Annotated in this window: 52 protein-coding genes (2 of these 52 only partly in view); 24 read left to right on the top strand and 28 right to left on the bottom strand. The window is 68.9% G+C overall.

From position 1 onward, the window contains the following. From OHA77_RS04570 to OHA77_RS04545, 6 genes are all read right to left on the bottom strand, one after another. Positions 1-56 carry the beginning of a DUF6745 domain-containing protein gene (locus OHA77_RS04570; protein WP_406316341.1) on the bottom strand. It extends 976 nt beyond the left edge of the window, so the window shows 56 of its 1,032 coding nt (coding positions 1-56); it begins with the start codon at positions 54-56; its stop codon lies beyond the left edge, outside the window. Positions 57-136: 80 nt separating this feature from the next. Beyond that, the gene (locus OHA77_RS04565) at positions 137-463 is read right to left on the bottom strand and encodes a hypothetical protein (protein ID WP_406316339.1); all 327 of its coding nucleotides are present in this window, start codon (positions 461-463) and stop codon (positions 137-139) included. A gap of 34 nt (positions 464-497) precedes the next feature. Beyond that, positions 498-1,643 (bottom strand): acyltransferase, encoded by a 1,146-nt coding sequence (locus tag OHA77_RS04560; protein WP_326821909.1) that lies wholly within the window; start codon positions 1,641-1,643, stop codon positions 498-500. Next, a complete protein-coding gene (locus tag OHA77_RS04555) occupies positions 1,636-2,385 on the bottom strand; it encodes an alpha/beta hydrolase (protein WP_406316338.1) in 750 nt (249 codons plus the stop codon). Before OHA77_RS04555 ends, OHA77_RS04560 begins: the two co-directional genes overlap by 8 nt. A 110-nt stretch (positions 2,386-2,495) precedes the next feature. Then, positions 2,496-3,152: a response regulator transcription factor gene (locus OHA77_RS04550; RefSeq protein WP_326821911.1), complete on the bottom strand. Its 657-nt coding sequence runs from the start codon at positions 3,150-3,152 to the stop codon at positions 2,496-2,498. Then, positions 3,149-4,441, bottom strand: a complete 1,293-nt coding sequence (locus OHA77_RS04545; RefSeq protein ID WP_406316336.1) for a sensor histidine kinase — start codon at positions 4,439-4,441, stop codon at positions 3,149-3,151. Before OHA77_RS04545 ends, OHA77_RS04550 begins: the two co-directional genes overlap by 4 nt. A 46-nt stretch (positions 4,442-4,487) precedes the next feature. Between OHA77_RS04545 and OHA77_RS04540 the strand changes: the two genes are divergently transcribed. Continuing rightward, on the top strand, positions 4,488-4,619 hold the full coding sequence (locus OHA77_RS04540) for a hypothetical protein (RefSeq protein ID WP_406316335.1): 132 nt from the start codon (positions 4,488-4,490) through the stop codon (positions 4,617-4,619). A gap of 192 nt (positions 4,620-4,811) precedes the next feature. Here OHA77_RS04540 and OHA77_RS04535 read toward each other — a convergent pair whose 3' ends face one another. Then, positions 4,812-5,363, bottom strand: a complete 552-nt coding sequence (locus OHA77_RS04535; protein WP_406316333.1) for a helix-turn-helix domain-containing protein — start codon at positions 5,361-5,363, stop codon at positions 4,812-4,814. A 65-nt stretch (positions 5,364-5,428) separates the two neighbouring features. On the opposite strand from OHA77_RS04535, the gene OHA77_RS04530 reads away from it, so the two are divergent. From OHA77_RS04530 to OHA77_RS04480, 11 genes are all read left to right on the top strand, one after another. Beyond that, positions 5,429-6,262: an alpha/beta fold hydrolase gene (locus tag OHA77_RS04530; RefSeq protein WP_406316331.1), complete on the top strand. Its 834-nt coding sequence runs from the start codon at positions 5,429-5,431 to the stop codon at positions 6,260-6,262. 147 nt (positions 6,263-6,409) lie between these two features. After that, positions 6,410-8,779, top strand: a complete 2,370-nt coding sequence (gene lon, locus OHA77_RS04525) for an endopeptidase La (protein WP_406316329.1) — start codon at positions 6,410-6,412, stop codon at positions 8,777-8,779. Positions 8,780-8,923: 144 nt separating this feature from the next. Continuing rightward, positions 8,924-10,057, top strand: coding sequence for a Fic family protein (locus OHA77_RS04520; protein ID WP_406316328.1), 1,134 nt, complete (start codon positions 8,924-8,926; stop codon positions 10,055-10,057). Positions 10,058-10,425: 368 nt separating this feature from the next. Beyond that, a complete protein-coding gene (locus OHA77_RS04515; RefSeq protein ID WP_406316326.1) occupies positions 10,426-11,388 on the top strand; it encodes a methionine ABC transporter ATP-binding protein in 963 nt (320 codons plus the stop codon). A gap of 55 nt (positions 11,389-11,443) precedes the next feature. Then, positions 11,444-12,100: a methionine ABC transporter permease gene (locus OHA77_RS04510; RefSeq protein WP_326821919.1), complete on the top strand. Its 657-nt coding sequence runs from the start codon at positions 11,444-11,446 to the stop codon at positions 12,098-12,100. Positions 12,101-12,238: 138 nt separating this feature from the next. Further along, the gene (locus OHA77_RS04505; protein WP_406316324.1) at positions 12,239-13,075 is read left to right on the top strand and encodes a MetQ/NlpA family ABC transporter substrate-binding protein; all 837 of its coding nucleotides are present in this window, start codon (positions 12,239-12,241) and stop codon (positions 13,073-13,075) included. 97 nt (positions 13,076-13,172) lie between these two features. After that, a complete protein-coding gene (locus OHA77_RS04500) occupies positions 13,173-14,705 on the top strand; it encodes an acyl-CoA synthetase (RefSeq protein WP_406316323.1) in 1,533 nt (510 codons plus the stop codon). Positions 14,706-15,443: 738 nt separating this feature from the next. Then, entirely contained in the window at positions 15,444-23,723 is an 8,280-nt protein-coding gene (locus OHA77_RS04495; protein WP_406316321.1) for a DNRLRE domain-containing protein, read from the top strand. Between the two features lie 91 nt (positions 23,724-23,814). Then, positions 23,815-24,237: a hypothetical protein gene (locus OHA77_RS04490; protein WP_406316319.1), complete on the top strand. Its 423-nt coding sequence runs from the start codon at positions 23,815-23,817 to the stop codon at positions 24,235-24,237. Between the two features lie 296 nt (positions 24,238-24,533). Next, a complete protein-coding gene (locus OHA77_RS04485; RefSeq protein ID WP_406316318.1) occupies positions 24,534-25,016 on the top strand; it encodes a hypothetical protein in 483 nt (160 codons plus the stop codon). A gap of 170 nt (positions 25,017-25,186) precedes the next feature. Beyond that, a complete protein-coding gene (locus OHA77_RS04480; RefSeq protein ID WP_406316317.1) occupies positions 25,187-25,603 on the top strand; it encodes a hypothetical protein in 417 nt (138 codons plus the stop codon). Positions 25,604-26,115: 512 nt separating this feature from the next. On the opposite strand, the gene OHA77_RS04475 is transcribed toward OHA77_RS04480, so the two are convergent. Together OHA77_RS04475 and OHA77_RS04470 are read right to left on the bottom strand one after the other, a co-directional pair. Then, positions 26,116-26,757, bottom strand: a complete 642-nt coding sequence (locus OHA77_RS04475) for a transposase (protein WP_406316316.1) — start codon at positions 26,755-26,757, stop codon at positions 26,116-26,118. After that, a complete protein-coding gene (locus tag OHA77_RS04470; protein WP_406316315.1) occupies positions 26,646-27,128 on the bottom strand; it encodes a winged helix-turn-helix domain-containing protein in 483 nt (160 codons plus the stop codon). Before OHA77_RS04470 ends, OHA77_RS04475 begins: the two co-directional genes overlap by 112 nt. Before the next feature lie 29 nt (positions 27,129-27,157). On the opposite strand from OHA77_RS04470, the gene OHA77_RS04465 reads away from it, so the two are divergent. Together OHA77_RS04465 and OHA77_RS04460 are read left to right on the top strand one after the other, a co-directional pair. Then, positions 27,158-27,394, top strand: coding sequence for a Scr1 family TA system antitoxin-like transcriptional regulator (locus OHA77_RS04465; RefSeq protein ID WP_406316314.1), 237 nt, complete (start codon positions 27,158-27,160; stop codon positions 27,392-27,394). Between the two features lie 20 nt (positions 27,395-27,414). Beyond that, entirely contained in the window at positions 27,415-27,642 is a 228-nt protein-coding gene (locus OHA77_RS04460) for a DUF397 domain-containing protein (protein ID WP_406316312.1), read from the top strand. 474 nt (positions 27,643-28,116) lie between these two features. Here OHA77_RS04460 and OHA77_RS04455 read toward each other — a convergent pair whose 3' ends face one another. From OHA77_RS04455 to OHA77_RS04435, 5 genes are all read right to left on the bottom strand, one after another. Then, entirely contained in the window at positions 28,117-28,257 is a 141-nt protein-coding gene (locus OHA77_RS04455; RefSeq protein ID WP_406316311.1) for a hypothetical protein, read from the bottom strand. Then, positions 28,254-28,403, bottom strand: coding sequence for a hypothetical protein (locus OHA77_RS04450; RefSeq protein WP_406316309.1), 150 nt, complete (start codon positions 28,401-28,403; stop codon positions 28,254-28,256). Before OHA77_RS04450 ends, OHA77_RS04455 begins: the two co-directional genes overlap by 4 nt. A gap of 104 nt (positions 28,404-28,507) precedes the next feature. After that, positions 28,508-29,350 (bottom strand): DUF5753 domain-containing protein, encoded by an 843-nt coding sequence (locus OHA77_RS04445; RefSeq protein ID WP_406316308.1) that lies wholly within the window; start codon positions 29,348-29,350, stop codon positions 28,508-28,510. After that, positions 29,325-29,867, bottom strand: a complete 543-nt coding sequence (locus tag OHA77_RS04440; protein ID WP_406316306.1) for a DUF6879 family protein — start codon at positions 29,865-29,867, stop codon at positions 29,325-29,327. The genes OHA77_RS04445 and OHA77_RS04440 overlap by 26 nt, the downstream gene beginning before the upstream one ends. Then, the gene (locus OHA77_RS04435; RefSeq protein ID WP_406316304.1) at positions 29,864-30,064 is read right to left on the bottom strand and encodes a hypothetical protein; all 201 of its coding nucleotides are present in this window, start codon (positions 30,062-30,064) and stop codon (positions 29,864-29,866) included. The genes OHA77_RS04440 and OHA77_RS04435 overlap by 4 nt, the downstream gene beginning before the upstream one ends. A 472-nt stretch (positions 30,065-30,536) precedes the next feature. On the opposite strand from OHA77_RS04435, the gene OHA77_RS04430 reads away from it, so the two are divergent. After that, complete coding sequence (locus tag OHA77_RS04430; RefSeq protein ID WP_406316302.1) at positions 30,537-31,871, top strand: S1C family serine protease; 1,335 nt, start codon at positions 30,537-30,539, stop codon at positions 31,869-31,871. Between the two features lie 80 nt (positions 31,872-31,951). On the opposite strand, the gene OHA77_RS04425 is transcribed toward OHA77_RS04430, so the two are convergent. The 8 genes from OHA77_RS04425 to OHA77_RS04390 form a co-directional block, all read right to left on the bottom strand. Continuing rightward, the gene (locus OHA77_RS04425; protein ID WP_406316301.1) at positions 31,952-32,689 is read right to left on the bottom strand and encodes an ABC transporter permease; all 738 of its coding nucleotides are present in this window, start codon (positions 32,687-32,689) and stop codon (positions 31,952-31,954) included. Between the two features lie 173 nt (positions 32,690-32,862). Next, entirely contained in the window at positions 32,863-33,792 is a 930-nt protein-coding gene (locus tag OHA77_RS04420; protein ID WP_406316299.1) for an ABC transporter ATP-binding protein, read from the bottom strand. Between the two features lie 29 nt (positions 33,793-33,821). Beyond that, a complete protein-coding gene (locus OHA77_RS04415) occupies positions 33,822-34,142 on the bottom strand; it encodes a transcriptional regulator (RefSeq protein ID WP_406316297.1) in 321 nt (106 codons plus the stop codon). Continuing rightward, complete coding sequence (locus OHA77_RS04410) at positions 34,139-34,765, bottom strand: hypothetical protein (RefSeq protein WP_406316295.1); 627 nt, start codon at positions 34,763-34,765, stop codon at positions 34,139-34,141. The genes OHA77_RS04415 and OHA77_RS04410 overlap by 4 nt, the downstream gene beginning before the upstream one ends. A gap of 229 nt (positions 34,766-34,994) precedes the next feature. After that, positions 34,995-36,665, bottom strand: coding sequence for a thiol reductant ABC exporter subunit CydC (gene cydC / locus OHA77_RS04405; protein ID WP_406316293.1), 1,671 nt, complete (start codon positions 36,663-36,665; stop codon positions 34,995-34,997). 5 nt (positions 36,666-36,670) lie between these two features. Then, positions 36,671-38,443, bottom strand: coding sequence for a thiol reductant ABC exporter subunit CydD (gene cydD / locus OHA77_RS04400; protein ID WP_406316291.1), 1,773 nt, complete (start codon positions 38,441-38,443; stop codon positions 36,671-36,673). Positions 38,444-38,460: 17 nt separating this feature from the next. Continuing rightward, positions 38,461-39,228, bottom strand: coding sequence for a cytochrome d ubiquinol oxidase subunit II (locus tag OHA77_RS04395; RefSeq protein WP_406316290.1), 768 nt, complete (start codon positions 39,226-39,228; stop codon positions 38,461-38,463). A 10-nt stretch (positions 39,229-39,238) separates the two neighbouring features. Next, complete coding sequence (locus OHA77_RS04390) at positions 39,239-40,423, bottom strand: cytochrome ubiquinol oxidase subunit I (RefSeq protein WP_406316289.1); 1,185 nt, start codon at positions 40,421-40,423, stop codon at positions 39,239-39,241. Positions 40,424-40,578: 155 nt separating this feature from the next. Between OHA77_RS04390 and OHA77_RS04385 the strand changes: the two genes are divergently transcribed. Next, positions 40,579-40,893: a PadR family transcriptional regulator gene (locus OHA77_RS04385; RefSeq protein ID WP_406316288.1), complete on the top strand. Its 315-nt coding sequence runs from the start codon at positions 40,579-40,581 to the stop codon at positions 40,891-40,893. A 102-nt stretch (positions 40,894-40,995) separates the two neighbouring features. On the opposite strand, the gene OHA77_RS04380 is transcribed toward OHA77_RS04385, so the two are convergent. Together OHA77_RS04380 and OHA77_RS04375 are read right to left on the bottom strand one after the other, a co-directional pair. Further along, positions 40,996-41,679, bottom strand: a complete 684-nt coding sequence (locus OHA77_RS04380; protein ID WP_406316286.1) for a permease prefix domain 1-containing protein — start codon at positions 41,677-41,679, stop codon at positions 40,996-40,998. A gap of 134 nt (positions 41,680-41,813) precedes the next feature. Further along, positions 41,814-43,241: a pentapeptide repeat-containing protein gene (locus OHA77_RS04375; protein ID WP_406316285.1), complete on the bottom strand. Its 1,428-nt coding sequence runs from the start codon at positions 43,239-43,241 to the stop codon at positions 41,814-41,816. Between the two features lie 162 nt (positions 43,242-43,403). On the opposite strand from OHA77_RS04375, the gene OHA77_RS04370 reads away from it, so the two are divergent. The 3 genes from OHA77_RS04370 (at position 43,404) to OHA77_RS04360 (ending at position 49,364) form a co-directional block, all read left to right on the top strand. After that, the gene (locus tag OHA77_RS04370; RefSeq protein ID WP_406316283.1) at positions 43,404-45,785 is read left to right on the top strand and encodes an ExeM/NucH family extracellular endonuclease; all 2,382 of its coding nucleotides are present in this window, start codon (positions 43,404-43,406) and stop codon (positions 45,783-45,785) included. 246 nt (positions 45,786-46,031) lie between these two features. Beyond that, complete coding sequence (locus tag OHA77_RS04365) at positions 46,032-47,594, top strand: hypothetical protein (RefSeq protein ID WP_406316282.1); 1,563 nt, start codon at positions 46,032-46,034, stop codon at positions 47,592-47,594. 12 nt (positions 47,595-47,606) lie between these two features. Continuing rightward, positions 47,607-49,364, top strand: a complete 1,758-nt coding sequence (locus OHA77_RS04360) for a PQQ-binding-like beta-propeller repeat protein (protein ID WP_406316280.1) — start codon at positions 47,607-47,609, stop codon at positions 49,362-49,364. Positions 49,365-49,463: 99 nt separating this feature from the next. On the opposite strand, the gene OHA77_RS04355 is transcribed toward OHA77_RS04360, so the two are convergent. Continuing rightward, on the bottom strand, positions 49,464-50,357 hold the full coding sequence (locus tag OHA77_RS04355; RefSeq protein WP_406316278.1) for an IclR family transcriptional regulator: 894 nt from the start codon (positions 50,355-50,357) through the stop codon (positions 49,464-49,466). Between the two features lie 121 nt (positions 50,358-50,478). Between OHA77_RS04355 and OHA77_RS04350 the strand changes: the two genes are divergently transcribed. From OHA77_RS04350 to trxA, 5 genes are all read left to right on the top strand, one after another. Next, entirely contained in the window at positions 50,479-51,132 is a 654-nt protein-coding gene (locus OHA77_RS04350; protein ID WP_406316277.1) for an ABC transporter permease, read from the top strand. Beyond that, entirely contained in the window at positions 51,119-52,120 is a 1,002-nt protein-coding gene (locus OHA77_RS04345; protein WP_406316276.1) for an ABC transporter ATP-binding protein, read from the top strand. Before OHA77_RS04350 ends, OHA77_RS04345 begins: the two co-directional genes overlap by 14 nt. Further along, on the top strand, positions 52,110-52,877 hold the full coding sequence (locus tag OHA77_RS04340) for an ABC transporter permease (protein ID WP_326821944.1): 768 nt from the start codon (positions 52,110-52,112) through the stop codon (positions 52,875-52,877). The genes OHA77_RS04345 and OHA77_RS04340 overlap by 11 nt, the downstream gene beginning before the upstream one ends. A gap of 54 nt (positions 52,878-52,931) precedes the next feature. Then, the gene (locus OHA77_RS04335) at positions 52,932-53,903 is read left to right on the top strand and encodes a glycine betaine ABC transporter substrate-binding protein (protein ID WP_326821945.1); all 972 of its coding nucleotides are present in this window, start codon (positions 52,932-52,934) and stop codon (positions 53,901-53,903) included. 165 nt (positions 53,904-54,068) lie between these two features. Beyond that, the gene (trxA, locus tag OHA77_RS04330; protein WP_326821946.1) at positions 54,069-54,440 is read left to right on the top strand and encodes a thioredoxin; all 372 of its coding nucleotides are present in this window, start codon (positions 54,069-54,071) and stop codon (positions 54,438-54,440) included. Positions 54,441-54,610: 170 nt separating this feature from the next. On the opposite strand, the gene OHA77_RS04325 is transcribed toward trxA, so the two are convergent. The 3 genes from OHA77_RS04325 to OHA77_RS04315 form a co-directional block, all read right to left on the bottom strand. Further along, positions 54,611-55,015, bottom strand: coding sequence for a spore-associated protein A (locus tag OHA77_RS04325; protein ID WP_406316274.1), 405 nt, complete (start codon positions 55,013-55,015; stop codon positions 54,611-54,613). Positions 55,016-55,536: 521 nt separating this feature from the next. Continuing rightward, positions 55,537-56,868, bottom strand: coding sequence for a class II 3-deoxy-7-phosphoheptulonate synthase (locus OHA77_RS04320; protein WP_326821948.1), 1,332 nt, complete (start codon positions 56,866-56,868; stop codon positions 55,537-55,539). 66 nt (positions 56,869-56,934) lie between these two features. Then, positions 56,935-57,671, bottom strand: partial view of an FAD-dependent oxidoreductase gene (locus OHA77_RS04315; protein WP_406316273.1) — the 3' portion only. Its footprint extends 481 nt past the window's final position; 737 of the gene's 1,218 nt are visible here — the last part of the coding sequence; its start codon lies beyond the right edge, outside the window — the gene reads right to left on this strand; it ends in the stop codon at positions 56,935-56,937.

The raw sequence follows: 57,671 nt of genomic DNA, 5'->3' as shown, positions 1-57,671 counted from the left end.
TCCCAGCGGAGCGAGGCGGCGGTCAGGACGTCGGCCAGTTCGGTGGTGACGGTCATGATCGAAAGCTCCTCAGGTGAACGGGGAAACTCGCCCTGACGGTGCCTCCGGGTGGGGACACCGGGAGACACGGAGAAGGTCAGTCGGCGACGACGCGGAAGGCGCCAGGGACGTATTCGCGCTGGCGCCGCACGGTGTACCACCCCTTGGGCAGGGGGATCGCGGCGTGCTCCTCGTGCACCACGCGCCCGCCGGAGGGCAGGTGCAGGAAGTGCGGATCCATCGGCCGCAAGCCGCGGACCAGGGTGCCGGTGCCGACCACCGCGTGGGCATGGCCGGTGGCCTCGCCCAGGGCCAGCACCAGACGGCCCCGGGCGTCAGGCGGCGCGGACGGCGCGGCCTGGACCGAGGCGGGCACGGCCTCCTCGCGGACGGGCATGATCAGGATGTCTCCCTGGCGGTACATCTGGCGGGCTCCTCGGATCGGGGGTAGATCGAAGCTAGCCATCGCCACCGACATTTCTCCGCCCGGTGGAGGGGACCGCGGCCCGGATCTCCTTCCTTCGCCTGAGCCGAGCCAGCCACGTCGTACCCAGCAGCGCGGCGAACACCGGCAACCAGGCCAGCCGGTGCAGCACCCAGAGCGGTTCGGTGGGCGGCGCCAGCAGGCCGGGCACGTCACCGAAGCGCAGCGCCGCGAGGGCGGTCAGGGCCGGCGCGGTCTGATGCCACAGGAAGATCGTCATCGCCGACAGGTTGGCCAGCGCCACCACCGCCCAGATCCGGGGCCGCCGCATCAACCGGGCCAGCGGTTCGCGGGCCAGCAGCGCCAGCCCCACCTGCGCGACGCCGAAGCAGACCACGGCGAGTGTGGGCGGGCTCAGGTTGGAGAGCTTCGCCCCCGTAACCCCCACCATGCTGGCCGGATACCCGAACCCGGTGACCAGCACCACGGCTCCGGCCGTCCCGCCCACCAGTAGACCGGCCGCCGTCCGGCGCGAGGTGAGCGCACCGTTCGCCCAGCCGATCCCCAGCGCGTACGGCACCAGCCACCCGGCCGCCAGGTTGGCCCACCGCAGCCAGTCCGGCCCGCCCTGCGAGAAAACGGCCACGTCCACCACGAGCACGACCACGACCCCTGAGACGGCCACGGTGCCCGGCCGCAGGCGCAGGAGCAGCGGAGTGGCCGCGTTGAGCGCGGCGAAGACCGCCAGGAACCACAGTGGCCCGACGGCCGGAACCACCAGCGACCTGACCGCTCGTTCAGGCAGGCCGTGCAGCGCCATGCCGACCGCGATCCCGGTCCAGAGCAGGGCGAGCGGCACCACCGGCGGCAGCAGCCGTCCCATCCTGGCCCGCACCCAGGCAGGGCGATCGGTGACCGTCCGCAGGCTCCGGGCCGCGGCGTAGCCGCCCACGAAGAAGAACACCGCCAGGGTCTGCAGCACCCAGGACAGGGGGGTGAGCGCGGGCAGGTAACTGAGCGGGCTGGAGGCGTACACCTTCCCAGCGGGCCCGTGCACCCAGGCCGTGACCAGCCAGTGCCCCGCGACCACCCCGAGGGTCGCCAGTGCGCGCAGCGCGTCCATCCCCCGGTCCCTGCCGGCCGGGGTGGCCGCCTCGATCCGGGCGGCGACGCTAGCCACGTGACACCTCGCCCGTCCGGCCGAGGGCGATCAGGGTCAGGTTGCGCAGGGACACACCGCCGGGTGCGAAGTAGTCGCTGTGCCCGGCGTCTCCCGTCGCGAACAGCCGGGCGCCGAAGGACGGGTCCGCCGGGTCGGGGCCGAAGCCGAGCGGGCCGATCCGAAGCTTGGGCACATCACGCATCCAGTCCCGGCTGCCGCTGCCCACCCAGAGCGGGATGTCGCCGAGCTCGGCCGCTGCGGAGACGCCGAGCCCGGGACTGCCGACGGCGACCATGCTCGCCACGCCCGATCCGGGCGCGGCCTTGGCGCACACGACCGACCCGTAGCTGTGGCACAGCAGACTGACGCGCTTGCCCGCAAGCGTCTCGGCGAGGTATCGCCGCAGCGCCACGGCTCCTCTCCCGGCGGCGCCATCGGTCACCACCTCAAGGCTGACGGTCGCCGGGCTGTCGTACCCGAGCCAGGCCACCACCGCCAATCGGGCCCCGGGGCCCAGCGCCCGCGCCTCGGCCAGCACCGCCTTGGCGCCGCCGCCCGGAGTGCTGTACGCCTTGGCCCTGCCGCCGTCGAAGGAGGCGACCGTGGTGTCGGAGCCCGGGACGACGACCGCGACGTGCTCAGCCGTACGGAGATCGCCGTAGACCCTGACGACACGGTCGCCCGGGGGCGCGGGGACGACCACATAGGTAAGCGCGGCGGTGGTGACCACGGCGAGCGTGCGGCGGAACATGCGGAACATGGAGCCTCCTGTCCGGTTGGTGAACCGGACAGGACGCTAGGGACCAAGATCCGTCGCCGGCCTCGTCCCACGGTGCTCACCCCATGGATCCCTCCAGGGGGTAAGGGGGCTCACCCGCCGGGGCGGACCAGGCCCGTCTCGTAGGCATGGACGATCGCCTGGGCGCGGTCGCGCAGGTTCAGCTTCGCCAGGATCCGGCCCACATGAGTCTTGACGGTCTGCTCCGACAGCACGAGCTCCTCGGCGATCTCCTGGTTGGAGCGGCCCTGGGCGATGAGGGTGAGCACCTCGGTCTCCCGCTCGGTGATGTCGTCCAGCCGGCCGCGTGGGCGGCGCGGCCCGACGCGGGCGAACTCCGCGATCAGCCGCCGGGTCACCGAGGGTGCGAGCAGCGCCTCCCCGGACGCCACCACCCGGACCGCCTCGGCGAGCTGCTGGGCGGAGGCGTCCTTGAGCAGGAACCCGCTGGCCCCGGCCCGCAGCGCCTCGTAGACGTAGTCGTCGAGGTCGAAGGTGGTCAGGATCAGGACCTTCGGCGGGGAGCCGTCCCCGTCCAGGATCGCCCGCGTCGCCGCCAGGCCGTCCATGACCGGCATCCGCACATCCATCAGCACCACGTCCGGCCGCAGCTCGGCCACTCGCGCCACGGCCTCGCGGCCGTCGGCCGCCTCGCCCACGACCTCGATGTCCGGCTGGGAGTCCAGGAACACGGTGAACCCGGTCCGGACCATGCCCTGGTCGTCGGCGATGAGCACCCGGATCGTCATGCGTTCTCCATGATCGGCAGTATGGCGGTGACCGCGAAGCCCGTTCCTACAGGCCCGGTCCACAGCCTTCCGCCGAGCATGGAGACCCGTTCCCGCATCCCGATCAAGCCGTGCCCCGTATGCCCCGGTTCCCCCGCGTGCTCCGGCGGGGCGGGGGAGCGGCGCCTGGCGTCGTTCTCCACATGGATGTGCAGTTCGGCGCCGGATCGGCTGATCCTCATCGAGACGGCCGAGCCCGGCGCATGCCGCATGGCGTTGCTGAGCGACTCCTGCGCGATCCGGTAGGCGGACAGGCCCACCGCCGTGGGCAGCCCCATCAGGTCGCCGCCCAGCTTGAGCGTCACAGTGAGCCCGGCCGAGCGCGCGGTGCCGACGAGCTCCTCCAGACGGCCGAGGCCCGGCTGAGGCGCGGTGTCCGCGCGCCCGTCGCCGTCCCGGAGCACGCCCACGACGCGGCGCATCTCGGTCATGGCCGCCAGCGACAGCCCGCGGATCTCTCTCAGCCCCTCCTCCAGGCGTCCGGCGTCCCCGGCCGCCTGCAGCGGCACGGCCTCCGCCTGGATGGCGATCACCGACATGTGGTGGGCGACGACGTCGTGCAGCTCCCTGGCGATCCTGGCCCTTTCCTCCAGCGTGGCCTGCGCCGTCAGGGCCCGCTCGCTGCGCTGTTCCTCCTCGGCCAGGCGCCTGGCGGCCAGCCGCCGGGCGCGAACGTTGTAGCCGAAGAGCGCGGTGACGCTCAGCAGGATCGCGGCTATGACGAGGTCGTCCCGGCTGGTGGTCGAGAGCGCCATGCAGAGCATGGAGGCGATCCACCCGCCCAGGGTCGTCTCCCGCTCGCAGCGGACCGCGACGGAGTAGACGACGAGGAGATAGGTGACGATCCCGGCTATCGACACGGGATGGCCGCCCAGGGTGTCCATCAGCGGGGCGGTGCTGAGCATGCCCACCGCGCTGATCCGCCATGCGGCGAGCGGCCAGTGCTCGCGTAACAGCAGAGGGAGGGAGGAGACCGCGGCGGCGTAGTAGATCTCCCATTCGGGATAGGGAATGGAGAGTCCGTCGTTGCCCGACAGGAGCGAGGACAGGCCCCCGCCGTAGGCGAGCCAGAAGATCAGCAGGTTGGCCAGTACGACCAGGTCGACGGTCCGGAACGGCAGCAGCCCCAGGGACGCGGGGACCGGTATCGCCAGGCGGCGGGAGCGGGGGAACGGAGGGTCGGCACGGCCGCTGACCACCGCCAGGGTCAGCGGCCGGGTGAGCCGTACGAGACCGGCGGGCAGATTCACCCGGCCAGCCTAGACAGCCGCGGCCCGGACGGCGTCACACCCGGGAGTGATCCCGCCTCACCCCCAGGAGGTACGGCAGGCAGGGCGGGCGCAGCGGGACAGCCGTATCGCCGGCGCCGTGGTGTCCGATGCCGACGCCGTGATGATCGGCGCCCGGCGCACCCGCACCGACTCGTGACGGCTCCGCCGAACGATCTGCTGCATCCGCTGACCCCCCTGATCAGTCAACCGCCGCGCGCTGAGCAGTTCTGCCGTACACGACCTCATCCTCGACGGCAACCACGTTTGCCATCGAGGGTGAGGCCCACCAACCCGGCACCGCGAACACCGACCGGCGTGGACCCCCCGGCCAACGTTCGTGGTCAACGCACTACCGGCCGGTTCCATGCGGAGGCGGTTGCTCGGTAGGGAACAAGATCGCGCTGAGGAGGTACGGTGTGCGGTCTGATGCGGGAGTGTTGGCCAGCCGGTCGCGCAGTACCGCGAGCAGGTCGGCCGTCATCGCGGTGAGCTCGTCCGGGCTGAGCCACAGCGTGCCCTGCCGGTAGGAGACCGAGTCGGCGGCCGGGTTGGCGCCGTCGCGGTCCAGGTAGGCGTTGAACTCGGCTATCAGGACGGCCATGGCCGCGGCGAATCCCCGGCGGTGGTCGTCGAGCGACATCGCGGCGGCCGCGTCGGCGTCGATCGTGGGCCGGTTTTGACGCAGGCGGTAGCGGCGCTCGATGGCGCCGCGTACCCGCTGCTCGCCGTCCACCTCCACGAACCCTCCCTCGGTCAGCTGTGCGACCTGGCGGTACACCGTGATCTTCGGTACCTCGGGCAGGCGGGCGCACATCTGCGCAATCGTCAGCGCACCTGCTGCGGACAGGGCGTGCACGATGCGCAGCCGAACCGGGTGCAACAACTGCTCGACGGGATCCATGGCCCAACGATTTCATATGCGATACCGTTATCAAAAACGATAACGTGACGATTGGAGGAGGCGGCATGCGGGAGATGCCAGGGCAGGCGGTGCCGGTGAACGGCCGGCACGTCTATGTCGAGGAGTCCGGCCAGGGGCAGGACTGGGTGGTCTTCGAGGCGGGCCAAGGCTGCGGCCGGACCTGCTGGGACCCGGTGTTACCGCCGCTGGCCGGCAGGGCGCGGCTGGTGGCCTACGACCGGGCCGGCCGCGCGCTCAGCGGCCGCGTCCCCCGGCAACTCGGCGTCGACGACATGGCCGCCGACCTGGTTGCGATGACCGAGGCCGTCGTCCCGGGCGAGTTCGTGCTCGTCGCGCACAGCATGGGCGGGCTGGTCGCCCGTCTCGCCGCCGAACGCCTGGGATCCCGGCTGCGGGGGCTGCTGCTGGTCGACGCCCTACCGGAGACTTCCCCGGTGTACGACACCTGGGACCAGACCACCAAGAAGATCGACCGCATGATGGCCGTGGTGCAGACGCTCACCCGGTTCCAACCCCTGGCGCGACTGTTCACCGGCAACGTCCGGCGCTTGTTCTCCGCTGACACCTACCAGACCATGCTCGCCGAGGACTTCACCCCCGCCGGAACCTCCCAGACCCGCAAGGAGATCCAGGCGGTGGCCGCCGCCGTCCCGCGGTTCCGCGCCCAGCCGCCCCGACTCCCGAAATGCCCGACGATCGTGCTGTCTACGGCCCGCGCCGCCAAAGGGCGGGAGCGCCAGCACGCCGCGATCCGCGAGCACCAGCGCCGCTACGCCGGCAGCCTGCCCGACGGGCGCCATGAGGAGGTCGACTCGGGGCACTTCATCCAGGCCGAGCAGCCACGCCTCGTCGCCGATCGAATCCGCGAACTCCTCTGACATCGGCGTCAACGGCATCACCACCACCATCGCTGTCGCGAGGGAAAATTACACAATTACGATCGCTCACAGCGAACACGCTCAACCTCGGGAACATTTCAGGGCTCCCATTAATTGAGTCGATGTAACTCAACCTTTGGAGTGCAGATGAGTGAGAGCTTGATCCTCCCGGTTCTTCCGCTCGACGACGAGGTCGTGCTGCCGGGCATGGTGGTTCCGCTGGACCTGTCGGAGAACGAGGTCCGGGCCGCGATCGACGCGGCTCAGGCTCTCAGCGACAACAAGCCGGAGGTGCTGCTCGTTCCCCGGATCGACGGGCGATACGGTTCCGTGGGCGTCCGTGCCATCGTCGAGCAGGTGGGCAGACTGCCCGGTGGCGAGCCCGCCGCCGTGGTGCGCGGTGTCGACCGCGTCCGCGTGGGCACCGGCACGACCGGTCCCGGCGCGGCTCTGTGGGTGCAGGCCACCGTGATCGAGATTGTCCCGACCGGTGAGCGCGCCGAGGAGCTGGCCAAGGAGTACAAGGCGCTGAGCACCACGATCCTGCAGAAGCGGGGTGCGTGGCAAGTCGTCGACGCGGTCAACCAGATGGACGACCCGTCGGTCCTCGCCGACAGCTCCGGCTACGCCCCCTGGCTGAACACGCCGCGTAAGGCCGAGATCCTGCAGACCGCCGACCCGGCCGACCGGTTGGAGAAGCTGGTCGAGTGGGCGCGTGAGCACCTGGCCGAGCTCGACGTGGCCGAGACGATCCGCAAGGACGTCCAGGAGGGCATGGAGAAGCAGCAGCGCGAGTTCCTGCTCCGCCAGCAGCTCGCCGCGGTCCGCAAGGAGCTGTCCGAGCTCAACGGCTCCTCCCCGGAGACCGAGGAGGAGGACTACCGCGCCCGTGTCGAGGCGGCCGACCTGCCCGAGAAGGTGCGCGAGGCCGCGCTCAAGGAGGTCGACAAGCTGGAGCGGACCTCCGACCAGTCTCCCGAGACCGGCTGGATCCGCACCTGGCTCGACACCGTCCTCGACCTCCCGTGGAACGAGCGGACCGAGGATTCCTACGACATCGCCGCGGCCCGCGCCGTCCTCGACGCCGACCACACCGGCCTCGACGACGTCAAGGACCGCATCATCGAATACCTCGCCGTCCGCGGCCGCCGGGCCGAGAAGGGCCTCGGCGTGGTCGGCGGGCGCCGCAGCGGCGCCGTGCTCGCGCTGGCCGGGCCTCCGGGAGTCGGCAAGACCTCGCTGGGCGAGTCCGTGGCCCGCGCGATGGGCCGTAAGTTCGTCCGGGTCGCCCTCGGCGGCGTCCGCGACGAGGCCGAGATCCGCGGTCACCGGCGCACTTACGTCGGCGCCCAGTCCGGCCGGATCGTCCGCGCCATCCGCGAAGCCGGGTCGATGAACCCGGTCGTGCTGCTGGACGAGGTCGACAAGGTCGGCTCCGACTACCGGGGCGACCCGACGGCCGCGCTGCTGGAGGTGCTCGACCCGGCGCAGAACCACACCTTCCGCGACCACTACCTGGAAGTCGAGCTCGACCTCAGCGACGTGCTCTTCCTGGCGACCGCCAACGTGCTGGAGGCCATCCCCGGCCCGCTGCTGGACCGCATGGAGATCGTGACGCTCGACGGCTACACCGAGGACGAGAAGGTCGCGATCGCCCGCGACCACCTGCTCCCGCGCCAGCTCGACAAGGCCGGCCTCACCGCCGCGGACGTCACCGTCGAAGAGGACGCGCTGCGCAGGCTGGCGGGCGAATACACCCGGGAGGCCGGGGTCCGGTCCCTGGAGCGCTCGATCGCCAGGATCCTGCGCAAGGTGACCGCCAACGTCGCCCTCGGCGAGGGCGAGCTGCCCGTGACGGTTGGCGACCTGGTCCCCTACCTCGGCCGTCCGCGCCACGTGCCGGAGTCCTCGCTTCCGGAGTCCCGCCAGCGTACGTCGGTGCCCGGCGTGGCGACCGGTCTCGCGGTCACCGGTGCCGGTGGCGACGTCCTCTACGTGGAGGCGTCGCTGGCCGACCCGGAGACCGGCGACACCGGCCTGACCCTCACCGGTCAGCTCGGTGACGTGATGAAGGAGTCGGCCAAGATCGCGCTGTCCTACCTGCGCTCTCGCGGCGCGGAGCTGGAGCTGCCGGTGGCGTCGCTCAAGGACCGCTCGGTGCACGTCCACTTCCCCGCGGGCGCGGTGCCCAAGGACGGCCCGTCGGCGGGTGTCACCCTGACCACGGCCCTGGCCTCGCTGCTCTCGGGCCGCCCGGTCAGGAACGACGTGGCGATGACCGGCGAGGTCTCCCTCACCGGCCGGGTGCTGCCCATCGGTGGGGTCAAGCAGAAGCTGCTGGCCGCCCACCGCGCGGGCATCACCACCGTGCTGATCCCGGCCCGCAACGAGCCCGACCTGGACGACGTCCCCGAGGCCGTGCGCAACGAGCTCACCGTTCACGTGGTGAGCGACGTGCGCGAGGTCCTGGAGATCGCGCTCACCCCGGCCAAGGTCGCCGAGCGCGTCGTCGCCTGACCCTGCCCCCGAAGGCGGCCCGTCCTCCGAGAAGAGGGCGGGCCGCCCTCTGCTCCGGACCACACGGAGCACGCCGTACCGACATAAATGGGCAAATCATAAAGCTGCTTGACTGAAAAATTCGCTCATGCTGTCATGGGCCTCATGCTGTACGGAACGCCTCGGCTCGAGGCCATGGACGAGACGGTGCTCGGCGAGATCGAGGAGATGCGCCGCGATCTGAAATACCGTCTCGCCGAGACGCACCGCTGGGACGGGCAGCTGCGCCGCCAGCTCCAGGCGCGGGCGATCCAGGGGTCCAACTCGATCGAGGGCTACCACGCCAGCGTCGAGGACATCGAGTCGATCATGGCCGGCGAGGATCCGCTGGAGGCCTCCGCCGGTGTGGCCAGAGAGATCTCCGGTTACCAGCAGGCGCTGACCTACGTGCGGTTCCTGTCGCGCGCCCTGGTGTTCAGGTTCGACGCCGGTCTGCTGCACGCGCTCAACTTCATGATGATCGGGCACCATGTGGACAAGACCCCGGGCATCGTACGGCCGGGCGGCATCTATGTCCGAAACTCCGCGACGGGTGAGGTCGTCTATGAGGGGCCGAACGCCGGGGAGGTGCCGGCGCTGCTGGGTGAGCTGGTCGACTGGCTCAACGCGGGCGACCTCGACGCGCCGAGCTACGTGCGGGCGGCGATGGCCCACTTCAACCTGGTGAGCATCCACCCCTGGCGGGACGGCAACGGTCGGATGTCCCGGGCGCTGCAGACGCTCGTGCTCGGCCGCGATCAGATCACCACCCCGGAGTTCTCCTCGATCGAGGAGTGGCTGGGGGGTGCAGAGAACACCGTCGACTACTACCGGACGCTGGCTGCCCGCGACAGGCGGAATTGGAGCCCGCACGGGGATACGCTGCACTGGGTGCGCTTCTGTCTGCGCGCTCACCACCTGCAGGCCCAGCAGGTCCGGCGGCGCCTGTCGGAGGCGGGGGAGGTGTGGATGCTGCTGGAGGAGCGGACCGACGCCGACGGACTGAACCCCCGGACCGTGTCGGCGCTTTATGAGGTGTTCGTCAACCGGCGGCTGCGCCGCACCCGATACCAGCTGGACGAGTCGCTCAGCCAGGGACAGGCGGCCAGGGACCTGCGCGAGCTCGCGGCCAAGGGCTGGCTGCGGCCGTACGGGGAGACCAAGGGGCGTTTCTACGCGCCCGGCCCGAGGATGCAGGTGATCAAGGACGACTTCGCCGCCCGGGTGGTTCCGCTCCGTGATCCCTATAGGAAAGAGTGACTCGCATCACATAACATACCGGGAATAGAGGGAATTAGGGTTGTGTTGACGCAGACGTGAAAACGAGCGTGGCACGTCACACCCGCATGGCTTCGCAGAGGCGAGGAGCGTGTTGTGGCATGGGCGAGATGTCGAGCATGCGCGTCATGTGTCGCATGCGCGCCAGGCAGTGCCGCATGTGCTCCGTGCGCTGACCACACTGAGCCTCCGACCCCCCGCTCTTCTCACGAAAGCTTCGAGATCATGACCTGCCCCGCGGATGACCTCATCCTGCGCCGCCTGAGCCATCGCCCCTTCCATCCCGGCACCCGCTAGCCTCCCCAGGTCCTGAGATCTTTTTGACGATCCACTCATGTTGGGGAACAGCTGTGATTGATGTGTCGGGCCTGCGGAAGGTCTATCGAGATAGGGGGCGCGAGGTGGTCGCCATCGACGGCGTCGACCTCCACGTCCGCGAGGGTGAGATCTTCGGTGTGCTGGGGCAGAGCGGTGCCGGCAAGAGCACCCTGCTGCGCTGCGTGAATCTCCTGGAACGGCCCACCGGGGGCACCGTCACCGTGGCCGGGCAGGAGCTGACCGCGCTGCGGGAGGCCGAGCTGCGCGGTGCCCGGCAGCGGATCGGGATGATCCACCAGCATTTCGCCCTGCTGTCCTCCCGTACGGTGGCCGGAAACGTTGCCTTCCCCCTTGAGGTCATGAAGGTCGCCAAGGCCGAACGGGCCAGGCGTGTCGCCGAGCTGCTGGAGCTGGTCGGGCTGGCCGACAAGGCCGGGGCGCACCCGGCGCAGCTGTCCGGCGGGCAGAAACAGCGGGTCGGCATCGCCCGGGCGCTGGCCGGCAATCCCTCGGTGCTGCTGTCGGACGAGGCCACCTCGGCGCTCGACCCGGGCACCACGCAGTCGATCCTGGGGCTGCTCAAAAGCCTGAACCGGGAGCTCGGCCTGACCATCCTGTTGATCACCCATGAGATGAACGTGGTGAAGTCGATCTGCGACTCGGCCGCCATCATGCGCAACGGTCTGATAGAGGAGTCCGGAGCGCTGAGAGACCTGATCGCCAAGCCGGGCTCCCGCCTCACCGCGGAGCTGTTCCCCCTCCCCGCGCCGGATCCCGGCAGTGTCACGATCACCTTCACCGGGCAGGCCGACGAGCCGGTGGTCTCGGAGGTGGTCCGCAAGTTCGACGTGGACGTCAACATCCTCGGCGGAGCGCTGGAGGAGGTGGCCGGCGTCTCCGTCGGGCGCCTGCGCCTGCGGCTCACCGGTGATGAGCGCGCCGCCGCCCTGACCTACCTGGCCGAGCGCGGCCTCCTGGTGGAGGAGAGCCGATGAGCGCGTACACCGGCAGGCCCGGCGTCGACAAGCAGCAGCTGACGGAGGAGATCGCATGACCTGGGACGAGATGCTCCCCCTGCTCGGGGAGTCGACCTGGCAGACGGCCCAGATGGTCCTGTGGTCCACCCTGTTCACCGTGCTGATCGGGCTGCCGCTCGGCGTGGCACTGATCGTCACCGACAGGGACGGGCTGCTCCCCTCATGGGCGCTGAACCGGGTGCTCGGCCTGGTCGTCAACATCGGCCGCTCGCTGCCGTTCGTCATCCTGATGATCGCGGTGATCCCGCTGACCCGGCTGATCGTGGGCACCACCATCGGCACGATCGCCACCGTGGTCCCGCTGACCCTGGGCGCCGCGCCGTTCTTCGCCCGGCTGGTGGAGACCGCGCTGCTCGAAGTCGGCCGGGACAAGGTGCAGGCGGCCCAGGCGATGGGTGCCAGCCGTACGACCATCGTGGGCAAGGTCTTGCTGCCCGAGGCGATGGCCGGCCTGGTCGCGGGGCTCACCGTGACCGTGGTCGCGCTGATCTCCTACTCGGCGATGGCCGGGGCGATCGGCGGCGGCGGGCTCGGTGACCTGGCCATCCGCTACGGCTACCAGCGCTTCGAGACCACGCTCATGGTGGTCACGGTCATCGTGCTGATCATCGTCGTCCAACTCGTGCAGACCCTGGGCGAGACCGTCGCCCGCCGTCTCGCGCGTCGCTGACCCCTCCCGGGACCCCGCCACCAGCGGATCCCGCACTTCCCAAGCCTCCCAAGGATCTCGCCACCAGCGGGTCCTTCACCTCCCAAGGACCCCGCCACCAGTGGGGCCTCCGATTTTCCACGCCCGAAGGAGCACATTATGCGTAAGTTCCCTGCGATCGCGTCCGCGATCGCCGCCCTGGCCCTCACCCTTACGGCCTGCGGTTCGACCGAGACCGCCACGCCCGCGAACACGAGCAAGGACGTCGCCGCCGAGGTGCTCAAGGTCGGCGCGAGCCCGATCCCGCACGCGGAGATCCTGAAGTTCGTCAAGGACAAGCTCGCCGCCAAGGAGGGGCTGAACCTGGAGATCGTCGAGTTCACCGACTACGTCCAGCCGAACGTCCAGCTCAACGACGGCCAGCTCGGCGCCAACTTCTTCCAGCACAAGCCCTACCTGGACGACTTCAACGCCTCCAAGGGCACCAAGCTGAGCTACGTCCAGTCGGTCCACCTGGAGCCGCTGGGCGTCTACTCCAAGAAGCTCACCGATCTCACCGCGCTGGCCCAGAACGCGACCGTCGCCATGCCCAACGACGCCACCAACCTGGGACGGTCGCTGAAGCTGCTCGCCGACAACGGCGTGCTCACCCTGAAGGAAGGGGTCGGCACCGCGGCCACCGAGCGTGACGTGACCGGCAACCCCAAGAACCTGAAGTTCCAGCCGCTGGAGGCCGCCCAGCTGCCCCGCTCGCTGGAGGACGTGGACGCGGCCGTCATCAACGGCAACTACGCCCTGGAGGCCGGCCTCGACCCGGCCAACAAGGCCCTGGTGCTGGAGAAGGCCGAGGGCAACCCCTACGCCAACGGCCTGGTCGTGGCGGCCGGCAACGAGAAGGACCCGCGCGTGGTCAAGCTCGCCAAGCTGCTCGCCGGTCCCGAGGTGAAGCAGTTCATCGAGCAGACCTACAAGGGCGCCGTCATCCCCGCCTCCTGACGCCCCTCATCACGGAGGGCCGTGGCCTCCCCATCGGGGGAGGCCACGGCCCTCCGTGCCTTCTCACCGAACATCAAACCGAGTACTGTTCGGTTTCATGCACCCGGGAGCCATCGCGGCGACCTCGCCGGACAAGCCCGCTGTGATCATGGCGGACTCAGGTCAGGTCGTGACCTTCCGCGAGTTGGACGAGGAGTCCAACCGCCTCGCCCACCTGTTCCGCGCCGCCGGGCTCCAGCCGGGTGACCACATCGCCTTCATGCTGGAGAACCACCCCCTGTTCCTGGTGGTCGCCTGGGCCGCGCACCGATCCGGCCTGTACTACACGGCCATCAGCTCGCGACTGAAGACCGACGAACTCGCCTACATCGTCGACAACTGCGGGGCGCGTGTCTTCATCTCCTCCGCGACGCTGGCCGAGGTCGCCACCTCGATCACCCCCGCCACGCCGAATGTCGAGCTCAGACTCATGCTGGACGGCGTCGCCCCCGGCTTCCGCTCCTTCGAGGAGGCGGTGGCCGCCCACCCCGCCACCCCCGTCGAGGACGAGTGCCAGGGCGCGGACATGCTCTACTCCTCCGGCACCACCGGCCGGCCCAAGGGTGTCAAACCCACCCTGTCCGAAGCCCCGCTGGACACGCCGGGGCCGCTGCTGCAGCTCATCCGGTTCCTGTTCGCGCCGTCCGCCGACAGCGTCTACCTCTCCCCGGCGCCGCTCTACCACGCCGCCCCGCTGCGTTACTGCATGAACTTCCAGCGCCTGGGTGCGACGCTCGTGGTGATGGAGCGGTTCGACCCCGAGCAGGCGCTCGCGCTGATCGAGAAGTACGGTGTCACGCACTCGCAGTGGGTGCCGACCATGTTCATCAAGATGCTCAAGCTGCCGGAGCCGGTGCGGACACGGTACGACCTCTCGTCGCTGGAGTGCGCGATCCACGCCGCCGCGCCCTGCCCCGTCCCGGTCAAGGAGCAGATGATCGCGTGGTGGGGGCCGATCATCCACGAGTACTACGCGGGGACCGAGGGCAACGGCTTCCTCTACGTCGGTTCGGAGGACTGGCTCAAGCACCGGGGCACGGTCGGCCGTTCGCTGAGCGGCGTGGTGCACGTGTGCGACGAGGACGGCAACGAGGTGGCGCCGGGTGAGCACGGCACGGTCTACTTCGGGGAGGGCCCCCAGTTCGTCTACCACGGAGACGAGGACAAGACGAGATCCTCGCGGGACCCGCTGGGCCGCGGCTGGACCACCCTCGGTGACATCGGCTATCTCGACGAGGAGGGGTTTCTCTACCTCACCGACCGGCGCTCCTACATGATCATTTCTGGTGGGGTGAACGTCTATCCGCAGGAGGCCGAGAACGTCCTTTCGATCCATCCGAAGGTGGCGGACGTGGCGGTCTTCGGTGTCCCGGACGAGGAGATGGGCGAGCAGGTCAAGGCCGTCGTCCAGCCCGTCTCCATGGACCTCGCCGGTCCGGCGCTCGCGGCCGAGCTGATCGACTACTGCCGCTCCCAGCTCGCGTCCTACAAGTGCCCCGCGTCGGTGGACTTCCGCGAGGAGCTTCCCCGGCATCCCACGGGGAAGCTCTACAAGCGCCTCCTGCGCGACGAGTACTGGCCGCAGGCCTAGACGGGCAAGCCCGAGGTCTGAGGCCGGCTCAACAGATCGGCCGTGCTCACCTGGGCGTGTTCGGAGTTCGGATCTTCAGGTGGGCGGGCGGCTTCGGATCCATATGCGGGTGCTTCGCAGATCCGTGGCCCGGCACACCGTGTTCTCCCGCGCGTGGGTCAACGCCTCGTCCGTCAAGAATGAGATGGAGGGGCACGAAGGCCGGCGGTTCCCATGATCGCCTCGCCTGGAATGTCGCCGCCCCCTATAGCGGAGGGGACGATGGAGTGCCTTTCTCCCATTGACAGCGAGGAATAGTTGGCCGTGGCTTTCACGTATTCGTTGCTGTGATTAACAGCACATGCCGTGTTTGGAGCGGTCCATCTTTCGTGCGTGTAGCCGACCATCTCACGGTTGACAAAGAGTGAAAGTAAGTTTCAGCAGTGCGATTACCTGAGTGGCAGCTCAGTGCCGGGGTGATGGGGCGAATAGATCGCTCCGCCCCCGTGCTTCGTTACACCGTGCTGGCAGGATCGCTGACGGTGATCATTTACTTCGTTTGACTGCTTTTCTTACGATCAGGGCGCTTTATCTCCTCTTTACCCCTCTAGTTGTGTGAGTGGAGCCTGCGTGCGCCCGTTATCCCCCGATCCTTCCGCCCAGCCTGGGATGTCCGGGCTGGATTCCTATCGCAGCCGTAAACGTTTGCGGCGACGGCGTCTGGCCGCCACCGCGATCAGCGTCACCCTGCTAGCGTCGATGGCCCCAGCCAGTCCGGCGCTGGCGCAGGCCTCCGCGGCGGCGGCCGGGCCGGGCCTGTTGTCGCAGCTGGCCTCCGGGATCGGCGGGCTGTTCGCCGAGACCCCGCGCGGGCAGATGCGCGCCGGCACCGGTGCGGCCGCGCTGTCCGGCCGTACCGGCACCGCTGCGCCCGGTAAGCCGAAACCGCCGGGTAAACGCGTCAAGGAACTGACCGGTAAACGATCGGCCAACGGCACGGTTTTCCAACTCGAGGACGGCCGCCGGCAGGTGGAGTTGTCGAGTGTGCCGCGCCATTACAAGGACGCGGCCGGCACATGGAAGGACATCGACACCCGGATCGGCTCGGTCGCAGAGGACGGCTTCACCCACGGCAACGATGCCAGCGGGTTCTCCTCCCGGTTCGGTGAGGCCACGGGCAAGCTCGCCAGGGTCCAGCTGGGCAAGCGGCAGCTGACACTCGGCGTGGCCGGGGACTCCAGGAAGATCGTCCCGAAGGTCGACGGGTCCACGCTCACCTATCCGGGGGTGTGGGACGGCGCCGATGTGGTCTACAAGGTCACGGCGGAGGGGGTGAAGGAGTACCTGGTGTTGTCCAAGCCGCCGGCGGCCGATGCCTCGTTCGCCTTCACCGTCAAGACCGGCGGCGTGAGCGCCAAGCAGAACACCGACGGGTCGATCGTCTTCGCCGCGGACGGATCCGAGGCGCCGACGTTCACGATCCCCAAACCGTTCATGATCGACGCGACGGATGATCCGGCCTCGCCGTATGGCAAGCGTTATTCCGAGGCGGTCACTCAGACGCTGAGCGGGCAGGGCGCCGAGGCGACGATCACGTTGAAGCCGGACGCCGCCTGGCTGGCCGCCCCCGAGCGCAAATGGCCGGTGGTGATCGACCCCACGATCACGATCCAGTCGAACGGGTTCGATGGCAGCGACACCTACGTCAACTCCGCGGCCAAGACCACCAACTACGACGGCTCGTGGAAGCTCCCGGTCGGGAAGATCTCCTCCACTGGGATCAACCGGGCGCTGCTGTACTTCAACATGCCCTCGGAGATCTCGCTCGGTACCCAGGTCGATGAGGCCCATCTGGAGACCTATTTCGACCAGGCGCTGGGTGAGGCCGGGCCGGTGACGGTGGCCGCGCACGAGATCACCAGCGAGTGGTCCAACTGGGATGTCACCTGGAACACCCAGCCCACCATCGCCGCCGCCCCGGCCGCGACCGTGGTGCGTAACGCGGGGGAGTTGTCGCGCTGGCATTCCTTCGACGTCACCGCCATGGTCAACGGCTGGTACTCCTCGGTTGAGGCGCCGATGAACGGCATCATGCTCAAGGCCGTCGACGAGACCTCCACCGGCAAGATCGCCGGCCCGGTGTATGAGGCCGGTGAGGACCTCTACGGTGGCGACGGCATGACCGGGGAGACGGCCACCTTCCCCAAGCTGGTCGTCACCTATGGCGACCCGGGTGTGGTGCTGAATCCGGTAACCACCGCGACTTCGGTGGGGGCGTCGCTGTCGTGGGCGCCGTACGCCGATCCCACCCCGGATGACACGTCCGATGACCTGGCCGAGTACCGGCTGTATCGGTATTGCCCGACCGGATGCCAGCTCGGCGGCGGTTACAGCAGCGGCGGCGATGAGCTGGTGGCGGCGATTTCACCGGATGTCACCTCCTATGTCGACACCAGCAGCGGCGGCGACCCAGACGCGGTCGCCGACCCGTCCTACACCCACGAGGCCACCTACCGGCTTGAGGCGGTGCTGAAGAACGGCCAGGTCGTCCCGTCGCCGGAGCAGAAGGTGATCCTGCCCCGGCCGGGTCAGATCGCCAAGATCCTCTACGCCGACGCCGATGCCACCTTGGCCTCCGGCGAGCCCGCCACGGCCCACGACCAGGTGAGCGGGCAAAGATGGCTGCAGGCCGCCAACACCGCCACCACCCTGGGTAACACCCGTGCGGTGGTGAAATTCGCCGACTACGCGAGCGAGATCCCCGCTGATGCGCAGGTCACCGAGGCGACGTTGTCGCTGTGGGAGGCCAACAGCACCGGCACCGGCGCGGCGTTCACCGCCCACAAACTCACCCGTGCCTTCGACGAGGCCGCGACCTGGGCCAAGGCCGATGCCGCCACCTCCTGGAGTGCGGCGGGCGGCGACTTCGACGCGGCCGCGCTCGCCACCGTGTCAGCGGTGAGTGTGCAGCCGGGCTGGCGCAAGTGGGCCGTCACCGGCGCTGCCCAGGCCTGGAGCGCGACCCCGGCCGCCAACCACGGCCTGCTCGTCAAGGTCGCCGCCGAGGCGGGATCGGCCAAACAGTCGGTGCAGTTCCTGGCCTCGGAGGCCGATGAGCCGGTGCTGCGGCCCCGGCTACGGGTCACTTACCTGGAGAAGACCTCCGGCTCCTCGGCGTTCTACGTGCCGGGCACCCCGGAGCGGATGGACGTCGGCGCCACCACCAAGCTCCCGGTGGTCGTCACCAACACCACCACCCAGACGTGGCCGGCGGCCTCCACCAAGGTGGGCTACTTCTGGAAGCTGCCTGACGGCACCGACATCTCCACCGCCGACAACCAGCTGAAGACCGCGCTGCCGGCCACCCTGGCCCCGGGTCAGAGCGCCGTGGTCTACGCCGACGTCAAGGCGCCCACCCTGTCGGCCGAGGGCAACAAGGCCGAAGCCGTGTCCCTGGTGTGGGACGTACAGGACACCCTCACCAACAACTGGAAATCGGCCACCCACCAGTTGCCGCAACTGCCGCAGCAGATCCGCGTCGACTCCCCGACCTCCGACCTGCTGGGGGCGGAGAAGTTCTACGCCTACACCGGTAAGAACACCGGCGCCGGTTCCACCGCGCTGGTGAACCCGTATGCGGGCAACGTGGTGTGGAACTACAACGCCTTCTCCAACCCCTCCCGCGGTATCTCCACCTTCGCCCGGATGACCTACAACAGCCTCGACACCAGCGCCTCGTCGATGGGCTACGGGTGGTCGTTGCAGACCTCGACGTTGCAGCGGCTGGGCTCGCAGGTCTACTTCCACCCGCCCGGCCAGGACTGGCCCTCCCAGGTGCGCCTCACCGACGGGGATGGCACCACGCACGTGTGGACGCTGGACACCCACGGCCAGGACGTGCGTGATTGCGACTACACCACCTGCGACTACACCCACCCGCGGGGCATCCACCTGTATCTGCAGAAGGTCGACCCCTCCGCCTTCGAGGATCGCGAGCTGGCGGCGCAGCGCACCTGGGTGTTCACCAAGCCTGATCGCACCCAGTTCTTCTACGACGACGAAGGGTTCCAGTCGGCGATCGTCGACAAGAACGGCAACACCATGTCGTTCACCTACGAGCGGCGCAAGTCCAACAACAAGCCGACCAAGTTTCTGCAGTACATCACCGACGCAGCCGGGCGGCGCACCCTGACCCTGAACTACTACACGAAGGGCCAGGACTACACCTACATCAACGACGCCGGGACCGAGGTCGCCGACACCAAGCTGACCAACCCGCACATCATCGACACCGTGGAGTCGATCACCGACATCGCCGGGCGGAAGGTCACCTTCACCTACACCGACAAGGGCCTGATGGCCAAGATGGTCGACGGCGCCGGCGACCCTGACGCCAAGACGTTCCGCTTCACCTACGACGCCACCCAGGGCAACAAGAACGTCAAGCTGGTGGCGGTGAAGGACCCGCGGGGCAACACCACCGCGCTGAAGTACTACGAGGCGCCGGTCGACCCCAAGGACAAGTGGAAGATCGAAACGCTCACCGACCGGTTGAGCGGGGTGACGAGGTTCGACTACGCCGACCCCGACGGCCCCCAAGGCGGCGTCATCCACGCCACCGTCACCGACCCGCTGCAGCACGCCACGAAATACGTGCTGGACGCCTACGGCCGGCCGGAGTCGATCGTCAACGCCAAGAACGAGACCACGGCGCTGACCTGGGACCCCGACCACAACGTCACGAAGCTGACCGAGGCCAACGGGGCGTTCGCCACCTGGACCTTCGATCAGAAGACCGGCTACCCGCTGGAGTTGAAGGACGCCGAGGCCAACCACAACAACACCGCCCCCACGGTGCTGGGCTATCAGAGCTTCCTGAACGGCTACGTCGCCGACCTGACCGCCAAGACGTCCCCCGAGGGCCGCAAGTGGGCCTTCGGCTACGACGCCAAGGGCAACCTCAAGACGGTCACCGACCCGCTCGGCGTCGCCTCCCCGACGGCCGGGGACTACACCACCTCCTACGACTACGACGGCTTCGGCCAGCTGACCAAGACCGTCGACGCCAACAACAACCCCCCGACCCTCTACAGCGCCTACCACCCCTCCGGCTACCCGGAGAAGATCACCGACGCGTACAACAACACCACGGCGACGGCCTATGACGTGCGCGGCAACGTGATCTCGGTGACCGATGCGCTGGGCAAGAAGACCACCCAGACCTACGACATCTTCACCCGGCCGCTGGAGAGTAAGACTCCCAAGGACCAGGACGCTGGGAAGTTCATCGTCACTCCGGCCCCGGAGTATGACCGCAACGACAACATCACCAAGGCGACCGCGGCCAACGGGGCGATCTCAACGGCGGTCTATGACAAGGCCGACCAGTTGCTGGAGTCGTTGCTGCCGAAGGATGCCGCGGACGGGCCGGAGCGTAAGGCGTCCTTCACCTATGACCTGGCCGGCAACCTGAAGACGCAGACCGAGCCGAAGGGCAACCTCACCGCCGAGGCGGGCGACTTCACCACCACGTATGCCTATGACCCGATCTACCAGCTGACCGACGTGCTCAACGCCGCCCAGCACAAGATCACCTACGCTTACGACAACGTCGGCAACACGATCAAGGTGATCGACCCGCGCAAGAACGCCACTGCGGATGCGACCGACTACACCACCATCTCCACCTACGACCTCAACCACCGCCTCACCAAGGTCAAGGACGCCGCCGGGCACGAGACCAGTAGCGACGTCGACCTGGACGGCCTGGTCAAGTCCACCACCGACGCCGAGGGCAACACCACTCTCATCACGTCGGACAAGCGCGGCGCGGTGACCGAGACCAAGGTCCCGCACTCGGCCGCCGACGGGACGATCAAGTACACGATCACCCAGTTCGTCTATGACCAGGTCGGCAACCGCACCAAGGTCATCACTCCGCGCGGGGTGGAGACCACCGACGATGGGGCCGACTTCATCGCGGAAACAAAATACGACAAGCTCAACCGCCCGGCCGAGGAGATCTTCCCGTTCGACAAAGACGATCCGAAGTACAACACCCCCGACTCGGTGACGTACGCCTACGACCAGGTGTCCCGGCTGAAGGAGGTCTCCGCGCCACCCTCGCACGGGCAGGCCGTCCGCAACATCACCACGATGACCTACTGGGACAACGGCTGGTCCAAGACCACCACCGACCCGTGGGACATCAAGACCACCTACGACTACAACACCCTCGGAGCACAGACCAACCGCACCGTCACCAGCGCGGGCGGCTCCTCCCAGCGGGCGCTGGACTGGTCCTACTTCCCCGACGGCAAACTCAAGACCCACTCCGACGACGGCGCCCCGCTCGGCCTGGACGTGGTCCTCGATGACAACTCCGACACCGGTCAGGTCACCGCGACCGGCTCCTGGACCACCGTCGGCACCACCAGCGTGGGAACCGGTCTGGCGGCCACGGTCGAGCCAGGGACCGGGTTCACCGGGTATGACTACGCCATCGCCCCGGCCGGCACCGGCACCGGCTCCTTCACCTGGAACCTCACCACCCCCTCGCAGGGCACCTACAAGGTCCAGGTGAAATACCCCACCGGCGCGACCGCGACGAACGCCAAGTACACGATCAAGCACGACGGCGGCCAGGTGACCGCCACCATCGACCAGACCACTCGCGCGGGTGAGTGGGTCAGCCTGGGCGAGTTCGCCTTCACCGAGGGCAACACCCACTCCGTCACGCTGACGGACGAGGCCAACGGCACCGTTGCCGCTGATGCGGTCAAGCTGGTGCGCGACACCACCGGCACCACCGACACCGAAAAGAAGGACTTCGCCTACACCTACGATCCCAACGCCAACCTGACCCTCCTTGAGGACCGCTCACCCACCGCGAAGATCGACACCTGGGACATCGCCTATACCGGCCTCAACCAGGTCGATCGGATCCTCGAAAAGGTCGGCGGCGCGGGCGGCACAGTCAAGAACACCACCACCTACGCCTACAACGAAAACAGCGCCGTCACCGAACGCACCCACGACAAGACGCTGGCCACCTACCGCTACGACGTCCGCGACCTGGTCGACCAGATCGTCAACAAGAAGTCGGCCACCGACACCGGCCCGAAGACCACCACCTACACCTACACGCCCAGGGCCGAACGCCTCACCGAGACCAAGGCCAACGGCAACACCGTCACCTACGACTACTTCCTCGACAGCCTGCTGCGCCACAGCATCGAGAAGAAGCCCAACGCCACGGTGGTCTCCGAGCACACCATCGGCTACCAGGGCAACGGCCACCGCGCCCGCGATCTGGCGAAAATCCAGAACGCCGACAACCCCGGCGCCTACCTGGAAAACGACTACACCTACACCTACGACCCCCGCGACCGGATCGCCAAGTCCGTCAAGACCCCGGCCGGCGGCGGCACCGCGACCATCGACACCTATTGGCACGACGCCAACAGCAACGTCTACGACCAAACGGTCCAGGGCAAGCAGACCACCTTCACCTTCGACCGCAACCGGCTGATGACCTCCACCACCGCCGGGGCCACCTCCACCTTCAACTACGACCCCTACGGCCGGCTGCGCACCATCACCGGCGGCGGCAAAACCCAGGAGAAGTACACCTACGACGGCTTCGACCACGTCGTCAAACACGAAAAACTCGGCGACGCCGGAAGCACCGTCACCACCTACAGCTACGACCCGCTGGATCGCACCACCACCAAGACCGAGAAGACCGGCACCGCGAGCGCGAAGACCACCGCCTACTCCTACCTCGGCCTGTCGGCCGAAGTCCTGGACGAGGAAGTCGCCGGGAAACTCACCCGCTCCTTCCAATACAGCGCCTGGGGCGAGCGACTGTCGCAGGTGAAGATCAAGGCCGACGGCGGCGAGGAGTCCTCCTACTACGGCTACAACGCCCACACCGACGTCGAAACCCTCACCTCCGAGACCGGTGACACCCGCGCGACCTACGGCTACACCGCCTACGGGTCCAACGACGACAAGCTCTTCACCGGCGTCGACAAACCCGACCCCGTCGACCCCACCGCCAAGGAGGAGTACAACCCCTACCGCTTCAACGCCAAACGGTGGGACAACTCCACCGGCATGTACGACATGGGGTTCCGCGATTACAACCCCGGCCTCAACCGCTTCCTCACCCTCGATGCCTACAACGGCGCCCTCGCCGACCTCTCCCTGGGCACCGACCCTTGGACGTCCAACCGCTACGCCTTCACCGGCGGCAACCCCATCACCGGCATCGAACTCGACGGGCACGACTTCTGGGACGACTTGAGCAGAGCCACTGCCTTCGGCGCGGATCCGGCGAGCGCCGGGTCCATTCTCGCGCACGGAGCGGAGGCGGCAGCCGGGTGGGCCGCCATGATGGGGGGCGTGGCCAGCGCCTTCGGCGGTGGCGCCGCGTGCCTGACCGGCGTGGGCTGTGTGGTCGGAGCGCCTGCCATAGCGGTGGGGGCCGGTGCCGTCACCGCTGGCGCCACCGCCGCGGGACTCGGCGCGTCCGGACTCCTCAACGACATCCGCCACATCGTGCAAGCGGCAGCTGGAGGAGGCACAGAAAGCTCTTCAAGCGAGACCACCGGCAAAAGTAGCAGCGCAGGAAACGAAGAGGTGGCCAAATCCAAGGGGCAGCTCGCGCAAGAGGGCGGACAGGATTACGAGCGGTTCCTCTGGGAGAAATTCGGCCATGAAGGCGACTTCAAAGTAGGCAAGCGTCAATTCGATGGAAAGCACTTCGAGGGGGATGTCGAGACCTGGTACGAAGCCAAATCGGGAGGGTTCTGGAACAGGGTGCTAAACAGCTCCAAGGAGATGGACACCTTCAAGGGCAAGATGGGCGAGGCGGTGAAAATCGCCAGAGAGAACAACGCCAAATTCGAGATCGTCTCCGAGAAGCTCATTCCTGAGACGGTCAAGAACTGGCTGACGAAAAAGGGAATCCCGTTCCGAGAGGTCGCACGTCCCACTTCAGCTCCGGGGGGGCGAATGAAGTACAGCGCCGACTGACACCCTGATAACCTTTAAATGACCTCTTGGTGAGCGATCCACAACAGGATCGCTCACCAGGGGCATTTCTCCATCAATCTGGCGAGGAAATATGAGCCGCGACGTCATGATCAGCTTGCAGTTCGAACATGAAATAGACTTCGAGGAAATCCTCGATCGGCTCGCCCGGGCGGGCTGGGAATTCCTCCGCGAAGAAGACTCCATCTGGTACATGGTCGACTTCGATTGGAAGGAGCTGCCGCTGAACGGTCTGGCCGAGGCGAAGCGCGATATGCGCGCTTCTTACGAGGTTGGAGAAACAATAGGCATAACTACCAAGCTGCCCGACGGAGAAACATTTGCGAACGTGATGTTCCATGAGGACAGGGCATCGGTATCGCTCCTTCCCCTGCCGGATTACCACACCATCGCACATATGCCCGAGTTCGTCGATCTGGGCTGGTATATCGAGAGCTTCCTGGCGCCATGCCGGGATTTTCCCATTGGGCGAACGGAAGCGAGCGACCAGCGGTGAGGATATCGGGCCGTCGGCGGCGGGACACCGCCGCCGACGGCCCGACCGATTACCCCGGCGGAAAACTTCGGCAAGGCCGCGCGCCCCTACATGAATGCCAACAATGGGTAGCTCATACGGGAAATCATGGCGGGATCTACTCCCAGGCTAGATTCCCGCGGCGCTGCCGGGGTTGTCGAGTGGAGGACGCCTGAAACGATGAACGGAAGCAACGGAATCTGGGAACTCAACATCAACGCAAACTCGAACAGGATTATCCACTTCCTCTTCAAGGGCACAAAAGGTTTGTCAGCGAAGTGAAATTTTCCATCCAAGACGGGTCTCCCCTTGAGGGTGTACTCGTCTACGACGAGTCCGAGTACGGATTCTCCTTTAGCGCGCAGAGCGCGGAGTCGCTGAGTGAGAGGCTCGGCTCGGAGGGGGTTACGAGCGTGCTGATCGGCACGCTACAACTCGAGGTCACCATTGAATCTCGGGAAGTCCTGTTCGCCTGGGGTTATTTCCCGAATGTCCGGGTTGAGGTGGCTGAGTTGGGTGCTCCCGACTGCTTCCCTGGGCGAGTGTTCATCTCATTGGATCACTCCTTCCAACCTGGAGTTTCACTTGAGGTTCCTGGAAAGGGGTCGCGGGTTTCTTATGACCCTTCATCCGGTTGGGTCGCCATTCGCCTGAAGGATGCCGTCGACGCTAAGCTCGTCCAGATCGCCAGTGGAATTGTCTTGGGTATCGACACCGGTGATCTGGTTTCGGTCTGGCTTGATCCTGTTTTTGCAGGGTGATAGGCGATGAAGCGGGCAGGTAAGCGGTAGAGCCGATAGCGCTAGCAAAACGAAGTCCCGCTAGGTACTACATTCACAGATCTTGAGATGTCGGATCTCCGCGTCGGCGGTAGTGGCTGAGTCGGGTGCGGGCCTGTCGGTAGTTGCCTGACCAACAAGGAGGCGTCGCCATGCGACCTACCATCGTGCTCCTGAGTGATGTGGATACTCACAGGAAGCTCGTGGACCGACTGCGCCATGTCGGCTCCTGCAGCGAGGGGGAGTTCTTCGATCGCTTGGAACGAGGGGCATGTTCTTTCGGCGTTGATCTATCCGGGGACGTCATCGCCGAGTTCGAGGAGGAGGAAATCACCGAAATCTCCCGAGAACTAGAAGAATTCGGTGCAATCCTCATCGAGTACCCTGACATGTCCTGCGTTCGCCAGCTCCTGTCGAGAGTGATTCAGGGGCTTGATGGGCTCCTTGATACAAATCACGGAGAGCTCCTGAGGTACGACCATGTCCTGGAACGGTTCCGTCTGGACCCTTTCTGGGACTGGAGGAATCACGATCCCGACAAGGCTTGGGGAACGGGGAACGAAACCTGACCTCGATGTTCATGTGCCCAGCGGGGTAGGAGATCATCCTCGTGGGAGCCGTCGGCGCCTCACCCAGAGCGGCAAGCAGTTGACAGGACACTCACACGGCGCATGACGTGTCCGGGTCGAGCGGGAATTCTCGCTCGACCCGGCGCCATGTTTCCGGCACCCGCAAGCCGATTGAGGAAGTCAAGATCGGCGATGAGGTGCTGGCCACCGACCCGGAAACCGGCACAACCGAAGCCAGGCCGTCATCGCCCTGATCGCCGGCGAGGCCGACAAGAGCCTCGTCCAGATCACCGTCGACACCGACGGCAAGAAGGGTGGCAAGTCAGGCCTGGTCATCGCCACCAAGATCCACCTCTTCTGGGTACCCGCGCTACGCAAGTGGGTCGACGCCAAGGACCTCAAGCCCGGCATGTGGCTGCGCACCGCCGCCGGCACCCACGTCCAGGTCACCGCGATCAAGGAGTGGACCGGCAAGAGTTGTACACCCGCTTACTGATCTTTAATGCGTGAAGTTACGGTGGTTTGAGGAGCAGGCCGGTCTCGGCCAGGCAGCCGTCGATCAGATGCGGACGGTACTGGATCTTCTTCAGGCCGTGTTTGATGACGCGGATCAGGTGGTCGAGGCTGCATACCGCGAGGTTGACCAGCACACCCCGATTCAGCAACGACCAGATGCCTTCGGCCGGATTGAGATCGGGGGCATACGACGGCAGCCGGACAATGGTGAGCCAGTCGCTGTCGGCCTGGATGAACCGCTGCATCTCGGCGCAGGTATGCCGGTTCAGATTGTCCCAGATCACCACGATCGGAGCATCGAGTTGCCGGTGGGCGGTGATGAGCAGGTCGCGATAATCCATCCAGGTGAAGCTCGCCACCTCACCGGCGCGCCGCTGGTAGCGGTGCAGCCGGTAGATCAGACGGGACCGGTGCCCGGGCCGGTAACAGACCATCCCCGCGATCGAGACCCGGCCGCCCGGACTGCCTGAGACCGCGACCACCGGCGTGATGCCGCGCCGCCCCCGGGTACGCGCTTTGGGTGGCCTTAGCGTACGGCCGCATTCGTCTTCGAAGCAGACCCAGCCACCCAGGTCCGCCGCCGTATCGCGACCGCTTCTTCGTCGCGCTCGATCGCCCGGCGTACCGGCACCTGGCACGACCAGCCATGACGCCGCAGCAGCTTCCACACCCCCGCCAAGGAGTAAGAGAGGTGAAACATCCGCCCGATCACCGTCTTGATCCGCGCGAGTGTCCAGCGCTGATCAAGCCATCCGTGCGCGGCCGGTCCCCGGTGCAGCGCGACCTCCAGTCGGGCGAACTGCGCCTCGCTCAGCCACGGCACCGAGGCCGGCCCCTTGGAAGCCAGCGCTTTGCCGCCGCCCGTGGCCCAGGCCCGGTGCCATCGGTTCGCCGACATCCGCGTAACCCGCAACTCCTTGGCCACCTGCGCATCGGTGTATCCCCGCGCGAACAGCTCCGCCGCGCGCAGCCGTACCTGTTCTCGCTCGGTCCATTGTGCGGCGGTCAACCCGCCACCCTGCGCATATCGAGATTCGTGTGCTGCCGTTCAGCGCCGGGGCGCACGCCAGTCCGACCGGCGCGTTCCGTATCTTCACGATGGAGAAGCCGTTCCCCGAGATCGGCTACGCGGAGACGCCGAAGGGCGCTATCTATGTTGAATCACCCGATACCCAGCGCTTCGCCCGGACGTACGATGAATTGCGAGAGCTGGCACTCACGCCCGAGGAGTCGGCTGAGCTGATCTCCGCGATGGCAGAGGAGCTGTTGCGGTGAACCGGATGGAAGGGCATGGCATGCCTACCCCCGAGGACGTGGCCAATGTTGCCTGGCACATCAGCACGAGAAGCGACAACGGCGGCGGAAGCTGCGTGGAAGCCGGCCCCCTGGCCGATGGCAGCGGGCGGATCGCCGTACGGCACAGCCATCACCCCGACGACCAGGTGATCCTCTACACCCGCGCCGAGTGGGAGGCGTTCATCGGCGGCGTCAAGGACGGGGAATTCGACTTCTCCTCCTCCTGACGTGTGAGGAGAGGTCCTGCCCTCTCTGTCAGACTTTGGCCTGGGCGTTTGCCCCGGCCTGCGGAGGGCCTACCGTACGGCTACCGCGCCCGTCGGCGGCCCCAGCCTGCTTGCTCGTACGGCGTGGCGGTAAGGGGGAGGTGCCGCGGTAAACCTCTGGGCATGAAGATGGCCCCGCTGCTCGCCCTTCAACAAGTAGCGGGGCCGTCTTCCCCGGCCGGGGCTGCCCCGTCGGAGGGGCCGGCCGGGAGTCTCTACGGCCAGTGGACGCCGTTGAGCGCCTTCCGGCAGAGGCCGTTGCCGCCGGCCACCGGGGTCCAGTTCGTTCCCCACCCGGTTTCGACGGGGACACAGGACGTCGTGCAGGACGCGCACGGCTTGGCCTGCTGTAGCTGCTCGGAAGTCGTGGGGACAGTCCGCCGTAGGCGACGGCTCGGCAGGCAGATGCCTTTCACCGCCATGTCGAATGCCTGCTCAGGCGTCATCGGTCGTCTCCGGCCATTCCTCGTCGGTCACGTGGGGCACGTTGAGGGCGTCGGAGACGGCGTCCATGTCGGTCCGGGTGAGCCCCCGTTGGCGGGCGATGACGATGGCCACCTCACGTCGCGGGATCATCCTGACTCGCGGTGGTTGGCCTGGAGTTGGTCTGCCATGGTGACGATGTGGTCGAGCGCCGCCTCTATGTCCAGCACCGGGGGGCCGTCGGTCCAGTAGCAGGGCGGGGAAGCCTGTGGGGGTGCAGTGTGCTCAACGGCATCCATGAAAGGACGGTAGGCCAGGCCTACACGCACCTTGAAGGACTGTGCGCCAAGATGCGCACACGCTTCACCGATGCTCTATATCAAGCACTTTCGAGCACCTTCCGCTACTCGCCGGGTTCCAGCCCATCGAAGGCACGGTCGATCAGCATGCGAGCGTCCCGCCCGTAAACCGCCGCGTCGGCGAGCCGAGCGAACACAGACAGATAGGCACCGACCTCGCTGGCCTGGGTGATGGTGAGGGACGCGGTGATGGTCTCGGTGACAGCGTGCCGATCGTCGAAGATGTGGAAGCCGTGGATCGGCGCAACCGGGTAGACGGTCTCGAAAGGGATGACACCGAGGCGGATCGTACGCATCGTGGACGCGACGGCGAGCTTCTCCAACTGGCCGGCCAGGACCTCGACAGGGCACAACCGCAGCTTCAGCACCGGCTCAGTGATGACAAAGTGGAAGCGTCGACCGGTCGCGTAGAGGAGCTGCTGGCGGGCCATACGAGCTGTGACAGCCTCATCCAGGTCATCGAGGGCGGCATTGGAGGCAAGCCCCTCGGCGAGCCGGTAGCGGGCATACTCAGGCGTCTGGAGCAGGCCGGGAACGAAACACGTCTCAAAGTTGCGGACGAATGTGGCCTCGGCCTCGAACTCCCCGAACGTACGCTGGCGGCCGGCCATACCGGCGCGGAACATGCGCCGATACTCGACGTACTGGCCTTCCAGCGACCGGAGAGCGGCGATCAGCTCATGGGCCTGCTCGGGCACGCCGCACGACGCCGCCCACGCCTCCAAATCGGCGTCGGACGGCGTCTGCTTCCCACCCTCGATCTTGGGAATCTTCGTGCGGTGCCACCCGTGAGCTGCGGCGAGGTCCGCGCCGGTCAGGCGGGCATCTCGTCGCAGCTCGCGCAGGCGCAGGCCGAGGGCTTCACGGGCCTTCTGGTAGGTCGACACGTTCCTTGTACTCGATCCACGGAGCGGCGTAGTGGCGGGCCACATCCCGGTAGTAGCAGTGCTTCACGACCACGGCCGGATCAGTGACAAGGTCAGCGCCGAGAAGCACATCATCGTCACCGAACCTCAAGATGAGCAGCGTAGTGGAGTCAATCAGCCAGAAGTCATGGTCGGGTAGGTCGAGCCCGACTGCCTGGTCACGGGGCAGGTAACGGATGTCCTCGCCAGCAGCGGTGTTGTGCGCCGCGAGGGCGAGCCCGAACCGCGTGTAATCGCTGTGCGGTTCGGACACCACCCTGACCCGCTCCATCCGCTGTCCGTCCTTGGTGCGTTGGCTGATCGTTGCCGCCCATGTGGCCAGCAACGAACCGTCCATCTCCCCGCTGTCGAGGAATGCGCGAACCGTGGCAGCTTCGGACGGCTCGTTGTAGCGATCACGGACTTCCAGCCGGAACGCAACATGCTGGAAGGACAGGACGAGCTGGGTGAACTCCGGGCGGACGACGAAGCGAGTCACTCGGCCTTCTTGGCGAAGCCGAGGAGGTTCGCCGGGATCTCCACGTAGAACTCGTCGTCCTGGAGACCGACCAGGCCGGCGATCGCTTCCCGATCGGTGACGTACTTGCCCTGAACCACGTAGGTTCCGCGGTCGGTGGCATACAGCGCGGGGCAGCCGTCGGATCCACTGGAGGTGCCGAGCAGGGTGAGCTTCATGGTTGCGCCTTCCGGTTAGGTTGGTGCGTTCAGCTCTGATGCTCGACTGTGCGGCGTTATGCGTCAAGGTGCGGTAGTCGCTAGCGCGAAAAAGAGCCCCTTTCCACCTCTGAACACGACGTGTGCCGCCCCACGCGGTACCGCCCCTACCGCGGTGGCCCAGGCCGCGCCCGGCCGGGGAGGTGGCCACCTGGAGCGGGACACCGTGTTCACGGTGCGCCCAGGCGAGGATTTCGGCGCACCGGTCAAGTCGGGCGTCGGTGAGTCCGACACGGGAGGGGCCGTTTTTTCTCCGACTGGTCAAGATCGACCTCTGTCTTGACCAGCTTCGATAAAGCGGCTGTCAGAGGATCCGGGCAACTGAGATCATCCCCTTAACCTGCTCTTACGTGCGTTCAGGCATTGTTTGAGTCGCCGGGAGGACCGGTCGCCGCCCGGCTCTCACGGGCGGACGCAGGACTTGGGGGAAGACATGGACCCGAACAAGAATGAGCAGGACATCACTCCGGCCGACGAGACCCCCAGGAACGACGGCTGGACCCAGTTCGGCAGGACGCCGCCGCGCGCCGGCGAGTACGCCATGGGCAGGGGCGCTGGTGACACCGGACCGCAGCCGACGCTGATCCATCCGGTGCCGGATCCGTTCACCGCCTCGGTGCCCTCGGTGCCCGTCCAGCGGGCTCGGCTCAGCGCCGGGCAGAAGCTGGGTGCCGGGCTGGCGCTGGCCGCGATGGCGGTCGGCGGTGGAGTGGTGGGCGCCCTCGCCGCGACCTCGTTCGGCGGCTCGGGCACCACGCTCGCCTCCGCCGCCGGCCCGGTCGTCAGCGCGGTCGGCAATGTGACCACCGTCGCCGACGTGGCCAAGGCCGTCCAGCCCGCGGTGGTGTCCATCCAGATCAAGACCAGCAGTGGCGGCGGTGAGGGCTCCGGTGTGGTGCTGTCGACCGACGGCCTGATCCTGACCAACAACCACGTGGTGGAGGCCGGTGGGCTGGGGCAGGGCGCCCAGGTGACCGTCAAGTTCAGCGACGGCAAGTCCGTCGGAGCCAAGGTCGTCGGCACCGACCCCGTCACCGACCTCGCGGTCATCAGGGCGGACGACGTCTCCGGCCTCACCGCGGCCTCCATCGGTGACAGCGACCGGCTGAAGGTGGGCGACTCCGTGCTCGCCATCGGCAGCCCGCTCGGTCTGTCCGGCTCGGTCACCGCCGGAATCGTCAGCGCGCTGCACCGTACGGTGACCGTCGGCGGAGAACAGCAGCAGCAACAGCAGCTCCCGCCGGGCTGGGGCGGCGGCCAGCAGCCGCAGAGCGGCAGTGCGCCCACGGCCATCGGCGGCGCCATCCAGACCGACGCGGCGATCAACCCCGGCAACTCCGGGGGCGCGCTGGTCAACGCGTCCGGCCAGCTGATCGGCATCAACACCGCCATCGCCACCAACGGCGGCGAGGGCAACATCGGCGTCGGCTTCGCCATCCCGATCAACACCGCCAAGCAGGTCGCCCAGCAGCTCATCGACAAGGGCAAGGTCACCCACGCGTTCCTGGGCGTGTCCCTCGCCTCCGCTGCCGAGGGCGCGAGCGGGGCTCTGGTCAGCGAGGTGACCGCCGACAGCCCCGCCGCCCAGGCCGGGATCAAGCAGGGCGACCTCATCACCAAGATCAACGAAACCGTGGTCGACGACGGCACCACCGTGGTCGGCGCCGTCCGCGGGTTCAAGCCGGGGCAGAAGGTGACCGTGACCTACGTCCGCGACGGCCGGACCCAGACCGCCACGGTGACCCTCGCCGAGAAGACCGGCGAGTAGTCCCCGCAGCCGATCGCGCCGCCGGAGCCCCTCGTGCCCGGCGGCGCGACCCGTTCCCGACCGGCCGTGCCGCCGCACGGTCAGGAGAAGCGCCGGCCCTCGTCGCGCCGGTAGGCCCACACCGCCAGGACACCGGCCACCAGGGTCCAGACGCCGAACATGGTCAGTGACAGCGTTCCGGGGGTGCCGTAGCCGACCGCGGCCCAGACCAGCTCGACGGCGCCCCGGCTGGGCAGGAAGGGCGCGACCACCTGGATGAACGCCGGCGTGTACAGCGGGCTCATGAACAGCCCTCCGCCCACCGCCATCGGGAACAGGGTCAGCTGCACCACCGCCATCGCGGCCTTGGACGGCAGCGCGTAGCCGATGAACAGGCCCAGGAGCTGGAACGGGACCGACGCGAGCACCAGGGCACCGAGGCCGAGCAGCAGCCGTCCGGGTGTGACGGTGGCCTCGGTGAGCAGCGCGGACACGATCAGCACCGGCACGATCCCGACCATCGTCATGGCCAGCGCGGTGAGGATCCGGGCACCGAACCTCGGCCAGGGACCGGCCGGGAGGGTGCGGGTGTAGGGGTCCCAGGGCTGGATGCGGTCCTCGGCGACGCCCAGGCCATGGGTGAACAGGGCGCTGGACATCACCGCGAAGATCAGCATCGACGCGGTGGCCAGGGTGGCCCCGAGGGGATCGTCCCCGGCGAACGGCACCACGAAGAAGAGCATCGAGGCGGCAGGGAAGAAACTGTTTCCGATCACCGCGATCGGCACGCGGACGGTCTCTATGAACTGGTACCGGGTATGGGTGAGAAGAAGCGACATGGGTGGTCCTCTCGTGGGACGGGACGCGCCGGGAGCGGGGCCGTACGGTGGACGGGCTCTGAGAGCCTCCGGTGTGCGCAGCCGGATCGTAAGCCTCCGGCGTGTGCCGTCGGGGGAGCCGGGTCGTGGGCCTTCGGCGTGCTGTTGCCGGAGGTGGGGGCCGGGGAGGTGCCTCAGGCGGCCTGGGGCTCGCGGGCGGTGAGCGTGAGGAACGCCTCCTCCAGGGAGGTGGCGCGGATCTCCAGGTCGGAGAAGGGGACATCGGCGCGGACCAGGGAACGGACCAGGGCGTCGGCGTCGGCGGTGAGCAGGTGGGTCCGGGCGCCCTCCCGCTCCGTGCTCAGGACGCCGGGCAGGTCGGGAAGGACGTCGGCGGTCAGGGTGACGCGGCGGACACCCGCGATGTCCCGCACGTCCGCCGTGGTGCCGTCGGCGAGCACGCGACCCCGTCCGATGACCACCACCCGCTCGGCCAGCGCCTCGACCTCCTCCAGGTAGTGGCTGGTGAGGACCACGGTGCCGCCGTCGGCGTGGAAGTGCCGGATGCCGTCCCACAGCGACCTGCGGGCCTCGACGTCCAACCCGGTGGTCGGTTCGTCCAGGAAGACCAGCCGGGGATCGCCGACGAACGCCAGCGCCACCGCCAGCCGTCGCTTCTGGCCGCCCGACAGGCTTCCGACCTGGCGGCGCTCCATCCCGGAGAGGGCGAACCGCTCCAGCAGCGCCCCCCGCTCGACGCTCCGCGGGTAGTGGGCGGCGACGAAGTCCACGACCTCGCCGACCCGCAGTGTCGCCGGAAGGCCGGTCTCCTGCGGGGTGACGCCGATGCCGCGCCGCCGTACGGGGTCGGCGGGGGAGCCGCCGAACAGCTCGATCCGGCCCGAGTCGGGGCTGCGCAGCCCCACGAACAGGTTGATCAGGGTGGACTTGCCCGCGCCGTTGGGACCGAGCAGGCCGACCAGTTCGCCCGCGTGGATGTCGAGGGAGAGTTCGTCCAGCGCGAGCACGTCCCCGTAGCGCCGGGTGACCCCGGAGGCACGCGCCAGGACCTCCACCGCCGGGTCCGGCACGAGGGCCGTCGTTTCGGTAATCGGTTCTGCCATGGACGGAACCTTCCTTTCTCGATCACGTGTCAACTGTCGCCGGAAGGCGGTGTCATGGTCGTGTTCAGCAGCCGGTGGATCGCCGCCGTGTAGTCCTCGAAGGCGAGGCGCCCCCGCCGGGTGAGGGCGACGTAGGTGACGGGGGTGCGGCCCCGGTGGGTCTTGACGATCTCCACGTATCCGGCCTCCTCGAGTTTGGTGAGGTGCACCGACAGGTTTCCCGCCGTCATCCCGAGGAGGTCCTTCAACCCCGGGAAGGTGATCCGGTCGTCCTCTTTCAGCGTGTTGAGCGTGACGACCACCCGTAGCCGGGCCTGCGCGTGGATCACCGGGTCGAGTTCGGGGGTCATCGGCGGGCTCTTCTGCGGAGCATCAGCCCGGCGACGACGGAGCCGCCCCCGGCGCCCACGGCCATCAGCAGGGAGTGCCAGCCCGGCCCCGCGGCCGTGCCGACCCCGTTGAGCACGGCCAGTCCCGCGCCGAAGACGAACATCGGGCGGACGAGCCAGATGGCCCCGCCCGCCATGTAGAGAACGGCGACCACCATCATCGACAGGCTCGCCCAGAGCAGGCTGACCTCCGCGGGGGCGAGCAGCGGGGTGAACCGCAGCGCGATCACCCACATGGTGAAGAAGCCGAAGAACCACGCGAAGCCGTACATCGCGCCGCGCGCCTGGGACGCGCCCCGCACCGGGCTGCGGAGCTGCCACATGGTGAGCGAGCTGACCAGCATCGCCAACGACATCGACCCGAACAGCAGCGCCATCGCGACGCCGTCGGGGATGGGCACGTACGGCGTGCCGGACAGGCCCTGGCGGAGGAAGAACGCACCGAACCCGACCAGCCAGGCCAATCCCCAGGCCAGGTAGTGCGGCACCGGGTCGGGCGTGAGCCGGTGAACCGCCGCCGAGCCCTGTTGCTCGATCAGCCGGAGCGTCTCCTCGGGGCTCATCGCCTGATCGTCGTCGTCCACGGCCATCTCCTTGAGCGCGCAAAGTGGTTTACAGTGCAAACCTTGTGGTTTGCACCATAAACCACATTGCTCCGCCAACTCAAGGGTTGTTCAACGCCGGGCAGTCAGCCGACTCAACGAGATGCTCCCGCCGGCCGGTCCGCCGGCCCACGAGGATGGCCGGCGCCCGGCGGTCGGTCGACTAAAAGGGATGTGCTCAGCGCCCGGCGGTCGGTTCAAGGGGATGTGCTCAGCGCCCGGCGGTCAGCGCCTCCGACCGCCACAGGTCGCGGTAGTAGCCGGCCGTGCCCACCAGCTCCTCGTGGGTGCCACGCTGGATCACCGAGCCGTTCTCCAGCACGACGATCTCGTCCACCTGCTCCAGCCCGTGCAGGCGGTGGGTGACCAGCAGCGTCGTATGACCGTGGGTGGCGTCCAGCAGGTCGGCCATGAGCGCGTCGGCGGTCTCCTCGTCCAGTGCCTCGGCGGGCTCGTCCAGCAGCAGCACCGGCGGGTCGTTCAGCAGCGCCCGCGCCAGGGCCAGACGCTGCAACTGCCCTCCGGACACCGTCCGCCCGTCCTCGCCGAGCACGGTGTCCCACCCGGTCCGTTCCACCCACCGCTCCAGGCGTGCCCGCCGTACGGCCTCCGCCAGCGCGTGCCGGTCCGCGTCCGGCCCGGCCAGCCGCAGGTTGTCGCGGACCGAGGTCTGGAACACATAGGGATCCTGTGTCAGTCCCGTCATCACCCGCCGGACGTCGTCGGCGGCCAACTCCCCGACGTCCACCCCGCTCAGCCGGATCGTGCCGGACTCGGGTTCCACCAGGCGCATCAGGGCCGACAGCAGTGTGCTCTTGCCGGCACCGCTCGGGCCGACCAGGGCGACGCGCCTGCCGGGGGTGAGGGTGAGGCTGACACCGTTGAGGGCGGGGGAGCGGTCGGCGCTGTGCCGGACCACCAGGTCGTCGATCTCGACGGTCGGCGGTCCGGCCGGGACGGCGGCGGGGACCGCGGGGTCGGTCACGGCGGGCGGGGTGGCACGGACCTCCCGGAGACGGCGGAGGGCGGCGAGCACCCCGGTCAGCCGCTCCCCGGCCGCCGCCATCGGCAGCACCGGCTCGAAGGACACCAGAGACACCAGCGCGAGCACCGCCGTGGGGACCGCGCCCGCCCCGGCGTTCCGCGCTGTCAGGACGACCGCCAGCACGGTGAGTCCCTGGGCGAGCACGCCCAGGGCCATGGCCGCCGCGTTGGCCCTGGCCTGCCGGCGCTCCAGCGCGGCCAGCCGCGTGTCGGCCTCGGCGCAGGCCGCCAGCGCCCGGTCACCGGCGCCGTAGGCGGCCAGATCGGCGGCGCCGTGCACCAGGTCGGCGACTCTGGCGGCCAGCTCGGCCCGCGCGGGGGCGATCCGCGCCGACCAGCGCCGGGCGGCGGTGGCGGTGCCCGCCGGGATCAGCACCCCGGCCACCAGCAGGCCGGCCAGCAGCACCAGCGCCGCAGCCGGGAGCAGGAACAGCGCGAGCACGACCGCGGCCACCGTGGTGACCAGCGCGGCCACCGCCGGGAGCAGGCAGCGGACCAGCAGGTCCTGTGCCGCGTCGGTGTCGTCGACCATCCGGCTGAGCAGGTCGGCGCCCCGCTGCTTCAGCGGCCCGGCCGGGATGAGTGCCGCGTACAGCCGCTCCCGGGTCGTCGCCTGAGCCCGCAGCGCGACGTCGTGCCCGGCCAGGCGCTCGCCGTAGCGGAAGACGCCCTTGCTCGTCGCGAACGCCCGTACCCCGACGATCGCCACGCTCAGCGCCGCCAGCGGGGGCTGCTCGGCGGCCCGGGTGATCAGCCACGCCGCCGATCCGATCAGTCCGAGCCCGGCCAGCTCGGCCGCCGCTCCCGCCGAGGCGGCGAGAGCCAGCCGTCCACCCATCCGGTTCACCTGGACCTCCCGGTCTTCTCCATCGCGATGACACCGGCGGGCCGTTCCTCTCCGGAGCGGACGGCCGCCCGGTCCGACACCACCCGGCCGTCGGCGATCCGGATCACCCGGTCGGCCAGGTCGATCATCGCGGGCCGGTGCGCCACGATCACCGAGGTACGGCCGTCGGCGAGGTCGCGGGTGGCGGTCACCACCGCGCCCTCGCTGCGGCCGTCGAGCCGTGCGGTCGGCTCGTCGAGCAGCAGGACGTCCGCCGCCGGGCGGCAGAACGCGCGGGCGAGGGCGACCCGCTGCCGCTGCCCGGCCGACAGGTTGGCGCCGCGCTCGCCGAGCACCGTCTCGTAGCCGTCGGGCAGCCCGGCCACGAACTCGTCGGCGTACGCGCCCTTCGCCGCCGCGCGGACCTCGTCGATCGTCGCGTCGGGCGAGCCCAGCCTGATGTTGTCGGCCACCGAGGTGGCGAACAGGTGCGGGCGCTGGGATACGAACGCCAGCCGCCCTCGCCAGGAACCGAGATCGGTGAGCTCGGCCCCGTCGATCAGAACCCGGCCGGAGGTGGGGGAGACGGAGCCGAGCAGCAGGTGGAGCAGGGTGCTCTTGCCCGCGCCGCTCTCCCCGACCAGCGCGACCCGTTCACCGGGGGCGATGACCAGCGAGACGTCCTCCAGCGCGGCCTCCGCGCGGCCCGGATAGCGCACCGTGACGTTCTCCAGCCGGATCTCCGGAGCCGTCCGCCCGCCCGTGCCGGTGCCTGCTCGTCCGCCTGCGCCGGTGGCCGTGTGGGTGCCTGCTCGTCCGCCCGCAATCGGCGACCGCTCGCCGTCCGCCGTCCCCTCGGCCTGCCCGTCCAGCACGGCGAAGGTCTGGTCGGCCGCCGCGACCCCCTCCATCGCCGCGTGGAACCTGCTGCCCATGGTGCGCAGCGGCAGATAGGCCTCCGGGGCGAGCAGCAGCACCAGCAGTGCGGTCGACAGGTCGAGTGACCCGGACAGCAGCCGCAGGCCCACCGGCACGGCGACCAGCGCCAGTGACAGCGAGGCGGCCAGCTCCAGCACCAGCGACGACAGGAACGCCACCCGCAGCGTGCGCATCGTCGCGCTCCGGTGGGCGTCGGCGACCTGCTGGATCACCCCGGCCTGGAAGCGGGCCCGGCCGAAGGCGCGCAGGGTGGGCAGGCCGCGGACCACGTCCAGGAAGTGGCCGCCGAGCCGTGCCAGGGCCTGCCACTGCCGTTCGGTGACCGCCTTGGTGTGCATGCCGACCAGCGCGCCGAAGATCGGGATGAGCGGCAGCGTGACCAGTACGATCACCGCGCTGGTCAGGTCGGCGGCCAGCAGCCGGACGAGCACGGCGATCGGCACGACCCCCGCGACCGCGACCGCCGGCAGATATCCAGACAGGTAGGGGTCGAGGGCGTCCAGACCCCGGCCGGTCAGCGTCACCAGCTCCCCGGAACGGTGGGAGGCCAGCCGGGTCGGGCCCAGCTCCTGAAGCCGGGACAGCAGCCGGTGGCGGAGCGCCGACTTCACACCGGTGGTCGTACGGCCCGCGGCGAGGCCCTGCACCAGGCCCAGCGCCGCCCGGACGGCGACGACCAGCGCCAGCAGGAGCAGCGCCGAGGTCGTGAACCGCCCGGACAGCACCCCGGCCAGCACCTCCGCCTGGACCAGCACGAGCAGCCCGGCGAGGACCGCCGCCGCCAGGCAGAGGGCCAGGTGGCGGCGGACGGCCCGTTCGCTCCGGGCAAGCCGTAGAAGATCCTTGTGCATGCGAACCTTTGAAGATCTCAGAAGAACGACGGGATCCGGTCGGCCGCACGCCGGGGACCGAACGTGCGCCATACCCATACTTGCGCCCCCACCATGAGCGGTGCGCACGGCAGGACCATGACACTCAACACACTCAGCGTCCCGGCGGGGGCGATGTGTTCCAGCAGCCACGGAACGAGCACGGCGAGCAGCACCGCGACGGGTGCGGCGGCGGCGCAGGCCGAGACCAGCAGAGCGGTCCCGGTCCGGCTCGCACCGGTCACCTGTCCGGGCAACCGCCAGGAGACGAAGGTCCAGCCGTGGAAGGCGAACGCCGCGGCCACCACCAGGCCGCCGCCGAGGCCGGGCAGGCTGATCGGCCACCCGGACAGGCCGCCGGCCATCGCCACCAGCGCCATGCCCCAGCTCAGCGCCAGGCCCCAGGAGCCGGCGCAGATCGCCCAGTCCCAGCCCGTCCGCCAGGCACGGCCGTCGAGCCGGCGGCGGAACCACAGCCCCGCGTCACGCAGGATCCACGAGACCAGCAGGGAGACCACCAGCGGGTAGAGGCCGAACAGCGCCTTCCCCTCGATCGAGGGGAAGGCGCCGAACAGCACACCCGCCACGGCCACCAGCCAGACCTCGTTGGCCAGGACGAACGGCGCCATGGCGGCGACGACGCGGTCGCGGCCCTCCTGGGTCCTGCCGAGCACGGGCAGCAGCATGCCCAGGCCGATGTCGAAGCCCTCCAGGGCGAAGTAGCCGATCAGCAGCAGGGCGAACACGCCCGTCCAGAGGATGTCCACGGTCTTCTCCCTAGAAGCTGAGCGCGTGCGCGCGCTCGGCGGAGCCGGTGGGGCCGTCGTCCGCGCCGAGCGTGGCGGAGCCGGGCCCGCGACGGACGGTTCGGGCGATCAGGAGGTAGTCGACGATCGCGAGCAGGCCGAGGACCCCGGCGAAGGCGGCGAACGAGAAGGTGACCATTCCCGTGGTGAGGCCGGGGGACATGGCGTCGGCGACGGTCAGTCTTCCGTTGATCAGCCACGGCTGCCGGCCGACCTCACGGGCCAGCCAGCCGCAGATCACGGCCAGGAAGGGCAGTGGGGTCATGGCCAGGAGGATCGGGTGGCTCCAGCGCCAGCGCGGCAGCCAGTACACGGTGGGCAGCAGGACGAACAGGATGAGGAACAGCAGCAACTCGCCGATCGTGACCATGGCGCCGAGCCCGGCCCCGGCCAGCGGCTCGTCGAACTTGTCCGGCTGGAACCGGCCGGCCGGGCCGAACTGGGCGTAGCCGAAGCCGACCGTGACCAGCGAGCCGACGGCCGCGGTGACCACCCCCAGGCGGAGCGAACGGGTGAAGAACTCCCGCTCGGCGGTCCGCCGGAACAGCTGGTACGCGCTGGCCCCCATCACCACGAAGCCGCCGGTCCACAGGCCCGCGCCGAGCACGTGGGGGAGCGACATGGTCAGCATGGGGTTGGTGACCAGCGCGCCGAAGTCGGTGAGGACCAGGTGGTCGCCCCGCACCACGGCTCCGGCCGGGTTCTGCAGGAACGAGTTGGCCACCATGATCCAGAAAGCGGAGGCGTAGGCGGTCAGGGTCACCAGCCAGATGCACGCCAGATGGAGCCATCCGGGCAGCCGGTGCCAGCCGAAGATCCACAATCCCAGGAAGGTGGACTCCAGGAAGAAGGCCCCGAGCGTCTCGATCGCCAGCGGCGCGCCGAAGATGTCCCCGGCGTAGTGCGACAGGCCGCTCCAGCTCAGGCCGAACTGGAACTCCATCACCAGCCCGGTGACGATGCCCAGCGCGTAGTTGATCACATAGATCTGGCCCCAGAAGCGGGTCATCCGCTCATGGACCGGTCTGCCGGTCAGGACGGAGCGGGTGTGCATGATCGCGACGAGGGGGGCCAGGCCCAGGGTCAGCACGACGAACAGGAAGTGAAGACTCCCCGTCACCGCGAACTGCGTCCGAGCCAGGTCGAGCACGTCCATGGTGTCACCTCCAATGTCATATTCATCTACATGTAGGCACTCTACATGTAGATGAAGTATGTGTAGAGTGACTGTGCAAAGGGAGGTGGCACCGTGAAGGAACGGAGTGGACAGGCCGGCGGCGCGGTCCCCGCACGTCCGGCGCGGGAGACGCGGTGAGCACCGGCGCGCCCCGCGATCACGTGGACCACCTGCTGCTCTCCGTGCTGGAGCACGGGCCTCTGCACGGCTACGCGATCGTCGAAGCGCTCCGGGCGCGCAGCGCGGGCACGTCGGCCATGGCGACCGGCACGCTCTATCCGGCGCTGCGCCGGCTGGAGCAGGCGGGCTACCTGACCGGCGAGTGGGCCGTGGTGGGCGGCGGGCTCAGCCGGCGCACCTACCGGCTGACCTTCTCGGGTCGTGCGGCTCTGGCCAGTGGGCGGTCCGCCGGTGCGATCGGCGGCACACGGAAACCGTGCCTCGGGTGACCGCCGGGCGCGCAGTGCGGTTCCCACGGCGGCGACAGACCGCAAGCACCCCGCAGGGTGCCGGCCACACGCGCGTGGTGACCCTCGCGGGCGCGCCGGGTGTCAGGCCGTGACGGGCTCACGCCGGGTGATGCTCAGGCACCGGGTCGCCCCGTACAGCTGCGCGAGCATGAAGCCGTAGCTGACCAGCGACACGCCGACGCCCAGCGGGTAGCCGGAGAAGCCGGTCGGGCCGTGCGAGCCGTACACCAGCGCCGCGCACAGGACGAGCATGACCGGGAACACGGCCCAGACGAACACGGCCAGCCCCCGGGTGACGAGCCGGGGCCGCCGGATCCTGCGCAGCCCCCGGCCCAGCGCGAGCAGGGCGATCCCGCCGAGCACCCCGGTGAACATCTGGAGGATGTCCACGCTCCGGGCGATCGGCACGAACCAGCCGGGCTTGGTCGCATAGTCCACCGGATCGATGGGGAAGATCTGCCAGATCACGCTCCACAGGAGCGCGGTGAGCGGCACACTGACGAAGAGCAGGGCGGCCAGCCTGCGGCCCGCCGAGATCGACAGATCCTCCTGGTAACCGGGCGCGATCTCGCTGATCGGACCGAACTCCGCCACCGCGATCCGCTCGGCCTCGGCCCGCTCCAGTCCCTCGCCCTCCAGCGCCTCGGCGGTGTCGACCAGACTGTCGCGCGCCTCGGTGACCAGGTCGAGCTTCGCTCCCCTCGGACCCCTGAGAGCACGGCTGAGCTCTGTCACGTAGTCGTCGATGATTCCGGCGCTCGCCATGGTCTCTCCAGTCGCGGGGGGCCTCCCCAAGGTATCCGCCCTCCATCCTGGTCACCTATCCGGGACGGCGCATCAGGGACCTCCCTGAGAGGTCCCCCGATGTCAGGCCCGCGTCCGGCCGGCGGCCGCGAAGATCAGTGATGCGACAGGTGGACCGGAGGCGGGGGCTCCGGCGAGACGGCCGGGCGCCGGGCGGCGTGGGAGGTGGAGCTCATCAGGAGGGTGGCCGCCATGACGGCCGCCGCCAGGACGGACCATCCCAGGGCGCGGCCCATGCGCAGGCCGTACCCGCAGAGGATCCAGGAGAGCGACAGCAGCCAGCGGCCGGCTGTCCGGCTGGTGAGGCGGCGCATCTCCATCGCCCCGAAGGCGAAGTCGGCGGCGGTGGTCCTGTCGTCCACACCGGTGCCGAGCCGGGAGTAGAGGACGGCGAGGCGGTGGGCGGTCGGCGGGTCGGTCTCGGGTCCCGACCACCCGCGCCAGGCGTGCTCGTCGGCGAGGGTGCGTCTCGGGGTCCACCAGCGCAGCGGCGGCCAGCGCAGCTCGAACCGCACGCCGCGCGGGGTGGTCGCGAACGTGCAGCCGGCCAGCCGGAGCCGTTCGGGGTGAAGGACCCCGGTGAAGCCGCAGGTGCTGAGATCCACGCGGCTCAAGGTCAGCGCCTCGGAGTCCACTCCGCGCAGTGAGGTCACCCGCGCCGAGCCCCGCCCGTCGACCGTGGCGGAGCCGCGCAGCGTCGCGCCTTCGAGGTCGGCGTCCGCGCCGTCCAGGCGTACGGCCAGCGGGCCGATCACGGTCAGCCGCCGCAGGTCCACCGCGCAGCCGCGGGCCCTCACGTCGAAGCCGTTGCCCGCCCACGCCCCGGCGAGGCCCAGCCGGCGGCCGACCCTGGCCGGAGCCATGGAACAGCCCGCCCAGAACCGTGCCGCCTCGAACCCGGCCAGCCCGTCGAACTCGGCCCTGCGGAACGACGACGCCCGCCCGAACCGGCACCCCCGGAAGGTGGCGTCACCGCTGAACAGGGTGCCGTCGAAGGTGGCGAACCCCTGGAACTCCGCGTTCTCGAAGGAGGCGGTCCGCTCGAACCGGGCCGAGCCGAACAGCGCGTCCCGGCCGGCGCACACCCGGTCGAAGGCGGCGTGCCCGGCGACGCTCACGCCGTGCAGGGACAGTTCCCTGGAGAACCTGACCTCCCTGAAGGAGACGTTTCCCGCGAAACGCGCGTCGAGGAACGAGGCGAGACGGCGGAAGCGCGCCCGGTCGAAGGAGACGTCCCCGTCGAACACGACGCCGCCGAACCGGACCTCACCGGGGAAGACCGCCCGATCGAACCGGGCCCGGCCCAGCCGGCGGTGCGTGGCGGCCAGGATCCGCTCCAGCAGGTGCTCGCCGACGGTGGTGCCCCGCAGGTCGACCGCGGAGCCGGGGGACAGGCCCCCGGCGACCTCGTCGAGCTCGGCCTCGTCGAGATGGGCCAGGCAGCGCCCGTAGGGTCGCCATGCCGATCCGGCACACTGCGGGGAGGTGGCGCAGGTCGTCCAGCCCACGTCGAGAGTCGTCATGCCCGAGTGATACCCAAAGTCGGCGACCAGCCGAGATCTAGGTCAAGGCAAGCCATAACCGGCCCCCCTCCATCGACATTAAGTGTCAATCTTTTCTCATTTCACTCCCTATCCACTTATAGGTACATGTCCGATGGTTCAGTGGCCTCTACGCTCCCGACCATGCGTGCTTTACCAAGGGCGTTCGCCGCCCTCGTGGCCGTCGGCGTCACCGCCGCCGGAATCACAGCCCTCACCTCGGCCCCCGCCCTGGCGGAGCCGGGCACCGTCGTCATCAGCCAGGTCTACGGTGGTGGCGGCAACAGCGGAGCACCACTCACCAACGACTTCGTCGAGCTGTTCAACCGCGGTTCCGGGCCCGCCGTACTGGACGGCTGGTCCGTCCAGTACGCCAGCGCCGCCGGCACCGGGAACTTCGGCGCCAACCCGGTCGTGCCGCTGACCGGGACGCTGGCACCCGGCCAGTACCACCTGGTCCAGCTCGCCGGCGGAACCAACGGCAGCCCGCTGCCCGCGCCGGACTCCACCGGCGCGACCAACCTGAGCGGCACCGCGGGCAAGGTCGTGCTGGCCCGCTCGGCGGAAGGGCTGGCCTGCAACGGAGGTTCCACCCCCTGTACGGCCGAGCAGACGGCGCTGATCGCGGATCTCATCGGATACGGCACCGCGAACTACTTCGAGGGAACCGCGGCCCCGGCCCTCTCCGGCACCGTGGCCGGACTGCGCAAGGACCACGGCTGCGCCGACACCGACGTCAACGGCACGGACGTGGAGACGGCGGCCCCCGCGCCGCGCAACCGGGCCACCGCCCCGGCGCCTTGCGGTGACGTCGAGCCCACCCCCACCCCGAGCCCCACGCCCACGCCCACACCCACACCCACACCCACACCCACGCCGACTCCGACGGGTGACCCGTGCGAGACCCCGGTCACCCATCAGATCGCCCAGGTGCAGGGCAGCGGTGACATCAGCCCGCTGGCCGGTCGGACCGTCCGGGTCGAGGGCGTCGTGACCGCGGACTTCCAGGAGACGGACCAGCTCAGCGGGTTCTTCCTGCAGGACCCGACCCCGGATGCCGACCCCGCCACGTCCGAGGGCCTGTTCGCCTTCGCGCGCAGCTCGTTCAAGGACGTCAAGGTCGGCGACCGGGTGCTGGTCACCGGCAGGGCCGTGGAGTACAACGGCTGGACCGAGCTGTCGCCGGTCACCGCCGTGGACGTCTGCGGCACCGGCACCATCGCACCGGCGCGGCAGAGCCTGCCCCGTCCTGACGGGGTGACCTTCGAGCCGGTCGAGAGCATGCTCGTCACCTTCCCCGAGCCGCTCACCGTCAGCGACCACTACAACCTGGGCCGGTACGGCGAGGTCACCGTCTCCTCCGAGGGCCGCGTGTTCCAGCCGACCGACCGGCCGGGCGTGGACGCCGGCCGGGACGCGCGCCGCACCCTGCTCGTGGACGACGGTTCCAGCAGGGAGAACCCCCCGGTCATCCCCTACACCGACCCCCGCACCGTCCGGCTGGGCGACACCACGCTCGGTGCCACCGGCGTGCTCGGGTACGGCTTCGGCGTGTACCGCCTCCAGCCGACCAAACCGATCACCTTCCTCCGGACCAACCCCCGTCTGCCCGCCCCGTTCCCGGTGCTCGGCAACGTCAAGGTGGCCAGCTTCAACACCCTCAACTGGTTCACCACCCTGGGCTCGCGCGGCGCGAACACCCCCGAGGAGCAGCGGCGGCAGCTCACCAAGCTGGTCGCCGCGCTGAAGGGCATGAACGCCGACGCGGTCGGCCTGATGGAAGTGCAGAACAACGGTCAGACCGCCGTTCAGGCCCTGGTCGACGCGCTCAACGCCGAGATGGGAGCGGGCACCTACGCGGCACTGCGCCACCCCTACCCCGGCACGGACCTGATCCACGTGGCGATGATCTACAAGCCGGCCCGGCTCCAGCTCGTCGGCGCGGCCCAGTCCTCCACCGACCCGGTCTTCCGGCGGCCGCCGCTGATCCAGACCTTCCGCCGGGTCCAGGGCGGGCAGCCGTTCACGATGATCGTCAACCACTTCAAGTCGAAGGGCTGCGACGAGGCCGCCACCGGCCCCGACGCCGACCGGGGCGACGGCCAGGGCTGCTACAACGGCGAACGGGTCCGTCAGGCGGAGACGACGCTCGATCTGATCGACAGCCTGAAGCCGCCCAACCCCCTGGTGCTGGGCGACCTCAACGCCTACGGCGAGGAGGACCCGGTCGGCACACTGCAGACCGGCGGGCTGACCAGCCTCACCAAGAGGTTCGTCCCCACGCCGCTGCGCTACAGCTACCTCTTCGACGGCCGGATCGGTGAGCTGGACCACGCCCTGGCGGGCAAGGACCTGCTCAAGCGGGTGACGAGCACGACGATCTGGCACATCAACGCGGACGAGAGCCGGACCGGCGACTACAACCTGGAGTACAACCCGCCGGGCCTCTACCGGCCGGACGCGTTCCGCTCCTCCGACCACGACCCCGTGGTCATCGGGCTGACCCTGCCGGGAGGCAGGGGCTGATCTCGGAGTCCTCTCCCCCGGGGGGCCGGCGACGCGGAGCGTCCCGGCCTCCCGGCTTCTCCGGCCCGTTCCCCGGCGGTCCTCGCGTCCGCGCGGGTGCACACCCCGTTGCGGCGGGCGGCGCGAGGTTCCGGACGCCGGGCCGGGCCGGGCGGCACCTCGACCTTCACCACTGGTGTTTATGGGTTTCGTATAGGGCGCTATGGTTTCGGACGTTCTATAACTCCTGGTGTGGGTGGAGCGCGAGTGACTTCGGGGCCGGTCGGTGGGCAGTACCCACCACAATCTCAGTGGCAGCAACCACAACAGCCCCCGTGGCAGCAGCCCGCCCCGCAGTGGAACCAGCAGCCGCCCCACCAGTCGCAGCCGCCGTGGCACCAGCAGCCTTACCAGCCGCAGCACCAGCCGCCGTGGCACCAGCCCGCACCTCCACCCCCGACGCCGCCTCCGCCGCGCCGCAAGACCTGGCTCTGGATCACACTCTCGGTCCTGGCCGTGCTGCTGACCGTGGGCACCGGGGTCGTGGTGGGACTGGTGATGAACTCCACGAAGCGCTACGACCCGTTCGCGGAGGAGAAGGCCCCCGCCGACCCGAACTCCGTGACGGTGACCAAGAAGGATCTGGAGGGGTTCCTGCAGGGGCACACCGAGGCGCTGAACGGCGGCGACCTCAAGGCGTACACCAAGATCTTCGACCAGAAGAACACGGCGCTCCTCCAGCAGCAGACCAGGCTTTTCAACAACCTGCGCAAGCTGCCGCTCACCCAGATGTCCTACCAGACGCTGGAGCAGCAGGGACGCACGCAGGACAGCTTCGGCAGAGGCGTGACGTTCACCCTCGACGTCGCCTTCGTGCACCGGTTCGAGGGGATCGACCTGCACCCCGTCGCGGAGTGGTACCGCTGGACCGTCTCCAAGCCGGCCGCCGGCGCCCCGCTCGTGGTCACCAAGGTGGGCGGTGCCCCCGCGCCGCTGGGCGAGTCCAAGACCGTCTACTACCCCGGGCCGTGGGACATCTGGCCGGACATCTCCGTCGTCAAAACCGCTCGCACCGTCGTGCTGGCCCACCCGTCGCTGGCCGCCCAGGCGCGGCGGGTCGCGCCGATCGCCGAGCAGGCGGCGGCGAACGACCTGGCGTTCCTGGCGAAGAACGGCGAGCGGGGCTCAGCGGTGCCCAAGGGTTTCGTGGTGGCGCTGGTCAGGGGTTCGAGCCAGCTCGGCAACCTGTTCCGGAAGGAGAAGGCCACCGAGGCCGGGGTCTCCATCCCCATGCCCACCTGGCGGATGGCCGACGACGGGGTGCAGATCGGCGGCAGCCGGGTCGTGATGGACACCGCCTCAACGTTCTTCACGACCGCCGGGGGCACCGCTGAGATCTTCCGGCACGAGTTCGCGCACTCGGCGGTGACCAGTCTCGACAGCGGCAAATCCGGCCTCCTCGGACTCGACAACTGGATCGTCGAGGGGTTCGCCGAGTACGTCGCCAACCGTGGCGATCCCATCACCGCCGACGTCCGCTACGACGAGGGCCGCGCCTATCTCGCCGGGCAACTGCCCCAGCGGTTCGACGGGCGGCTCCCCGACAACTTCGCCTGGGACACGACGGGCATGACCAGCGTCAACTACCTGATGGGCCACCTGGCGATGCGGCTGATCGAGGAGAGATACGGCGAACGCAAGCTCGTCGCGTTCGTCACCGCCCACTACCGGGGTGACAAGAGCGGCGCGGCGCTGCAGAAGGTCCTTGGGGTCGGCGAGGCACAGTTCCAGCAGCAATGGGCGGACTACGTCCGCAGTCGGCTCGGCTGATCGGGGAGACACTTGAACGACTCACGCGACTTCCCTTCTCAGGGGAGTCCGTATCCGCAGCAGCCCTACCCGGGGACACCGGCGCAGCCGTACCCCGAGCAGCCGGGCGGCGGGTACGGCCCGCCGGGGGCACAGCCGTACCCGCAGGGGCAGCCGTATCCGCAACAGCAGTACCCGCCGCAGGGGCAGGGGGCTCCGCCGTACGGGCAGTACGGCCCGCCGGGGGCTCCGCCGTACGGGCAGGGGCAGGGGCCGGGGGCTCCGCCGTACGGGCAGCCGCCGTACGGGCAGCCGCCGTACCAGCAGGGGTATCCGCCTCCGGGGCAGCCGCAGGGACCGGCCCATCCGCCGCAGGGCCCCGCACCGTATCCGCAGGGCCCGCCCTATCCGCAACAGCAGTACCCGCCGCAGGGCCCCGAGGGGCCGCCGTACGGGCAGCCGTACCCGCAGGGGGCGCAACCCGATCGGCCGCCCGCCGGGAGAAGGACCGGCAGGACCGTGCTCTTCGTGGCGCTGGGTCTCGTCGCGCTGCTCGGCATCGGCGTCGGCACCGCCTGGTTCGTCTCCGGCGGGTTCGGAGACGAGTTCGGTGAGGGGGAGTGGCAGGTGCCTTTCACCGCCGCCGGCACCGAGGTCATCGGCACCGACGCCTCGATCGCCTTCGGCACCTGGATGAGTGACGCCGCCGTCATCCGGGTGCAGAAGGACGGGGTGCTCGCCTACGACCTGAAGACGGGCAAGCGGGCCTGGGGCACACCCGCCCCGGGCGAGCAGCTCTGCGGGGCGACCCCCGGCATCGCCGGAGGCAGAGGCGCCTTCGCCTACGGCACCACGAAGATCTGCGACCATCTGGCGGGCATCGACGCCAAGACCGGCAAGGTGCTCTGGAAGGTCAGGATCCCGGCGACGGCGTCGAAGGAGAGCGACAAGAGCCTCGACGCCCCCGGCCTGGTGCTCGCGGGCGACCTGGCGGTGGTGCGGACGTTCAAACGGGTGTCGGCCTACCGGCTCTCCGACGGGAAGAGGATATGGGCGTCGAACACCTCGAAGGTCTGCACGGCCACCGACGTCGCCGCCTCGCCCAAGCAGGTCGTGGTCAACCTGGACTGCTACGAGGGCGGTGACAGCGTCGTCGTGCTCGACGGGCGGACCGGCGCCTACAAGGGGGAGCACAGGATCACCGACGACGACGGGGGACCCGACAGCCTCCTCTCGGCCGATCCGGTGGTGGCCGCCTGGGGCGGCGGCGACAAGACCTTCGTCCTCGTGCTCGACGACAGGGGGAAGAAGCTCCGGGAGTTCGACAGCGGGGTGAAGATCGACCTTCTCCCGCTCAACGGCGCGATCTACATCGACGGCGGTCGCGAGGAGCTCCGCACGGCGGTGCGCGGGAACACCCTCTACCTGACCACTTTCCCGGAGAACGTGAAGGGCGGCGGGATCAGCCGTAACGAGCTCCTGGCCTTCGATCTGACGAGCGGCAGGCAGCTGTGGAAGTCCTCGGGCACCGGTGCCACCATGCTCACCTTCGTCGAGGCCGACGGCAAGGACCTGCTGGTCATGGAGGAGGGCGGCCGGAACGAGCCCGTCCCCAGGCTGACCAGGATCGACACCGCCACCGGCCGAGCCGTCCCGGTCGCCGAGCTGCCGCAGAAGGCGGGTGGGGAGAGCGGCAACGCCCACGTCCACTACCGGAACGGCACGCTGGTGATCATGCCCTTCGAGATGGTCGCCTCCCGGTACGCCGTCACCGTGGTGCGCACCGGCTGAACATCCGGGTCCGGCAGGGACGCCCGCGGTCTCCGTCGGCGTGAGCGGTCCCGGCCGTGGCGGTGGGTCACCTTCGAGCTGCGCGGGAGCGGTCCCTCATCACCGGTTCCGGTCGTCGGCAGGATCGCCGTGATCCCGCGCCGGAGCCGGTTCCTCCTCGGCGGAGAACCGCGAACCCGGGTATCCGCGCGACGTGCCGGGCGGGCCGCCGGGACCGCCCGGCGGCAGACCCAGAGCGGCCGAGAGCTGACGCGCCGTCTCGGCGACGATGCCTCCCATCTCCCGCAGACGGGATTCCCCGGGCGAGCGGGTGACCGAAACGCTGATGGCGCCCGCGATCAGCCCCCGGTGATCCCGTACCGGCGCCGACACCCCGGCCGCGCTGTCGTCGAGCTCGATCGCGGTCACCGCGTAGCCGTGGGAGTGCACGTGGGCGAGGTCGGCCATCCACCGCTTCTCGTCGCTGACCGCGGAGTCCAGGCCGGTGGGCAAGGCGGCCCGCAGGAGCGTGCCGACCTGCTCCTTGTCCCAGTCCGCGAGCAGCGACCGGCCGGCCGCCGCCATGATCACTGGAACCGAGATGCCCTCCCAGACCCGGTGGTAGGCGCGAGAGGACGGCATCGACGCCAGCGTGAGAACCATGTCACCGCGCAGTATGCACAGGTGGGTGTCCTCGTCGAAGACGGTGGCCAGGCGCTGCAGGAAGGGCGCGGACACCTGGACGAGCCTTGACTGCTGGGTCCGCGCCGCGAGGGCGAACAGGCGCCAGCCCAGGCGGTAGCGCCGGGTGAGCGGGTCCCGCTCCACCATCCCCTCGACTTCGAGGGCACGCAGCGCCCTCGACACCTGGCTCTTCTCCCTGTCCAGCCGCTGCGCGATCCAGCTGACACCGAACCCGTCCACGTCCCGGTGGTCCCCGTGGCCGGCGAGCACCTCGAGGATCTCCATGTCCCGGCGCAGCCCGACAGAGGACACCGGCGGCTTCTCGCTCATCCCCATCCGTTCATAACGAAACGTTACCTATTTTTGCAATAGCTGCAACATATTTTGCGCTGACCGCAACTAGTCGCATACGTTTGCAGACCCATGCAAGCGTAAGTGAAGGCGGTCATTCATGAGTTTCAGCGAGTATGTGCTCTCGCGCTGGGACACTCTCTCGCTGGCCGCCGCCGAGCACGCCCTCGTCGTGGGGATCGCCATCGGCATCGCCACGGTCGTCGGCGTCGGCATAGGGCTCCTCGCCCACGACGTCCCCAAGCTGCGGAGCGGCTCGCTGACGGTCTCCGCCGCGGTCCTGACCATCCCCTCCCTGGCATTGCTCACGCTGCTCATCCCGCTCACCGGACTCGGCTGGGGGTCCACGCTGATCGCGCTGACCGCGTACGCGTTTCTGCCCATCATCCGGAACACGGTGACCGGGCTGCGCGGCGTGGACGCCGCCACGCTGGAGGCGGGGCGCGGGATGGGGCTGAGCCGTGTCCGTGTCCTGCTGAAGGTGCAGCTGCCGCTGGCCTGGCCGCTGATCCTGGCCGGTGTGCGCATCGCGACGCAGATGCTCATCGGCATCGCGGCCATCGCCGCCTACGTCGACGGGCCCGGGCTCGGCACGCAGATCTTCGAGGGACTCTCCCGGCTCGGCTCGGTGAACTCGCTCAACGCGACGCTCGCGGGCACGCTCGGCATCGTGGTCATCGCCGTGCTGTTCGACCTGTTCTTCTTCACCGTCCGCCAACTGACCATTCCAAGGGGGCTCCGTGTTCGGCAGTGACACCGAAGGCGTGCGTATCGAGTTGCGCGGTCTGACCAAGCACTACCCGGGCCAGGCGGCGCCCGCAGTCGACGGCGTCGACCTCGACATCCCCGCCGGAGAGCTCGTGGTCTTCGTCGGTCCGTCGGGTTGTGGCAAGACGACCACGATGAAAATGATCAATCGGCTGGTCGAGCCCACATCGGGCGAGATCCGCATCGGCGGCAAGGACATCCTGAGTCTGCATCCCGATGAGCTACGCAGGCACATCGGCTACGCCATCCAGCAGGTGGGGCTGTTCCCGCACATGACCATCGGGCAGAACATCGCCCTGGTGCCGAAGCTGCTGGGCTGGCCGGCGGCCCGGACGGCCGCCCGGGTGGAGGAACTGCTGTCACTGGTCAACCTGGAGCCGTCGCTGTTCCACGACCGCTATCCCCGTCAGCTCTCCGGGGGGCAGCAGCAGCGCGTCGGCGTGGCCAGGGCACTGGCGGCCGATCCACCCGTGATGTTGATGGACGAGCCCTTCGGCGCCACCGACCCCATCACGCGCGAACACCTGCAGAAGGAGTTCGTCAAACTCCAGAGGCAGCTGCGCAAGACGATCATTTTCGTCACCCACGACTTCGAGGAGGCCATCAAGCTGGGCGACCGCATCGCCGTACTGAAGGAGCGGTCGCACATCGCGCAGTACGACACACCCGCGAACATCCTCGCCCAGCCCGCCGACGCCTACGTCGCCGGCTTCATCGGCGAGGACGCCACGCTCAAACGGCTCGCGCTGCTGCGCGTGGAGGACCTGCCGTGCGTGGAGCCGCCGAACGACGCGGGCCTGCCGCCGGTCGTCGCGGGCACCAGTCTGCGCGAGGCGCTGGACGTCATGATCGCGCACGGCACCGACCGCTGCACCACGCCCTCCGGCGTGCTGACCTACGCGGCGCTGTGTGCGGCGATGAGACCCGGGCCCGAGGCCGTGCCGCAGGAGGAAGTGGTCGCCGGTGACCGCTGAGACAGTCGCCGTCGCCCGGGTGCGACCGCTCGGAGGAGCTTTGGGGCTGCGCCATCTCATCACCCCGCTCGCCGTCTGCGCCGCGTTGGCCGCCCTGTACACCTGGATCGGCACAGTCGAGCTCGACTCCATCGAACGGCGCAGCCTCAACCGGACGGTGATCCTGACCAAGGCCGTGGAGCACATCCAGATGACCCTCGTGGCGACGGCGCTCGTGGTGGTCATCGCGATCCCGCTCGGCATCGTCGCCTCGCGCGCCAGGAACCGGCTGATCACGCCGGTCATCCTCACCGCGGCCAACCTGGGCCAGGCGGTTCCCTGCATCGGGCTTCTCGTACTGTGCACCTTCCTGATGGGAGTGGGCTTCCAGACCGCCCTGGTGGGGCTGGTGGCATACGCGGTGCTCCCGGTGCTGCGCAACACGATGATCGGGGTTCAGCAGGTCGATCCGGCTCTCATCGAGGCCGCCCGGGGCATGGGGATGACCAGAGGGCAGATCCTGCGGCGGGTGGAGCTCAAGCTGGCCGTTCCCGCGATTCTCGCCGGTCTGCGGACGGCGCTCGTCCTCACCGTCGGCGTCGCCACACTCGGCGCGTTCGTCGCCGCGGGTGGCTTCGGTGAGCTGATCATCAACGGGCTCAAGCTGAATCGCATGCCCGTGACCGTCGTCGGCGCCGTGCTGACCGCGTGCATCGCCTTCGCCGTCGACTGGCTGGGAGCGCTTGCCGAGAACCTGCTCAAGCCCCGCGGCATGTGACCGCGCCCCGAACCTGACCGTCCGCAATCCCGATCCGAAGAGGTGTCTTCAGTCATGGGTGCACGAACCCTCCGCCATACGCTCGCCCTGCTCGCCGCCGCGACGTTGACCGCTGCCACCGTGAGTGGCTGCGGTGCCGCCGACGCCGTCGAAGCCTCGAGCGCGGGCGACGAGCTCGCCGGCGCCGAGTTCGTCATCGGTTCCAAGGACTTCACCGAGAACATCATGCTCGGACAGATCGCCGTGCACCTGCTCAAGGCACACGGGGCCGAGGTCGTCGACAAGACCAACCTCGGCGGCACCGCTCCCAACCGTAAGGCTCTGGAGTCCGGCTCGATCGACATGTACTGGGACTACTCAGGCACCGGATGGATCGAGCATCTGAAGAACGCCACCCCCATCCAGGACTCGGCCGAGCAGTTCAAGGCCACGGCGGCGGCGGACCTGGAGAAGAACAAGATCCAGTGGATCGGGCCGACCCCGCTGAACAACACCTACGCCCTGGCGATCCGTTCGGAGAAGGCCAAGGAGCTCGGCGTCAAGACGATCTCCGACGTGGTCGAGCTGTCGCGGTCCAAGCCCGAGGAGGTCACGGTGTGCATCGAGACGGAGTTCTCGACCCGTGACGACGGCCTGCCGGGACTGTCCAAGGCCTACGGCATGACCATCCCGAAGGACCGGATCAGCCTGCTGGACACCGGCGTCGTCTACACCGAGACGGACAAGGGGCAGACCTGCAACTTCGGTGAGGTGTTCACCACCGACGGGCGTATCGCCGCGCTCGGCCTCACGGTGCTGCAGGACGACAAGCGCTTCTTCCCGTCCTACAACGCCGCCGTCACCCTCCGGCAGGAGACCTACCAGAAGTATCCCGCGCTTGAGAAGGTGCTCCAGCCGGTGATCGACAAGCTGGACGACGCGACCATGCAGAAGCTCAACGCCCGGGTCGACGTCGACGGTGAGGAGCCGGGCAAGGTCTCCGCTGACTGGCTCGACAAGTCGGGCTTCCTCGGCGGCGGCGCATAGCGGCAAAACCACCGCGCGTCACCGGACGGCGGCCGGGCCCTACGGCGTCCGCGGAGGCTCTTCCCCGGCGCGTCCGGTTGTCCGGCCGGATACCGGGGAGGAATGCTCAGCGGGGATACGTGGTTATGCGAGCCGTACAGCCGTGAGAGACAAGAGGAGCCAACGGTGGCCACCATCGAGGTAACCGAGAAGAACTTCAACGAGATCGCCGACGAGGGGATCGTCCTGCTGGACTTCTGGGCGGCCTGGTGCGGGCCGTGCCGGACGTTCGGCCCGATCTTCGAGAAGTCGTCGGAGAAGCACGACGACATCAAGTTCGGCAAGATCGACACCGAGGCGGAGCAGGCGCTCGCCCAGGGCTTCGAGATCACCTCGATCCCGACGATCATGGCGATCCGTGACGGCATCGTCGTCTTCGCCCAGCCCGGAGCGCTGCCGGCGCCGGCCCTGGAGGACCTGATCGGCCAGGTCCGTGCGCTCGACATGGAGGCCATCCGGGCCGAGCTCGCGAGCGAGCTGGGCACGCAGAACGGCTGATATCCCGGCGGAGCGGGACGGTCGGGAAGGGGCGCAATTCGGCCGGCAGGCGGTGCCCCTTCCCGGCGATGAGATCGGCCCCGTTCCGCCGACGCTCTCCGCTCGATGGCCGATCCCGGCACGCCTTTCGGCCACCGCGCGAACCACGAGCGGGAGCGGTGCGGGTCGGCTCAGCCGCAGTGCACCGGTTCCGAGAGGAAGTAGACCTCAGGGCTTACGCCGCCCCATTCAATGCACTTGCCCGGCGCCTTGACCCTGACCGGGCCGGCGTAAAACTGGTACCGGCCCCCGTCCGTTGTGTAAGCGGCACTGCCTTGGATCCGGATCATGGCCGCGACGTAGGTGGTCGTGCCGGTCGTCTTCTTCATGGTGACCACGCAGTTGTAGGTGCCGTTGTAGAGCAGGTAGGCGGTGGCGCTCTCCAGGTCGAACTGGTCGATCACGTGGTAGGAGCCGCCGCCGCAGATCGCGATGGGCGACGAGGCGGCACTCGCCGGACTGCTCGTGGCGACGGTCCCGGCCAGTGCGGCCGCCACGGCGAACGCGAGAGTGATTCCCTTTTTCGGGGTGCGCATGGAAGTCTCCTGCTGTGCATGTAGTCGTTGACTTGCCGGTGGCTCCGTCCGCGTTGACGGCGGGGTGCCGGTCGTGGTCATCGCCGCTCGGCGCGTCATCGGGGGGAGGGCGTGGTCGGCGCGGTACTCCCCGGTCCAAGGGGCGGTGCCTGGCGCCGACCGCCCAATCGGGGCGTACCTGCCTATGGCCTTGGCTATGACCACGACCGGGATAGTTTATCCCTAAAGTGATTATTGTCGCACTCTGTGAAGCTTGTCGGTTTTGGTGAAAATCGCAGCCTGAGGGAAGGGCGTTGCGCATGAGTTCGGCGCCGCGTTCCCGGGGCAGGGGCAAGCCAGGCCGGTCGGCGAGGTGGATGTGGCCGGTCTCGCTCAGGGCGGTCCGACGGCATGAAAACGGGCGCCCGCTCGGGTGAGCGGGCGCCCGGAATCGCTGGGGAGCCGTCCGTCCGTCACGACGACCCCGTGGCACCCTTGAGCCGGAGGTGCGGGGCTTTTCGCGCGAAGGCGGCTTCGACGGGTCAGACCGAGCGGTACAGCTCCGCCACCCGGAAGGCCAGGTCCAGCGACTGGCCCCGGTTGAGGCGCGGGTCGCAGGCCGTCTCGTAGCGCAGCGCCAGGTCGCCCTCGGCGATGTCCCAGCCGCCGCCCACGCATTCGGTGACGTCGTCACCGGTCAGCTCGATGTGGATGCCTCCCGGGTGGGTGCCGAGCGCGGCGTGCACCTCGAAGAAGCCGGCGACCTCGTTCAGCACGTCGTCGAGGCGGCGGGTCTTGTGACCGCTGGGCGCCTCGAAGGTGTTGCCGTGCATCGGGTCGCAGATCCACGCCACCTGGGCGCCGCTCGCGGTGACCTTCTCCACCAGCTCGGGAAGGTGCTCCCGGATCTTCGACGCGCCCATCCGGGTGATGAACGTGAGCCGTCCGGGCTCGTTCTCCGGGTTCAGCTTCTCGATCAGGGCGAGGGCGTCCTCGGCGCTGGTCGTCGGGCCGAGCTTCACCCCGATCGGGTTGCGGATCCGGGAGAAGAACTCCACGTGTGCGCCGTCGAGCTGGCGGGTGCGCTCGCCGATCCAGACCATGTGCGCCGAGACGTCGTACGGCTGGCCGGTCCGTGAGTCGATCCTGGTGAGCGCCCGGTCGTAGTCGAGGATCAGCGCCTCGTGCGAGGAGTAGAACTCCACGCTGTGGAACTCCTCCGGCTCGGCCCCGCACGCGCGCATGAACGCCAGCGCCTGGTCGATCTCCCGGGCGAGCCGCTCGTAGCGCTTCCCGGCCGGAGACTCGGCCACGAAGTCCTGGTTCCAGGCGTGCACCTGGCGCAGGTCGGCGTAGCCGCCCTTGGTGAAGGCGCGGGCCAGGTTCAGCGTCACCGCCGAGGAGTGGTAGGCGCGCAGCAGCCGCCAGGGGTCGGGGACGCGCGACCCGGGAGTGAAGTCGAAGCCGTTGACCATGTCACCGCGGTAGGCGGGCAGCTCCACGCCGTCGCGGGTCTCGTTGTTCTTGGAGCGCGGCTTGGCGAACTGCCCGGCCATCCGGCCGATCTTCACGACCGGCACCTTCGCCGCGTAGGTGAGCACGATCGCCATCTGCAGCAGCGTCTTCAGCTTGTTGCGCACGTCGTCCGCGGTGGCTCCGGCGAAGGTCTCGGCGCAGTCGCCGCCCTGCAGCACGAAGGCCTCGCCACGCGCCACCGCCGCCAGGTCCGCCTTGAGTTTGTCACACTCCCCGGCGAAGACCAGGGGCGGCAGCCCCGCCAGTTCGGCGACGACCTTGTCCAGCTCGTCGCGGTCGGGCCATTCGGGCTGCTGTGCCGCAGGCAGCCGCCGCCAGGAATCGAGGTTGATGCTCACGACATACCAGGTTATTGCAACCGGGCATGCGAACTGGCCGCATTGTCCACAGAGCGAGAAACTTCTTTATGCATGGTGAGACCCCACTGGGGTTGCGACATGCTCGGGACGGACCCCGAAGCCGATGAAGCGGCGGGCGAGCGCACCGATCACGGGCAGCCGGGAGATGTCACGCGGCAGTCTCAACGGCCTGGCGTCTCCGGACAGGGCGCGGCTGATCAACCGGTTCTGCACCACGCGCTGGGCGAACTGGGTGATCACGGTGGGCGGGGTGCGGCGCCGCTGAACCCTGGCGAGCAGGGACTCGGGGATCTCAGCCCCGGCGGCGAGCGGACCGGCCAGCAGGTTGGCCGCGGCCACCGCGTCCTGCACGGCCAGATTGATGCCGACCCCGAAGACCGGGGACATGGCGTGCGCCGCGTCACCGATGATCAGCAGGCCCGGCCGGTGCCAGCGGCGCAGCCGGTTGAGCCTGACCGACAGCACGCTCACGTCGCCGAAGCCCGACAGCAGCCCGGCGCGGTCGGCGAGGAAGGGCAGCAGCCCGGCCACCGGGCCGCGGAGCGCCTCGATGCCCTGGGCCCGCAGGGCGTCGAAGCCGCCCTTGGGGATCAGGTAGGCGAGCTGCCAGTATGTCTCGCGGTTGATCGCCACCATCATGTGGCCGATTGACACCCGCAGGAACGGCTGGTCGAGGTCGGTGGGCTCGCGCGGCAGCCGGAACCACACCACGTCCATCGGCGCGCCGTGCTCCACCGGGACGAGCCCGGCGGCCCGGCGCACGTCGGAGTGCCGTCCGTCGG

The sequence above is a fragment of the Streptosporangium sp. NBC_01639 genome, assembly GCF_045209755.1.
Lineage (GTDB): Bacteria > Actinomycetota > Actinomycetes > Streptosporangiales > Streptosporangiaceae > Streptosporangium.
Note: the sequence above shows the minus strand (reverse complement) of the source record. Positions and strands in the feature narration are given on the sequence as shown.

Coding starts and splice junctions, on each gene's coding strand:
- OHA77_RS04565 (WP_406316339.1), bottom strand. CDS start 463: ATGTACCGCCAGGGAGACATCCTGATCATGCCCGTCCGCGAGGAGGCC.
- OHA77_RS04555 (WP_406316338.1), bottom strand. CDS start 2,385: ATGTTCCGCATGTTCCGCCGCACGCTCGCCGTGGTCACCACCGCCGCG.
- OHA77_RS04550 (WP_326821911.1), bottom strand. CDS start 3,152: ATGACGATCCGGGTGCTCATCGCCGACGACCAGGGCATGGTCCGGACC.
- OHA77_RS04535 (WP_406316333.1), bottom strand. CDS start 5,363: ATGGATCCCGTCGAGCAGTTGTTGCACCCGGTTCGGCTGCGCATCGTG.
- OHA77_RS04530 (WP_406316331.1), top strand. CDS start 5,429: ATGCGGGAGATGCCAGGGCAGGCGGTGCCGGTGAACGGCCGGCACGTC.
- lon (WP_406316329.1), top strand. CDS start 6,410: ATGAGTGAGAGCTTGATCCTCCCGGTTCTTCCGCTCGACGACGAGGTC.
- OHA77_RS04520 (WP_406316328.1), top strand. CDS start 8,924: ATGCTGTACGGAACGCCTCGGCTCGAGGCCATGGACGAGACGGTGCTC.
- OHA77_RS04510 (WP_326821919.1), top strand. CDS start 11,444: ATGACCTGGGACGAGATGCTCCCCCTGCTCGGGGAGTCGACCTGGCAG.
- OHA77_RS04505 (WP_406316324.1), top strand. CDS start 12,239: ATGCGTAAGTTCCCTGCGATCGCGTCCGCGATCGCCGCCCTGGCCCTC.
- OHA77_RS04500 (WP_406316323.1), top strand. CDS start 13,173: ATGCACCCGGGAGCCATCGCGGCGACCTCGCCGGACAAGCCCGCTGTG.
- OHA77_RS04495 (WP_406316321.1), top strand. CDS start 15,444: ATGGCCCCAGCCAGTCCGGCGCTGGCGCAGGCCTCCGCGGCGGCGGCC.
- OHA77_RS04490 (WP_406316319.1), top strand. CDS start 23,815: ATGAGCCGCGACGTCATGATCAGCTTGCAGTTCGAACATGAAATAGAC.
- OHA77_RS04480 (WP_406316317.1), top strand. CDS start 25,187: ATGCGACCTACCATCGTGCTCCTGAGTGATGTGGATACTCACAGGAAG.
- OHA77_RS04460 (WP_406316312.1), top strand. CDS start 27,415: ATGCCTACCCCCGAGGACGTGGCCAATGTTGCCTGGCACATCAGCACG.
- OHA77_RS04455 (WP_406316311.1), bottom strand. CDS start 28,257: ATGATCCCGCGACGTGAGGTGGCCATCGTCATCGCCCGCCAACGGGGG.
- OHA77_RS04450 (WP_406316309.1), bottom strand. CDS start 28,403: ATGGATGCCGTTGAGCACACTGCACCCCCACAGGCTTCCCCGCCCTGC.
- OHA77_RS04435 (WP_406316304.1), bottom strand. CDS start 30,064: ATGAAGCTCACCCTGCTCGGCACCTCCAGTGGATCCGACGGCTGCCCC.
- OHA77_RS04430 (WP_406316302.1), top strand. CDS start 30,537: ATGGACCCGAACAAGAATGAGCAGGACATCACTCCGGCCGACGAGACC.
- OHA77_RS04425 (WP_406316301.1), bottom strand. CDS start 32,689: ATGTCGCTTCTTCTCACCCATACCCGGTACCAGTTCATAGAGACCGTC.
- OHA77_RS04420 (WP_406316299.1), bottom strand. CDS start 33,792: ATGGCAGAACCGATTACCGAAACGACGGCCCTCGTGCCGGACCCGGCG.
- OHA77_RS04415 (WP_406316297.1), bottom strand. CDS start 34,142: ATGACCCCCGAACTCGACCCGGTGATCCACGCGCAGGCCCGGCTACGG.
- cydC (WP_406316293.1), bottom strand. CDS start 36,665: ATGGGTGGACGGCTGGCTCTCGCCGCCTCGGCGGGAGCGGCGGCCGAG.
- cydD (WP_406316291.1), bottom strand. CDS start 38,443: ATGCACAAGGATCTTCTACGGCTTGCCCGGAGCGAACGGGCCGTCCGC.
- OHA77_RS04390 (WP_406316289.1), bottom strand. CDS start 40,423: ATGGACGTGCTCGACCTGGCTCGGACGCAGTTCGCGGTGACGGGGAGT.
- OHA77_RS04380 (WP_406316286.1), bottom strand. CDS start 41,679: ATGGCGAGCGCCGGAATCATCGACGACTACGTGACAGAGCTCAGCCGT.
- OHA77_RS04375 (WP_406316285.1), bottom strand. CDS start 43,241: ATGACGACTCTCGACGTGGGCTGGACGACCTGCGCCACCTCCCCGCAG.
- OHA77_RS04370 (WP_406316283.1), top strand. CDS start 43,404: ATGCGTGCTTTACCAAGGGCGTTCGCCGCCCTCGTGGCCGTCGGCGTC.
- OHA77_RS04355 (WP_406316278.1), bottom strand. CDS start 50,357: ATGAGCGAGAAGCCGCCGGTGTCCTCTGTCGGGCTGCGCCGGGACATG.
- OHA77_RS04350 (WP_406316277.1), top strand. CDS start 50,479: ATGAGTTTCAGCGAGTATGTGCTCTCGCGCTGGGACACTCTCTCGCTG.
- OHA77_RS04335 (WP_326821945.1), top strand. CDS start 52,932: ATGGGTGCACGAACCCTCCGCCATACGCTCGCCCTGCTCGCCGCCGCG.
- OHA77_RS04325 (WP_406316274.1), bottom strand. CDS start 55,015: ATGCGCACCCCGAAAAAGGGAATCACTCTCGCGTTCGCCGTGGCGGCC.